We start from the raw sequence: 57671 nt of genomic DNA, 5'->3' as shown, positions 1-57671 counted from the left end.
TACACTTTTCGTTGAAGGATTTGATGGCGGTAAAGTCTATCGCCATTCCCGGCGCGATTGCCCAGATAGCGGTGGCAACGCTGCTGGGTATGGCGCTTTCGGCCGTATTAGGCTGGTCGCTGATGGTGGGGATCGTGTTTGGTCTGTGTCTTTCAACCGCCAGTACCGTGGTGCTATTGCGTGCACTTGAAGAACGACAGCTCATTGACAGCCAGCGCGGGCAAATTGCCATTGGCTGGCTGATTGTCGAAGATCTGATGATGGTGCTGACGCTGGTTCTCCTGCCAGCCGTCGCCGGGATGCTGGAAAAAGAAGACGTCGGTTTCGCCTCGCTGGCCGTCGATATGGGCATTACCATCGGCAAGGTGGTGGCGTTTATCGCGATTATGATGCTGGTGGGTCGTCGCCTGGTACCGTGGATTATGGCCCGCAGCGCCGCAACCGGTTCACGCGAACTGTTTACCCTCTCAGTCCTCGCCCTCGCCTTAGGCATTGCCTTTGGCGCAGTAGAGCTGTTCGATGTCTCCTTTGCGCTGGGCGCGTTCTTCGCCGGTATGGTGCTGAATGAATCTGAACTAAGCCACCGTGCGGCGCATGATACCCTGCCGCTGCGCGATGCGTTCGCCGTGCTGTTCTTCGTCTCCGTCGGGATGCTGTTCGATCCGTTAGTTCTGATCCAGCAGCCGTTGGCGGTACTGGGCACGCTGGCGATTATCATCTTTGGTAAATCCCTTGCCGCCTATTTCCTGGTGCGCCTGTTTGGTCACTCCCAACGCACGGCGCTCACTATTGCCACCAGCCTGGCGCAGATTGGTGAATTTGCCTTTATTCTGGCGGGTCTGGGAATGGCGTTAAACCTGCTGCCGCAGGCCGGACAGAATCTGGTACTGGCGGGGGCAATCCTGTCCATCATGCTCAACCCGGTGCTGTTCGCGGTGTTAGAAAAATATCTCGCCAAAACAGAAACGCTGGAAGAGCAGACGCTGGAAGAGGCTATCGAAGAAGAGAAGCAAATTCCGGTGGATATCTGCAATCACGCCCTGCTGGTTGGCTTTGGTCGCGTCGGTAGCCTGCTGGGTGAGAAATTGATGGCTGCGGGGATCCCGCTGGTAGTGATCGAAACCTCACGTACCCGGGTGGATGAACTGCGCGAGCGTGGGATCCGCGCGGTACTGGGAAATGCCGCCAACGAAGAGATTATGAATCTGGCGCATCTGGATTGCGCGCGCTGGCTGCTGCTGACCATTCCTAATGGTTATGAAGCAGGTGAAATTGTCGCTTCCGCACGTGAGAAATGCCCGTCGATTGAGATTATCGCCCGCGCGCATTATGACGATGAGGTGGAATATATTACCGAACGCGGCGCCAACCAGGTCGTCATGGGTGAGCGCGAAATCGCCCGTACCATGCTGGAGCTGATTGAAACGCCGCCTGCAGGTGAAGTTGCTACGGCCAGTTAGTGTCCGTGCCGGATAGCGTTATCGCTTATCCGGCCTATGCAAGATTTAACGGTCCCAGTACGACTCTTCCAGACTGTCTTCACGTTCCGGCAAACCGCGCGTCAGGCGCGGTGAATGCTGGTTCAGCACCTGATAACTCACGCGATTAGCATACTTACACACCTGGGCTAACGACGAATAGGTCAGCCAGGTGAACTTGTGCTTGCTGGAGTTAGGCACGTTGCTGCGGTGATAGCTGTTGGCGGTAATATCATGCAGCAATGCCGCCAGCGCACCATCACCTGCGCCGTTGGTGTTCATTATCTTTTCAGGTCCGCCCATATACGGTGCGATGTGCGAATACACGCGCAGCGGATTGGTACAGTCTTTATGGCGCATGGCGCGGCTGAATTCGTACTGGTTAAATTCGGCAATAGCACCGGGCAGCAGCGGATGCTGGGTTTTACGTTTGACTTCTTCTTCCGTAAAGCCCGCCATATACAGACCCGCCGGACCCGCCGTGCACAGCACCAGATCCACCCAATCCAGCGCCTTGTCAGATGCCAGCAGCGGATCGTTCTCGCCAGTCAGCGCTTCAGCCTCTTCTTCATTCATCGCCAGAATAGAGACATGCTCTTTCAGGAATGCCTGCCACCACTGCGGGTTATCGGCAATGACGAATTTGGTGCCCAGGGTCAGAACCACCGGCACATTGTGTTTTTTGGCATATTCAATCGCCTTCATGGTCGCTTCCGGCATCGGCTCACCCGGCTCGCAGCGCACCAGATAAGACGTCAGCACCAGCGCGGATGCTCCGGCAATCACCGATTCAGGGATGCTATCCGCCCGTAGCTTATTCATATGCCCAGGGCTGATTGCGAAGGTACGCTCACCTGACTCGCCAATCAGCGTAAAGCAGCGGCCAATCGGTCCGTTAACGCCTTGCAGGTAATTCAGGTCGGTACGGCTGGAGGTATTGCATAAATAGCGGTACGCATAGCTGCCAATCTCGATATTGCTGCACATCACGCCCAGCAGCACCGAGCGATCATCCGCCAGCACAGAGTAGTTGTGCATCGTGTTACCGATAGTACCGCCCGCAAACTGATGGGTGATCAAATTTTCACGCACCAGTTCCTGGTAGAGCGCTTCGGCGACATCATCGGCAATCACCAGAGAATGCCCGGCGCTTAATCCATAACGTTTTACAAAGTCATCATCCACTTTGGCTTCAATATCCACCAGCGTCTGGTCGATGCCCACCACCCAGGCTGCGCTGGTTTCATTTTCTGGCTGAATTTGTTGCAGCAACGGATCGCGCGCGCTGACGGGAAAATAGTGTTTGGATTTGCGTTTACCGGGAAATTTCATGGTCGATTTTACGGGTGGTTAACTGAGCGATGCATGGTAGCACATTCCCTGCCACGCATGCGATGCGGCGCTAAGTTTCAATATCAGACGGTGAGATCGCAGTTTAAACGGGATTAATTTCTACAATAACTCACCTTCACAAGGAGCGTTTTATGAAGCCGGAAAACAAGATCCCCGTACTCGACAGAATTTCGGATGAAATGAAAAGCGTGGTGAATTTTCATCGCGACGATCTGCCGCCGTGGCCCGCTGCAGATGACTTCGTGGCCCAGCGCCAGCACTACATTCATGAACGGCAGCTGTGGAATGCCGATGCCCCAGAGATGAATACCCGCGAATGCGTTATTTCTACCGCATGCGGCCCCGTGGCCACACGTATTTACTCACCGCAGCCCCATAGCCTGGCAACGTTGTATTATCTGCACGGCGGCGGTTTTATTCTCGGTAATCTGGATACCCACGACCGTATTATGCGCTTGCTGGCGCGCTATACGCAGTGCACGGTAATTGGTATCGACTATTCGCTTGCGCCAGAAGCCCGTTTCCCGCAAGCCATCGAAGAGATTGCCGCCGTCTGCCAGTATTTTCATCAGCACGCTGGCGACTATTCTCTTAATGTGAATCATATTGGTTTTGCGGGTGATTCCGCCGGGGCCATGCTGGCGCTTGCCAGCGCGCTGTGGCTGCGGGATAAACGCATTGTCTGCGGCAAGGTGGCTGGGGTGCTGTTGTGGTATGGGCTTTACGGCCTGCAGGATTCACTGAGCCGACGGCTGATGGGCGGAGCGTGGGATGGGTTAACCCGCGAGGAATTGCAGATGTACGAAAACGCGTACCTGCGTAGCGCTGACGATCGCGAGTCACCGTATTATTGCCTGTTTAATAACGATCTGACGCGTGACGTGCCGCCGTGTTTTATCGCCGGCGCTGAGTTTGATCCGCTGATTGACGATAGCCGCTTACTATTCCAAACGTTGCAGGCGCATCAGCAGCCCTGCCAGTACAAAATGTACCCCGGCACGCTACACGCCTTCCTGCACTATTCGCGAATGATGAAAACCGCCGACGATGCGTTGCGGGAAGGCGCTCGTTACTTCAGAGCCCAGCTTTAACGGTAAGCGTCGGTCAGTTTAACCATCATTTCGATATGTTCCGGTGCGGCATTAAGCGCCGGAATATACTCATATTGCTTACCGCCAGCCTCAAGGAAAATTTCCCGGTTTTGTACCGCTATCTCTTCCAGCGTTTCGAGGCAATCTGCCGAGAAGCCCGGACACATAACCTGGATATGTTGTGTCCCTTTCTCCGCCAGCATTTTTAACGTTTCGTCGGTATATGGCGTCAGCCATGGTTCGCGACCAAAGCGAGACTGGAAGGTCATCATTACTTTTTCTGGCGGCAGGCCAAGCGCTGAAACCAACTCTCGGGTGGTATCACGACAGCGCTGCGGGTAGTCATCTCCTTCATCGGCGTACCGCTGCGGAATGCCGTGGTAGGAGAGCAGCAGCAAATCAGGTTCACCGTGTTGAGCAAATGAATCCCGGGCACTCTTCGCCAGCGCATCGATGTAGCTGCTGTCATCGGCGTAATCACGAATAAATGAAACGCCAGGAATACCGCGTTTACGCGCTAAGATACGCGCCAGTTCGTCCCAGACGGCCGCCACCGTCGAACAGGAATATTGCGGGTACAGCGGTAACACCACCATGTGTTCAACCCCGCTTGCCAACAGTTCATCGACCGCGCTTTCAAGCGACGGCGAACCGTAGCTCATTCCCAGCGCGACAGGGGTATTTGGTAGGCGTTCTGCCAGGGCCCGCTGTTGTGCCTTGCTATAAACCATCAGCGGGGAACCGTCTTCCATCCAGATTGACTGGTACAGCTTGGCTACGCGTGGCGCACGCAACGGTAAAATCACCCCACGCAGCAACGGCCACCACAGTGCAGGTGACGTATCAACTACGCGTGGATCGCTTAAAAACTGGCGCAGGTAGCGCTTAACGGCTTCGGGGGTTGGGGCATCGGGAGTGCCGAGGTTTGCCAGCAGGATACCGGTTTTCGTCTGACGCATTACCGCCTCTTATCGATTCAAATTGTTGATAATTGTAGCGGAAAAGCGATAAAGAAGAACTAATTGCTGTGAGAGGTAAGACGAGAATTTGCCTGATGGCGCTACGCTTATCAGGCCTACGCGATAATGGCAGGCCTGATAAGAGGTTTATTACGCGAAAAATTAGCCGAGGATTTTTTCCAGCGCTGCGCGCACGTCAGCAACGGCCTGAGTGCCATCAACTTTCGCGTATTTGGTGTTACCCGCCTGCGCTTCTTTAGAGTAGTAGCCGATCAGCGGAGCGGTCATCTGATGGTATTCCACCAGGCGCTTACGTACAGTTTCTTCCTGATCGTCTTTACGGGTGGTCAGCTCTTCGCCGGTCACGTCGTCTTTACCTTCAACCTTAGGCGGGTTGAATTTGATGTGGTAAACGCGGCCAGAAGCAGCGTGTACGCGACGACCTACAATACGGTCAACGATCAGTTCGTCAGGAACATCGAACTCCAGAACGTAGTCCACGTTGATGCCCGCTTCTTTCATGGCGTCTGCCTGCGGAATAGTACGCGGGAAGCCATCCAGCAGGAAACCATTACGGCAGTCTTCCTGAGCAATACGCTCTTTTACCAGCGCGATCACCAGTTCATCAGTCACCAGCTTACCGGCGTCCATGATGTCTTTCGCTTGTTTGCCCAGCTCGGAGCCAGATTTCACGGCAGCACGCAGCATATCACCGGTGGAGATTTGCGGAATACCATACTTCTCCATGATGAACTGAGCCTGAGTTCCTTTACCCGCGCCCGGAGCGCCAAGCAGAATGATACGCATTACGAAAATCCCCTTAAAGGTTGTCGATATTTTTTAAAAAGCGCTAAACGATACCACCATCACGCAATTGGCTCAAGAAAGACGCCCGACGCTGAAACGGTTAACGGTGGGAAAATTAAAAATAAGGCGAGAAAATGCCGGATGGCGGTGGAAACACCGTATCCGGCATACTATTACGAGATGCTGTAGGCCGGATAAGCGTTAGCGCCATCCGGCATTACATTACGGGTATCAGGACACCAGCAACTGGTTCATACGACGGATGAACTGGTTAGGGTCTTCCAGCGTGCCGCGCTCAGCAAACAGCGCCTGATCCAGCAGCAGTTCGACCCACTCTTTAAACTGCGCTTCATCCTGGGTATCCGCCGTGCGTTTTACCAGCACGTGGTCCGGGTTGAGTTCAAAGATATATTTCACTTCCGGTACGGCCTGGCCCGCAGCGGCAAACAGTTTCGCCATCTGGGTGCTCATTTCATCCGCATCGGTGGTGACGATGGCTGGCGTGTCGGTCAGACGGTGAGTCAGACGCACTTCTTTCACGCGGTCGCCCAGCAGGGTTTTCACGCGCTCAACGAACGGCGTCAGCGCTTTTTCCGCTTCTTTTGCCGATTCATCAACTTCATCCGCCAGCTTGTCGATGGACTCGTCAGCTTTAGCAACAGACTGGAATGCCTTACCGTCGAACTCGGTCAGGTAGTTCATCATCCACTCATCGATGCGGTCAGAAAGCAGCAGGACTTCAATGCCTTTCTTACGCAGCAGTTCCAGGTGCGGGCTGCTCTTCGCTGCCGCATAGCTGTCTGCGGTGATGTAGTAGATTTTCTCCTGCCCTTCTTTCATACGCGACACGTAGTCTTCCAGCGACACGGTCTGTGCGGAGGAGTCAGTGTGCGTAGACGCGAAGCGCATCAGCTTAGCGATCGTTTCCTGGTTGGCGTGATCTTCCGCCGGGCCTTCTTTCAATACCAGGCCGAACTGTTTCCAGAAGGTTTGGTATTTTTCCGCGTCGTCTTTCGCCAGTTTTTCCAGCATCTGCAGTACGCGTTTGGTCAGCGCGCTGCGCAGGTTACGGGTGACTGTGCTGTCCTGCAGGATCTCACGGGAAACGTTCAGCGGCAGATCGTTGGAATCTATCAGACCGCGCACAAAGCGCAGGTAGTTCGGCATGAACTGCTCGGCGTCGTCCATAATAAACACACGCTGGACGTACAGTTTCAGGCCATGCTTGTGATCGCGGTTCCACATATCCCACGGAGCCTGGGACGGGATGTACAGCAGGCTGGTGTACTCCTGCTTACCTTCCACACGGTTGTGGCTCCAGGTCAGCGGGTCAGTGAAGTCGTGGGCGATGTGCTTGTAGAATTCGTTGTACTCGTCGTCTTTGATTTCCGACTTGTTACGGGTCCACAGCGCCTGCGCCTTGTTGATCTTTTCCCAGGAAACCACGGTCTCGCCGTCTTTCTCTTCGGATTTTTCGATCTCTACCGGCAACGCGATATGGTCGGAATATTTGCTGATGATGGAACGTACGCGCCAGTCATCAAGGAACTCCTCTTCGCCTTCACGCAGATGCAGGGTGATTTCGGTGCCGCGATCGTCTTTGGTGATGTCGGCAACGGTGTACTCACCTTCGCCCGCAGATTCCCAGAACACGCCGTTTTCCGGCTTATCGCCCGCAGCGCGGGTACGCACGGTGACTTTGTCCGCCACGATGAACGCAGAGTAGAAGCCCACCCCGAACTGGCCGATCAACTGGCTGTCTTTCGCCTGATCGGAACCCATGGATTCGAGGAAAGATTTAGTACCGGATTTCGCAATGGTCCCCAGATGATCGATAACGTCATCACGGTTCATCCCCACGCCGTTATCGGCAATGGTCAACGTACGCTTATCTTTATCGAAGGAAACACGTACACGCAGCTCACCGTCGCCTTCATACAGGTCCGGGTTAGACAGGGCGCGAAAACGCAGCTTGTCTGCCGCATCCGAGGCGTTAGAGATAAGCTCACGCAGGAAGATTTCTTTATTGGAATACAGAGAATGGATCATCAGGTGCAGAAGCTGTTTGACTTCTGACTGAAAACCACGAGTTTCTTGTCCTTTCATGTAGATCTACCTCAACAAAGCCATTTTCAATGGTAAAAACACGTTGAGGGTGAAATGGGGACAAGCGGGAAGGATTTCAAGCGGAAGCCGCCGTCGCGGCCTCCGTTTGTTCAGAATTTAATCTTGTGTCGTCCTGCCAGAGAGTGCGACAGCGTAGTGCCATCGACCATTTCCAGCTCGCCGCCTACCGGAACGCCATGGGCGATACGGCTGGCTTCAACGCCATATTGCATGCAAAGCTCAGCAATATAGTTGGCGGTCGCCTCTCCTTCGACCGTGGGATTGGTCGCCAGGATCAGTTCGTTGATTTGCTCAGACTCCAGTCGCTGTTCGAGACGATCCAGCCCGATATCATCAGGGCCAATACCGTCCAGCGGCGACAGGTGTCCCATCAGCACGAAGTAACGTCCGGAAAACTGCCCGGTTTGCTCAATGGCGTAGATGTCCGCCGGACTCTCCACCACACAAATCTGACCGTTTTCCTGGCGACGCGGGTTCGAGCAAATGTTGCAGACGTCTTGCTCTGTGAAGGTGCGGCAATCGGCACAGTGGCCGATTTCTGACATCGCCTTCGTTAACGCCTGTGCCAGACGCATCCCGCCGCTGCGATCGCGCTGAAGTAGCGTGAACGCCATGCGCTGCGCCGACTTCGGGCCAACGCCGGGCAGACAGCGCAGTGCTTCCATAAGCTGAGTTAACAGCGGGCTGGTTTGCATCAGAACGGCATCTTAAAGCCAGGCGGCAGCTGCATTCCGGAGGAAACAGAGGCCATCTTCTCTTTCTGCGTCTCTTCAATGCGACGCGCCGCGTCGTTGAATGCCGCAGCAACCAGATCTTCCAGCATCTCTTTGTCGTCTTCCAGCAGGCTTGGATCGATCTCCACGCGACGGCAGTTGTGCGCGCCGTTAATGGTCACTTTTACCAGACCCGCGCCAGATTCGCCGGTCACTTCCAGCTTGGCGACTTCTTCCTGCATCTGCTGCATTTTTTCTTGCATCTGCTGGGCCTGTTTCATCAGGTTACCCAGACCGCCTTTACCAAACATAGGCTTCTCTCTCAATCACGTTAAGGGATGACGACCGTCAAACCATTAGGCTGACGATCAAATGGGGCGAATACTCTCTTCGTCCAGCTCCGCATCGAAAAAACGACGCAGCGTCTGGATGTTATTATCCGCAATAATCGACTCACGCGCCTGCGCGAGCTTCTCTTCATAAATGGCCTGACGCCACTCCAGCGGCGTACGCACCGCTGGATTATCATCTTCAACGATGGTCAATTCAACCGTTGACCCCGTTAAGGAACTCAGAGCTTCGGCCAGTTTTTGCTGCGCACCGCTGGAATTTAGGTGTCGCTGCGTGGAACGCAGATGCAGGCAAACTACGTTGCCATTCTCTTCTTTCCAGGCATTAAGCGCCACCTGCTCCACCAGTTTAGGCAGCGAGAGCTGACTCACCTGGGCGGCCCACGGGTCGCGTTCAATGGCTTCAGCCGCAAGCTTTGCCGCCAGTTCCGGCGTTTTTTCATGCTCAAGCGCTTTTTTCAGCGCTTTCGGCGTGGCAACGACTTCTTTAACTTCTGCAACAGGATTGGTCGCTTTCCAGCGATACGCTTCTTTCTTCGCCGGTGCTTTTTCCAGCGCAGAGACCGCCGGACGCGCCTGAACACGTTCCGACACCGAAGCCAGTCTTTCCAGCGCAGCATTATTCACCGGCCGCGCGCGGGAAGCGGCTGCCGGTTCACTCTTTTTTGCTTTGGTTGCTCCCTGAGCGCGTTGCAACTGGCTACGCGCCGCCAACACCTGACTGGTGGCATCGGAGAGCGGCACATTCTGTTGCTGTTGTGCAGGTGCAGGCTGCTGCTGCACCTGCGTCGGGGTCATCACCGCAGTGGGTGCGACCGGGGCAAACGACTGTCGTGGAACTTCAGGTTCCGGGAGCGGCATGCGCGGATGAAAAGCCAGCGCACGCAGCAGCGTCATTTCGACGCCCATTCGCCTGTCCGGCGCATATGGCAGTTCCTTGCGCCCGATTAACAAAGTTTGGTAGTAAAGCTGCACATCGGTTGGCGGAACAATTCGCGCCAGTTCACGCATACGCTGTTCAATGGCGGCCATATCGCTGCCGAGCGCGGCAGGCGAAAGCTGAACCATGGCAATACGATGCAGCAAAGCCGACATCTCAACCAGCAGCGCTTCCCATTCGATACCGCGCGCGGCGGCGTCGTTTACCAGCGCCATCACGCGTTCGCCGTCCGCAGCAACAACCGCTTCAACGAGCGAGAGCGCCTGGTCGTCGTCCAGCGTGCCGAGCATAGTGCTGACCGCCTCGGTCGAGACCTGGCCATCGCCGCTGGCGATCGCCTGATCGGTCAGGCTCAGCGCATCACGCAGGCTGCCGTCCGCGGCGCGAGCCAGCAGTTGCAGTGCACGTGGTTCATGGGCGATATGCTCTTCTTTGAGGATATGCTCAAGCTGATGGCGAATCTGTTCGACATCCAACGCTTTAAGATGGAATTGCAGACAGCGCGACAGGATAGTCACCGGCAGCTTCTGCGGATCGGTAGTCGCCAGCAGGAACTTAACGTGCGCGGGCGGCTCTTCGAGCGTTTTCAGCAAGGCATTAAAACTGTGGCGAGACAGCATGTGCACTTCGTCGATCAAGTAGACCTTAAAACGACCACGCGCAGGCGCATACTGGACGTTATCCAGCAGGTCACGGGTGTCTTCGACTTTGGTGCGTGAGGCGGCGTCGATTTCAATCAGATCGACAAAACGCCCCTGCTCGATTTCCCGGCAATTATCGCACACGCCACACGGCGTGGCGGTGATGCCGGTTTCACAGTTTAATCCCTTCGCCAGCAAACGGGCGATAGAGGTTTTCCCGACGCCACGGGTGCCGGAAAACAAATAAGCATGATGAATACGCCCTAACGACAAGCCGTTCGCCAGTGCCGTCAGCACATGTTCCTGGCCGACGACGTCAGCAAAGGTTTGTGGGCGCCATTTTCGGGCTAAGACCTGATAACTCATTGGCAGGCTCTGAAAGGCTGGAGGGTGGATTCACAGGGGGATAATGCTAACACAACCTCGCAGCGACGGCGAGGTTGTGTGTCTCGGTATTCGTCTACCGAGATAAGATAGCCCGACTTAGTGGCCCGGGAATGGAACCAGGCTATAACAGGTCAGCCCCTGTTTTTCCAGACGCTGTTCGCCGCCCAGATCAAACAGGTTAATGATAAAAGCAGCATCGGTAACTTCACCACCCAGACGGCGGATCAGCTTCACAGTCGCTTCAATCGTGCCGCCAGTTGCCAGCAGGTCGTCCACAACCAGCACTTTATCGCCAGGTTTGATGGCATCAACGTGGATTTCCAGCTGATCGGTGCCGTATTCCAGCTCATAGGTCTCAGCAATAACTTCTCGCGGAAGCTTACGGGGTTTGCGTACCGGAACAAAGCCGACGCCCAGACCCAACGCTACCGGCGCGCCAAACAGGAAGCCACGCGCTTCGGTGCCAACCACTTTAGTGATACCCGCATTTTTGTAGCGTTCAACCAGCAATTCAATGCTGAGGGCGTAGGCTTTCGGGTCTTCCAGTAAACTGGTGACATCACGAAAGAGAATGCCCGGTTTTGGGTAGTCGTGGATGCTTTTGATGCTATTTTTGAGAAACTCAAGCTGCTGTGCTGTCGCGGTCATAAGTTTGTGCCTGATTAATACAGTATTACTTCACGGCGCACTAAACACTTCATCCTCGACGTATCTTGAATGATTTTGTGTCTATATAAGAGCCAAGGTTACACTTGCTTAACCTTTGACCACCTGCGCCTGTGCTCGAAAACGGTCGAATTTACTGGCTGTGAGAGACAATTGCAACAGCGATTATTGCGCTTTACTGCTTTTGTTGTTTTTCATCAATCACCGGGATCCGCCACATAAAAATCAGTAAACAGGCAAGAATAACCAGCAGCAGGCCGCGCACCCACATCATATTGACCAGCCACAGTGAAATACCAAACGTCACCAGGATCAACAAAACAGCGCGCGGTTTTGCTCCCGGCGGCATCGCACGGTGTTTTTGCCAGTGGCGCAAATACCCGCCGAACCACGAACGGTAAAGCAACCAGTCGTGAAAACGCGGCGATGAGCGGGCAAAACACCAGGCTGCCAGCAGTATAAACGGCGTCGTCGGCAACAGAGGCAATACAACGCCCAGCGTACCTAGCACTACCGCTATCCAGCCAATGATGATTAGAATAATGCGTTGCATAATATGAGTACTTAACACAGAGAATCGCTACTTTAGCATAACGGTTCTCATTTTCATCGGAGTGTTGTTGTGAAAACCGCCATGCTGTTACAGACGCTCGAAAACCAGCTTAACCGCTTGCGACAACATTGCGCCCCGCTGGCGCACCACACAACGCTTAGCGCCCGCTTTGACAGGCATCTGTTTCACACGCGCAGTACGTTGCTGCAGGCCTGTCTGGATGAGGCTGACGATAATCTTACTGCCCTGCGTCGCGCCGTTGAGCAGCAGCAACTCCCACAAATCACCTGGCTTGCGGAACACCTTGCCTCACAGTTAGAGGCGATTTCACGTGAAACCGCCAGTTGGTCCCTTCGAGAGTGGGACAGCGCTTCTCCAGGTCTGGCGCGCTGGCAGCGCAAGCGGGTCCAACATCAGGAATTTGAACGCCGTCTGGTTGAAATGACGCGTGAACGCAAAGAGCGTCTGGCTCAGGCTACCGGCTTTGAAGAACAGCAAAAACTGCATCGTGAAGTAGAAGCATTCGAGGCGCGACTGGCGCGCTGTCGCCATGCTCTGGCAAGAATAGAAAACGTGCTGTCGCGTTTAACCCGTTAATCCCCGGAGAATTTATGTCATTAGAGAACGCCCCGGACGAGGTCAAACTGGCCGTCGATTTGATTGTTTTACTTGAGGAAAATCAGGTTGCGCCTGAAACCGTACTGAAGGCGCTGGAGATTGTTAAACGGGATTACGAAAAGAAACAGCTCTCTTCTTCAAAAAACGCGCTATAGCTGAAATGCCTGAAAGCGTTGCACTTATCAGGCCTACGAATGAATCGAAGCTCGCAGGCCTGATGAGTTTTTCTATTAACCTACCGAAGGCGTCGGATCATCACCTTTAATGATGTCACGCTTAACCTCGGTCACGGTATCACCTTTCGCGTTATGCAGGTGCACTTCGAGCTGGTTAAAGGCGATATCAATGTCGTTTTCACGGCACAAACGATCGACCGCACGGTTCAGTTCATCAACCGTGTGGCTACGATCGCGCAGTTCACGCACGTATAAACGCAGTTCATGATCCAACGTGCTGGCGCCGAAGGCGGTAAAGAACACTGCAGGCTCTGGATCGTGCATCACTTTCGGGTGTTCCATCGCCGCCTGCAGTAGCACTTTCTTCACTTTATCCAGATCCGAACCGTAGGCCACGCCGATGCGGATCACCAGACGCGTGGTGGTATCGGAAAGCGACCAGTTGATCAAACGCTCCGTCACAAATGCTTTGTTCGGGATGATCACCTCTTTGCGATCGAAGTCGGTAATAGTGGTGGCACGGATACGGATCTTGCTGACCGTTCCTGAGAACGTACCGATAGTCACGGTATCGCCGATGCGGACCGGGCGTTCAAACAGAATAATCAGACCCGAAACAAAGTTACCGAAGATTTCCTGCAAGCCAAAACCAAGACCAACCGACAGGGCTGCTGCCAGCCACTGTAGCTTATCCCATGAAACACCGAGCGATCCGAAGACCGTCATCGCACCGATGGCGATGATCGCGTAGTTAAGGATCGTGGTGATCGCATACGAAGCACCCTGACGCATCTTCAGTCGCGACAGCACCAGCACTTCCAGCAGGCCGGGTAAGTTACGGATCAGCGCCCACGCGACCATTGAGGCAATAATCGCAAACAGCAGACTGCCCATGGTGACGTCTTTCACCACCGCAGCTCCCGCTTCGGTGCCGTTGTAATGCCAGAGCGTAATGCTATCGAGATAACTGAACACGGTGATTAGATCGGACCAAATTGCCCAGAACAGAATACCAAACAGGGCAACCATCACCAGCATTGTTATACGCAGCGTTTGCTGGTTAACCTGCTCAAGCGCAATGGTCGGTTCTTCCTGCGGCTCGGCTCCTTCCGCCCCTTCTTTCACCAGGTTCTGACGACGCGCTAAGGCACGGCGCCAGGCGATACGACGTGCCGCCACACTCAATCCACGCAGTACCGTCTGATACAGCAGGTTCCAAAGGATAACCAGATAGACCGTTTCAATCCAACGGCCGGCCAGGCGCAACGTGGTGTAGAAATACCCTGTCGCCGTCAGCACCATTAATGCAATCGGGATAATTGAGAGGACGGTAATAGTGACCAGACGCAGGCCATGTGACTCTTTGTCACGCCAGCTTTCGCGGCACATTGGCCATACCAGGAAGGCGATCAGCAGCAGGTTGAGGAAAATAACTACCTGACCCAGCACATCGTCCATCAAATTAAGCGGCGACAGTTCAGCAATGACCGACCAGAAGTTAAGCGGCAACAGCGCCAGGCTAATACGCACGATCTGGCGGCGCCAGTGGCTGGTCTGCTGCGCTGGCATGCCAAAATGACGTATCGCCACGCCATCTTTTTCCAGCACCTTCCAGCACAGACCAAACACCAGCCAGAAGACTGTCATCTTCTTACTGAACGCCCACAGCAGGTCGCTGATATTCAACTGCATGGTAAGCAGAATCAGGCCCACGGCGAGGATAATCAGGCACGCCGGCAACGCTCTGATCAGATCGATCAGTATCGCTTTTGGCGTATTGAGCTGACTGTCATTACGCAGATTCCCTACTGCGGCGGCTAATTTCGCCTGATACTCTTTCAGCCATTTCAAACGCCAGCGGATTAACCCGGCAATAAGCAGCAGCGGCAGGCCCGCCAGGAACGCAATAAAGACCGCTGGCCAGGCTTTTTCCCAGTTCACTGTGATTTTCATCGACTTAAACTGGTCTTTGAGCGTTTGCGGGAAGGCTTTGATCCAGTCCCAGTCCATCGGACGGTTACTATTAACCCAGAAGATTTGCTGCGTGAGGATCCCTTTCAGGTTCTTCGACACGCTCATTAGCTGCTGTTGATTGATTTGCAGGTTAATCGCCATCATCAACTGGTTGCCCAGCTGCTTGTTCAGCTGATCCAACAGTTCACGGCGCATATCCACAACCTGCAGCAGGGCATCATGGACTTCACCATTCACTTCGTTGCTGTGCCCTTCTTCCAGTTTGGCGACAAACGCATCGTTCTGGAATAGCGCATCGCGCTGCTGGTTAATCTCAAACTGTTCCAGACGCAAATCAGCGATCCGGTTAGTCATATCGGCAAGTTCATCCGCCGACGGCAGTGTTTGTTGTTGCTGATACAGAATACGCGACAGCAGCAGACTGCCTTTCAGGACAGCGATCTGTTCTTTAATATTGCGTTCGGATTGCAGCGCGCGGTCAAGCCAGTTTTTGACTTTGATATTCTGCTGCATTAGGTTGTTGCCGTTTTCGGTCGCGGCAATCAGGCGCTGACTTAGCTGATGGTTAACATCCAGTTCCTGCTTCACTAACGGATTTGACTGAATACGCTCGGCTTCATCCGGCGTTACCGCTTCCTGAGCCGTCTTTTCGGTTAACGTCAGTCGTTTGCTGTTCACCGCTTCTTGCAGAAGCTGGAGCTGATGTTCAAGCCTGTTACTGTTAGCTGTTACGTAGTCACGTTGTTTTTGCAAGGTATCCTGCAAAACAGTATTGCCTTCCAGGCTCTTACGCTGTTGGTCGATCTGCGCATTCAGCAGCGCCTGCTGCGCCTGCAGCAACACCTGCTGGCTCGGGCGTAACGCCGCCTCTCCCACATTGGTGCCATCGAGTCGATTGCGGATTTGCTGCATTTGCTGCGACGCGGTGTACATCGCATTCTGCACACGCTCTGGCTGCGTCTGGAGCGACACCAGTTGGCTGTTGTAAGCGGCAAGATCGTTTTGCGCACTTTGCAGGTCATCCAAAACCTGTGCCACGCGCGACTCAAGCTGTCGTAAGGAGAGTGTACTCAGCGTTTTTCGCGTTTCATCGTCGTTATCAACATCACTGAGCGAATTTAACGCATCCGTCGCCTGACGCATTTTCTCCGGTGCCTGGGCAACTTTCTGGCGAAGCTGTACGGTCTCATCTTTCACGCGATCGATTTTATCCAACGTGGCGATGGTATCGATGAGATCCTGTTGGACCAGCTTATCCTGCGCGGAGAGATCTTTTTGTTTACTCAGCGCGTCCAGTTGGCTCTGAATATCCGCTTTCGTCGGCAGTTCACCACTCTGTTGCGCCCGCGCAAAAGCAGACGACTGGCAAGATAGCAAGAGAATGAAGAAAAGAATGGTAATAGCAATAAGATACTGTGAACGTTTATAGAGCTGCAACATAGTCATGAGAATGAACGTTTCTGAACCGGAAAAGTGACCGAAAATAGTCAAGCGGCAAGAATATCACGGCTGTGACCGGCAGAATAGCAGCAGGCAAAACGACCAGGAGAATTCCTGGTACAGGCCCAAAACGTTTAGTGGATTTCCGCCACGCCAAGCCGCAGAGTTGGGCACATAAGGCACATCTCCAGCAGCACAGCCACGTATTCCCGAGCTTCTTTTTTCAGATCAAACGATTCGGGGGCAAATAACCAGTTTTCTATGATTCCGGTAATGTAGCTACGCAACAGGACCGCCACGCGACGGGTGTTCAGGTTTTCCGGCAGCATATTGGCATCCATACAGTGCCGCAATGTTTGTTCGATACGATCGTAATTTTCAATACAAAGATGGCGTTGAGCTAACTGAACAGAGGCCATTTCCCCGACAAATTCGCATTTGTGGAATATAATTTCCAGCAACAAACGTCGGCGTTCTTCTGTCACGGTAGCTTCAAGAACGTAAATTAAAATTTCTCTTAATACTGATAGTGGATCGTCGGGGAATTTTGCCTGATACTCAGTCTCTAACTCATCAATGTTAGGTTTTGCTAGCTCCCAGATTTCACTGAATAAATCCGACTTGTTTTTGAAATGCCAATAAATCGCGCCGCGCGTGACACCAGCGGCTTTTGCGATCTCCGCAAGCGAGGTGGATGATACCCCTTGTTGCGAAAACAAATGCAGAGCAACATCGAGAATATGCTGTCGTGTTTCCTGTGCTTGTTGTTTGGTTTTTCGTGCCATATGTCAGTGAATTTACAGGCGTTAGATTTACATACATTTGTGAATGTATGTACCATAGCACGACGATAATATAAACGCAGCAATGGGTTTATGGGCTTTAAGCCATTGATCAATTTGAAATCGGACACTCGAGGTTTACATATGAACAAAAACAGAGGGTTAACGCCTCTGGCAGTCGTTCTGATGCTCTCAGGCAGCTTAGCGCTAACAGGATGTGACGACAAACAGGCCCAACAAGGGGGCCAGCAGATGCCAGAGGTTGGAGTTGTTACACTCAAAACTGAACCTCTACAGATAACAACCGAGCTTCCGGGTCGCACCAGTGCGTTTCGCATCGCAGAAGTTCGCCCTCAGGTTAGCGGTATTATCCTGAAGCGTAATTTCACCGAAGGTGGTGACATCGAAGCGGGTGTATCTCTCTATCAGATTGATCCTGCGACTTACCAGGCCGCTTACGAAAGCGCAAAAGGCGATCTGGCCAAAGCACAAGCCGCAGCAAATATCGCTCAACTGACGGTTAAACGTTATCAGAAACTGCTGGGTACTAAGTACATCAGTCAACAGGATTACGATAGCGCGCTGGCAGACGCACAGCAGGCAAACGCCGCCGTTGTTGCCGCGAAAGCCGCGGTAGAAACAGCACGCATCAATCTGGCCTATACCAAAGTGACGTCGCCGATCAGCGGCCGCATTGGTAAATCATCCGTTACGGAAGGGGCTCTGGTGCAAAACGGTCAAGCGACCGCACTGGCGACCGTTCAGCAGCTGGACCCGATCTACGTGGACGTAACGCAGTCAAGCAACGACTTCCTGCGCCTGAAACAAGAGCTGGCCAACGGCACGCTGAAGCAAGAGAACGGCAAAGCGAAAGTCGAACTGGTAACCAATGACGGCATTAAATTCCCGCAGTCCGGCACGCTGGAGTTTTCTGATGTGACGGTTGATCAAACCACCGGATCGATTACGTTACGCGCCATCTTCCCTAACCCGGATCACACCTTACTGCCGGGTATGTTCGTCCGTGCACGTCTGGAAGAAGGGATTAACCCAACTGCATTACTGGTTCCGCAGCAAGGCGTTACCCGTACACCGCGTGGCGATGCCAGTGCATTGGTTATCGGTGCAGACAACAAAGTTGAAACTCGCCAAATTGTCGCCGCACAAGCGATTGGCGACAAATGGTTAGTCACTGATGGACTTAAGCCGGGCGACCGCGTGATTGTTACTGGGCTGCAGAAAGTACGTCCTGGCGCGCAGGTAAAAGCGCAGGAAATCACCGCTGATAACAACCAGCAAGGCCAAAGCGGTAGCCAGCCTGAACAGTCCAAGTCTTAACTTAAACAGGAGCCGTTAAGACATGCCTAATTTCTTTATCGATCGCCCAATATTTGCGTGGGTGATCGCCATTATCATCATGTTGGCAGGGGGGCTCGCGATCCTCAAATTGCCGGTAGCGCAATATCCGACTATTGCACCGCCAGCAGTGACGATCTCCGCGACCTACCCTGGCGCTGATGCCAAAACAGTACAGGATACTGTTACGCAGGTTATCGAACAGAACATGAACGGTATCGATAACCTGATGTACATGTCCTCTAACAGTGACTCCACGGGTACCGTGCAGATCACCCTAACCTTCCAGTCTGGTACTGATGCGGATATCGCGCAGGTTCAGGTGCAGAACAAACTGCAGCTGGCCATGCCGTTGCTGCCGCAGGAAGTACAGCAGCAAGGGGTTAGCGTTGAGAAGTCATCCAGTAGCTTCCTGATGGTTGTCGGTGTTATCAACACCAACGGCACCATGACGCAGGAGGATATTTCCGACTACGTTGGCGCCAACATGAAGGACGCTATTAGCCGTACTTCAGGCGTGGGTGATGTTCAGCTGTTTGGTTCTCAGTACGCGATGCGTATCTGGATGGATCCGAACAAACTGAACAACTTCCAGCTGACGCCGGTTGATGTAATCAGCGCCATCAAGGCGCAGAACGCCCAAGTTGCAGCCGGTCAGTTAGGTGGTACGCCACCGGTTAAAGGCCAGCAGCTTAACGCGTCAATCATCGCGCAAACCCGTCTGACCTCCGCTGATGAGTTCAGCAAAATTCTGCTGAAAGTGAATCAGGATGGTTCCCAGGTTCGTCTGCGTGACGTGGCGAAAGTGGAACTGGGCGGTGAGAACTACGACATCATTGCGAAGTTCAACGGTAAACCGGCATCCGGTCTGGGTATCAAGCTGGCGACAGGTGCTAACGCCCTGGATACAGCAAACGCTATCCGCGAAGAACTGAAGAAGATGGAGCCGTTCTTCCCGTCAGGTCTGAAGATCGTTTACCCATATGACACCACGCCGTTCGTGAAAATCTCTATTCACGAAGTAGTAAAAACGCTGGCGGAAGCAATCATCCTCGTGTTCCTGGTAATGTATCTGTTCCTGCAGAACTTCCGCGCGACGCTGATTCCGACTATCGCCGTGCCGGTGGTGCTCTTGGGTACGTTTGCCGTCCTTGCGATTTTCGGCTTCTCGATAAACACCCTGACGATGTTCGGGATGGTACTCGCCATCGGCCTGCTGGTGGATGACGCCATCGTTGTGGTCGAGAACGTTGAACGTGTAATGGCTGAGGAAGGACTACCGCCGAAGGAAGCAACGCGTAAATCGATGGGCCAGATTCAGGGCGCACTGGTCGGTATCGCGATGGTACTGTCAGCGGTATTTATCCCAATGGCGTTCTTCGGTGGTTCTACCGGTGCAATTTACCGTCAGTTCTCCATCACCATTGTTTCTGCGATGGCGTTGTCTGTACTGGTGGCATTGATTCTGACCCCTGCCCTGTGTGCGACCATGCTCAAACCGATTGCTAAAGGCGATCACGGAGAAGGCAAAAAAGGCTTCTTCGGCTGGTTTAACCGCATGTTCGATAAGAGCACGCATCATTACACCGATAGCGTGGGCGGTATTCTGCGCAGCACCGGTCGTTATCTGGCGCTGTATCTGATCATCGTCGTGGGCATGGCCTATCTGTTCGTTCGTCTGCCAAGTTCGTTCCTGCCAGATGAAGACCAGGGGGTATTCCTTTCTATGGCTCAGCTGCCAGCGGGTGCAACGCAAGAGCGTACCCAGAAGGTGCTGGACGAAATGACGGATTACTACCTGACCAAGGAAAAAGCGAACGTTGAATCGGTGTTTGCCGTTAACGGTTTCGGTTTTGCTGGTCGTGGTCAGAACACCGGTATCGCGTTCGTTTCTCTGAAAGACTGGAGTGAACGTCCAGGCGAAGAGAACAAGGTTGAGGCGATTACTCAACGTGCGATGGGCGCATTCTCGCAGATTAAAGACGCTATGGTCTTTGCCTTTAACCTGCCAGCGATTGTGGAGTTAGGGACCGCGACCGGTTTCGACTTCCAGTTGATTGACCAGGCAGGTCTGGGCCATGAGAAGCTGACTCAGGCGCGTAACCAACTGTTTGGTGAAGTTGCGAAGCATCCTGATCTGTTAGTCGGTGTTCGTCCTAACGGTCTGGAAGATACGCCGCAGTTCAAGATCGATATCGATCAGGAAAAAGCGCAGGCTCTGGGCGTTTCCATTAGTGATATTAATACAACGCTGGGTGCAGCATGGGGCGGAAGCTACGTGAATGACTTCATCGACCGTGGTCGTGTGAAGAAAGTTTACGTCATGTCTGAAGCGAAATACCGTATGTTGCCGGAAGATATTGGAAACTGGTACGTCCGTGGTAGCGATGGACAGATGGTACCGTTCTCCGCCTTCTCTACCTCACGTTGGGAATACGGCTCGCCGCGTCTGGAACGCTATAACGGTTTGCCTTCCATGGAAATCTTAGGCCAGGCCGCTCCGGGTAAAAGTACCGGTGAAGCCATGGCCATGATGGAGCAACTGGCCAGCAAACTGCCATCCGGTATCGGTTATGACTGGACCGGTATGTCCTACCAGGAACGACTGTCCGGCAACCAGGCCCCTGCCCTGTATGCCATTTCACTGATCGTCGTGTTCTTGTGTCTGGCAGCGCTGTACGAGAGCTGGTCAATTCCGTTCTCCGTAATGCTGGTTGTACCGCTGGGTGTTATCGGTGCATTGCTGGCAGCAACGTTCCGCGGCCTGACCAACGACGTTTACTTCCAGGTAGGCCTGCTCACAACCATTGGGTTGTCGGCGAAGAACGCGATACTTATCGTCGAATTCGCCAAAGACTTGATGGATAAAGAGGGTAAAGGTCTGATAGAGGCGACGCTGGACGCAGTACGCATGCGTTTACGTCCAATCCTGATGACGTCACTGGCCTTTATTCTGGGCGTAATGCCGCTCGTCATCAGCTCCGGCGCAGGTTCCGGTGCACAGAACGCCGTTGGTACTGGCGTAATGGGCGGGATGGTGACGGCTACCGTGTTGGCTATCTTCTTTGTTCCGGTGTTCTTTGTGGTGGTACGCCGCCGCTTTAGCCGCAAAAATGAAGATATTGAGCATAGCCACTCAGTAGAGCATCATTGATACATCTCTAAAGATAAGGCCGCGCAAGCGGCCTTTTTTCTGGAAAAATCATAAAAATCACTTATTGCCATTCCGTTTATTTTCTATCGGATAAATAAGCGATATAATCCTTGCAGCCTTAAAGGCTATTCTTAAAAAAACAGCGAGAGTTCTTATTTACTTTAATAAATATTAAGATTATTCCTATCCACTGGTTCACATTGTCGGTTGTTGCCTTTCGTTGCTAAACCTAAACAAGATAACCCGATGATTGCCCGAAGAATAAAGAAATTGTCCCATTTCGAATAGCGGCATTTATCTGTTAAAATGTAAAAGTGACGTAGCATCATAATTTTACATAATTGTAATTTTTCGTGATATGACGATGAAATCTTTTTTAGAGTAGATTATAGTTAAATCATCAGGAGTCGCGGGCAAGTTCCAGGTAGTTGTTGTATCCATCCCGAAAGGTGTTCGGTTAGTTTAAGCCACTAAGAAGGGGATGCGTTATGGATGAATACTCACCCAAAAGACATGATATCGCGCAGCTTAAATTTCTCTGCGAAACTCTGTATCATGACTGTCTTGCAAACCTTGAACAAAGTAACCATGGCTGGGTTAATGACCCTACCTCTGCAACCAGCTTGCAGCTCAATGAACTGATAGAGCATATTGCAACCTTCGCACTTAATTATAAAATTAAGTACAATGAGGACAATAAGCTGATCGCGCAGATAGATGAATACCTGGATGACACTTTTATGTTGTTCAGCAGTTATGGTATTAATACGCAGGATCTGCAGAAATGGCGGAAGTCAGGTAATCGACTGTTTCGCTGTTTTGTCAATGCCACCAGGGCTAATCCTGTTAGTTTGTCTTGTTAAAAATTATTACAATCATAGGTAAGAGTTATGTCCGATAAACCATTAACTAAAACAGATTATTTGATGCGCCTGCGACGTTGCCAGACAATTGATACGCTAGAGCGCGTTATTGAAAAAAATAAATATGAATTGTCCGACAACGAACTGGCTGTATTTTACTCAGCAGCAGATCATCGCCTTGCTGAATTGACCATGAATAAGCTTTACGACAAGATTCCAACTTCTGTTTGGAAATTCATTCGCTAATTGCACTCAAGGTTAAGTCAGGTATAGCGGTACCGTTGTCTGGCTGACCATTTTCGTATTTACAATGGTTATTTAATTCAAATCGCGTGACTATGATCACAGCAAAGAAGCGGGAACGTTCCCCTTGTCTGCATTACGTTTTACTGTGCTGAAATAACCTTCAGTACACAGGGAATTCGTAATGCGTAATGAAAAGCAAAAAATGATCGCCGGCGAATACTATCGCCCGGCAGATGAAACGCTGTGCAGTGACCGACTACGCGCTCGTCAGTTGATCCATCGCTACAATCTCACCGCTCCCGATGAAAAAAATGAGCGCCAGGCAATCCTGCATGATCTGTTAGGTCAGAGTGAGGGGGCCTATATTGAACCCTCTTTCCGTTGTGATTACGGTTATAACATCTATCTTGGTAAAGACTTTTACGCTAATTTCGACTGCGTTATGCTCGACGTCTGTCCAATTCATATTGGCGACAACTGCATGCTGGCACCTGGCGTTCATATCTATACCGCGACCCATCCGCTGGATGCTACCGAGCGTAACAGCGGCCTGGAGTTCGGAAAGCCCGTGACTATCGGCAATAATGTCTGGATAGGTGGCCGTGCAGTGATCAATCCCGGCGTCACGCTGGGCGATAACGTGGTTGTGGCATCAGGCGCAGTGGTCACTAAAAGCGTTCCGGCAAACACCGTGGTTGGGGGCAATCCCGCAAGGATCATCAAAACGCTGTGATCTTAAATGTAACTGTTATGCTAAATTGCGGTTAATCTGTTACTTTCTTCAAAGGGTATCCCCTTTTAAAATAGGGCGATCCCTCCTGAATTTTGCAGATATCACGAAGGCAAGAGATGACAGAAATACAGCGCCTGCTTACTGAAACAATCGACGACTTAAATATTCGCGAGAAGCGCGACAACAAACCGCGCTTTAGCATCAGCTTTATTCGCAAACACCCAGGGCTGTTTATCGGCATGTATGTTGCGTGGTTTGCCACGCTGGCGGTGATGCTACAGTCAGAAACGTTAGTCGATTCGGTATGGCTGCTGGTGGTACTGTTCGTTGTACTCAACGGCTTTTTCTTTTTCGACGTTGCGCCACGATACCGCTTTGAAGATATCGACGTTCTGGATTTTAGAGTTTGCTATAACGGAGAATGGTACAACACGCGCTTTGTCCCCTCCTCGCTCATCGATACTATCCTGCACTCACCGTCCGTGGATAGCGAACATAAAGCACAGCTGCAAAAGATGATATCGCGCAAAGGCGAACTCTCGTTTTACGATGTCTTTACGCTTACCCGTGCCCAGACCACCCAGTAACGACATCTCAGCACAGATAAAAAAGTGCGTTCCTGCGAAGGCAACGCACTTTAATCCCTGAAATGCTGGCAAAGAAACTAACGTCTTTTTTTACGCCCCTGTACTGCTTTAAAGCGCGGATTCGTTTTGCAGACAACGTACAAACGCCCTTTGCGTTTTACTATCTGGCAGTCAGGATGGCGCTGTTTTGCGCTGCGAAGTGAATTGAGTACCTGCATTTTAACCCCGCTTAACGCCAATAAAATGACCAAAACGTTTTTGGAAACGTGCTGCACTGCCTTCATTATCAAAGGTTTTTTGTTTCCCGGTATAGTACGGATGCGATTTGGAAGAGATATCAAGGGTCACGTACGGGTACATTTTCCCCTCAAACTCAATCTCACGCTCAGTCTTGATGGTCGAACCGACCTTAAAGAATTCATTGGCACTGGTATCGTGAAACACCACGGTACGGTAAAAAGGATGGATATCCGGTTTCATGGCAACCTCAATCTGTTACGTTATAACATAACCAACAAAATACACCACTCTTGTACAAATCACAACCTGATTTACGCGACAGGGAGTCAAACGGGATGATAAGTGGCCGTAAATATATGATGCCAATCGAATAGCTTTTTGGGGTTTCGGATATACTTTCCCTACGCTGTGTAAATAAGGATATCACTGTGACAACACGACATCTGATAAGCCTGGTGACTGGGGTACTGTTCCTTTCCATCCTCGCGCCTGTAGGTTTAAGCCTGTGGCTGGCACATCGTCAGGTCGAAACGAAATTTATCGATGAGCTCGACATGTTCTCAACGCGGGTCGCATTACGTACGGAACGCGTAGGCGAGCAGGCGAAAAAAGCATTGCGCCATATTGAAGCATTTCAGGGGGTGCCTTGTAGTGAAGAGCATCTGCTGGAAATGCGTCGTTTGTCATATAGCTATCGCTATATTCAGGAAGTGCTGTACCTCAAAGATAACGTTCCGCAATGCTCATCTCTGGAAAAAAGAAGCCAGGCTGACGCATTTCCACCCGCAATGAAAGTCACGCCTGATGGATATCGCGCATGGCTTACCACGCAAAATGATTTGGGCATCAAGCGTTTTATGGCAGCATTAGGGAGCGAACATTATGTTGTGATGGTCGATCCGGGTTCTTTCATTGACGTCATCCCGTTTGGCTCATGGCCGATTGAAGTGACTATCATTGGCACCGTGCGCAACGTCGTGGTTGCCAGTAGCGCCGATTTGCCATCGGACGTTTTACAGCATGTACAGCAAGAACGATCGATTACTCATTTTAAAAAAGATGGCAGCATTTATAACGCCCGCCCCTTTCCTGAGTTGGGTATCACGATCGTAACCTGGGCATCTACCCTGCCGTTACAAAAAACCTGGCACCGGCAGGCACTGATCTGGCTCCCGGCAGGCATTCTTATCGGCTTGCTCACCGCCGCCTTTGTTTTGCGTATTTTGCGCCGCTTACAGTCGCCCCATCACCAGTTGCAGGACGCTATCCAGCATCGGGACATCAAAGTCCACTACCAACCAATTATCTCGCTCAAAACGGGGAAAGTGGTTGGGGCTGAAGCACTGGCTCGCTGGCAACAGGCTGACGGAAGCTATCTGTCGCCAGAAATTTTCGTCGCGCTGGCGCAAGAAACCGGGCTGACAGAGCCTCTCACCCGGTTGATTATTGAAAGCGTATTTGAAGATTTAGGCAAATGGCTGCGTCAGCATCCGGAGCAGCATATATCCATCAACCTAGAGTCAGCCGATCTGGCCTCCGAAACGCTTCCTGCTCTGTTAAGTCAAAAAGTGAACCACTGGCAACTTAAGCCTACGCAAATCGCGCTGGAACTAACCGAACGCGAGTTTGCCGACCCGAAAAACAGCGCGCCGTTTATTGCTAAATACCGTCAGGCAGGCCACTCGATCTATATCGATGATTTTGGCACCGGCTATTCCAGCCTGAGCTATTTACAGGATCTGGATGTCGATATCCTGAAGATAGACAAATCGTTCGTTGATGCACTGGAGTACAACAACGTGACGCCACATATTATCGAGATAGCGAAAACGTTGAAGCTGGAGATGGTGGCGGAAGGTATCGAAACCGAGAATCAGGAAGCCTGGCTACGCCAGCACGGCGTCCAGTACGGTCAGGGCTGGCTTTACAGCAAAGCGCTGCCGAAGGCGGAATTTATTCTGTGGGCAGAAAAACGGCTTTAACATTGCTGTTGATGTTGAGATGGCTGGCGGCACGCCGCACAGCCAGTCACATCACTCTTCCATAATGGGCGCAAATCCACCGTAGATCATTCGCTTGCCATCAAATGGCATAGATTCACCGAATTCCTTCATACGGGGATCGGACATCATCTTCTGATTCGCCGCATCGCGGACCTCTTTGGATGGATATTCAATCCAGCTGAATACCACTTCTTCATGATCCTGCGCTTTCACAGCCATGCGAAAATCGGTCAATTTGCCGTCGGGGACATCATCTGCCCAGCACTCCACCACGCGCAATGCACCGAACTCCTTGAAAAGCGGAGCTGCTTTTGCCGCCATCGCAATGTACGCCTCCTTGTTTTCAGCGGGTACGGCAACCACAAAGCCATCAACATACTTCATGAGAAAAACCTCCGAAGTGTACTGCGCGGCAAGCCGATTCCGGCCGCGTCAGTCGAGGTTAAGTTTAGTCGCCACCAGGCGATCGCGCCCCAGGCGCATTCCTGATACGTGTACGCGACTGCGGCTGATGCCGAAACCACGGCAGGCAAAGCTGAATCAACGGTCCGATAGCCAAGGCATACAGCACCGTACCAACTCCCACGGTTCCACCCAGCAGCCACCCGATAAGCAGCACCGACACTTCGATTGTGGTTCGAATTCGTCGTACTGGCCAGCCGGTACGCGCGTGGATACCGGTCATCAGACCATCACGCGGACCGGCGCCAAAACCGGCGCCAATGTACAGGCTGGTTGCTAACGCATTCAATATTACCGCTGACACCAGCAGCCCGCTGCGCGCCAGCAAAGATTCAAATCCAGGAATCACCAGCAGCGCGGCATCTGCCGCCAGCCCGATCATAATCACGTTACTCAACGTGCCAAAGCCAGGACGCTGGCGCAGCGGTATCCACGCCAGCAGCACCAACACGCCCACGGCAATAATCACCACGCCGATATTCATTGACAATAAATTGGCTACACCCAGGTGAAACACGTTCCACGGATCGGCCCCTAAATCAGCACGGACAAACATCGCCGTCGATACACCGTACAGCACCAGCCCGATATATAACTGAAGTAAACGACGCAGCATGCATTTCCCTCCCACTCTCGGATAACTTTCATCTTCACCGCAATTGGCACTATGATTAATGTCCAGTTTTCAAAAAGTGGACTGCTATGTCATCTCGCCGTTATGGAAGTCAGTCTTTGCAACGCCTGCTCGGACACTGGCTGGAAAGCCCCTCGCGAACGCCCATCTGGCGACAGCTGGCAGAAGCGTTACGTCTGCTTATTCTCGATGGTCGACTGGCGCTGGATAGCCGTTTACCGGGTGAACGCGAGCTCGCCGTCGTTCTGCAAGTAAGTCGAACTACCGTCGCCAGCGCTATGGCGCAACTGCGTGAAGAGGGATATCTGGAAAGCCGTCATGGTAGCGGCTCACGGGTGATCCTGCCGGAACATATTCGCCATGTGCCAACCCGGACCAGTACCGGCACAGCACTTGATTTGTCCACGGCGGCGCTAAGTGCCGGACCCGAAATTCATCAGGCTTACCAACAGGCGCTGTTCGCCATGCCACAGCATCTGTTGAGTTCCGGGTATCTGCCACAGGGACTGTCGGTATTGCGTGAATCCATCGCTCAGCATTATTGCGATCGCGGGCTCCCGACGCAGCCCGATGAAATCATGGTCGTGAATGGTGCTGTCAGCGGCCTGGCGCTGATCCTACGTTTGCTCACCGGCCCCGGCGATCGCGTAGTGGTAGATCACCCTACTTATCCGCTGGCGATTGCCGCGATTCAAGGCGCATCCTGTCGCCCCGTCGGCGTGTCGCTACCCGAGCACGGTTGGGATACCGCGGGTCTGGTCGCCACCCTCGCGCAAACCGCACCGAGAATGGCCTACCTGATGCCGGACTTTCACAACCCGACCGGGCGTTGCATGGACGCTGCAACTCGCCAGGTCGTGGCGGATATTGCCGAACGAACCCGCACTACCCTGGTGGTCGATGAGACGATGGTGAACCTGTGGTATGACGCCCCGCCGCCGCCGCCACTTGCCGCATTCAATCGCGACGCGCCGATCATTCTATTGGGTTCGGCCGGGAAAAGCTTTTGGGGGGGATTACGTCTGGGCTGGATCCGGGCGTCGGCACGAACCATTGCGGCGCTGGTACAAACCCGCGACACCTTCGATTTAGGCTCCCCGGTGCTTGAACAACTCGCCACCAGTTGGCTGCTGGATAACGCCCCTAACTTTCTTCCTGACAGAAGACGCCTGCTCACATCGCGGCGAGATCTGTGCTCGGACCTGATGAACTCACATTTCCCGGAATGGCAGTTTACCCAGCCAAAGGGAGGACTCTCTTTCTGGGTTGAACTGCCCGATACGCTGGCGACGCTCTTTGCCACTCGCGCCGAAAGTGCAGGCATTCAGCTGGGTACCGGTACGCGGTTTGGCCTTGATGGCGCATTCGATCGCTTTTTGCGTATGCCCTTCACGTTACCGGATGACACAGCGCGTGCTGCTTTCAGAGTGTTGCAACCCATTTGGGATAACCTGCGATTGCAGGCCAGCAGCGGAAAAATGCGCAAAATAATCTAAGCGACGAGTCAAAAGACCCGCCGTTGAATACCGTGATGGACAAGGAAGTCCCAGCAATATTACTGTTGAGGAGGAACCGGGAATCCCTTCAGGGAAATTACGAAATTCTCACCGTCTTTCTTAATTTTTGCCCCGGCATCACACCAGTCGGAGGCAATACGGAAGAACTCATCGCTGCCGACATTCCAGCTCAGACGAACATGTTTCACATAACCGGAACGCAGCATTTCACAAGCTTCGCCGTAATTACAGGCGGTTGAGAGCGGTTGTTGTTTCATTTTTTCTTCTTCAGTAGTCTGCGCAACGCTTTGATTTCTTTAGGAGTCAGTGCTTCAACTACGGACTCTTCCGTATGCTGGCTATCGATATCCTCAGCGGAGACTCCCGCCTCTTTAACGGCGGTAAACGCAATCAGCAGCAGTTTTTCCGTCGCAACACTTAAATTTTCGTTATGCACTTCAGCGTAATGGCGAAGCTTTTCTTTTAGCGCCTCATCAATTTTAACATTCAATACAGCGGTCGACATCGTAGAAAATCCTTGTGGTCAGCCAAAAAACACCGAATGTAAGACCCTGTCGTTACAGCGCGATGGCGGCGGCAAAAGCATCAAATAACATCCCCGAAACACATTGACAGCATTTGATGACAATAAAATGACAATACGATGACAAAGAAAAGAAGATAAGCAGAAGGGAAATTGCCGGACGGCAGAATTGGGTGGGGGCCCTGCCAGCTACATCCCGGCACACACGTCATCTGCCTTGGCTGCTTCCTTCCGGACCTGACCTGGTAAACAGAGTAGTGTTGCGGGAGAACCAACAGAGCCCCCATTGAGAGCGTTGTTAACCAACGCGCAGGCGCATTATCACTGCTGCACCCTGTAATTGCAACCCATCCAGCATCGGATGCTGTTTTCTTGTGCAATGCAGCTTCACTCCTTCGCCATTCAGCATTATGCTGGAGGATTAGCGCAGGAATAAATAATGGATATACAAGACTCTTTCCCCCAACGCGTCTGGCAAATCGTCGCGTCAATCCCCGAAGGTTTCGTCACCACGTATGGCGATGTTGCCAGGCTTGCCGGTTCGCCGCGTGCTGCGCGCCAGGTAGGCGGCGTGCTTAAGCGTCTCCCCGAAGGCAGCACTCTGCCCTGGCATCGGGTGGTCAATCGCCATGGTACCATTTCGCTGACCGGCCCCGACCTGCAACGGCAGCGTCAGGCGTTACTGGCAGAGGGAATTGTGGTTTCTGGAAGCGGACAGATCGATTTACAGCGTTATCGCTGGGTGTACTAACCCTCTCCAGGCGGAGAGGGTTACGACTGCCTTAGTACTGCGTGGGAGCAGGAACGGCAGAAGACGGATTCACCTGGGTTGGTGACGTTGACGGCACCGTGGTGGCAGCCCCACCGCTCGCCTGAACCGGTACTGCCGTTTGCTGTACAGGGACCAGCGTCAGGTCAGCTTTTGTACCACCCTGATTAATGACCGTCTGAACGGTATCAGTAATAAAGACCAGTTTGTCATTAACCGTAATTGCCGCACTCAGCAGAATACGAGCGTTAGGCTGAATATCTGCTGGATTAAACGGTAATACGAAGCTGAATGGCGCCTGCTTGCCTTCAGTACGGACCGCTTTTTGCGACAGCACTTTTGACGGCGCATCGGCCAGCGACGCATCTGACAGCGTGACGGTCAGCACCGCATCGGGTGGCAAGGCCACTTTCTGGCGGATCCATACCGTACCAGACACATTTGGCTGTTGAATTTTAGACTGTGTGTCAGCAATTGACGTATTAGGGCTTGGCGCAGGTGTCTGAATATCTGCACTTTTATCAGCACAGGCCGCCAGAGCGACCGCAACCGCTAAACCACTTACCATGTGCACGAGTTTCATTAAATTCTCCTTATCATCTATGCACCAGCGAGAACTTTCCTCGCCAGAAGAGTGGTTAACAAAAACATAACGTGACTAAGTGTGGCACAAGACAGCTGTTTTTGCCTGTAATAGGCCTTTAATTCAGACAATTGCACCCATCGGACCACTTTCAAAATTGCGTTATACTCTGCCTACCTCGCTGCGAGAACGATATAACCTGGAGAGCACGTATGAGTCTGGCGCTGAAAAATTTGCTGACATTGTTAAATCTGGAAAAAATTGAAGAAGGACTCTTTCGGGGCCAAAGTGAAGACTTAGGGTTGCGTCAGGTTTTTGGGGGACAGGTTGTCGGTCAGGCGCTGTATGCCGCCAAAGAAACCGTACCGGAAGAGCGTCTGGTCCACTCTTTTCACAGCTATTTTTTACGCCCCGGCGATAGCCAAAAGCCCATCATCTATGATGTTGAAGTCTTGCGTGATGGTAACAGCTTCAGCGCGCGCCGCGTTGCCGCAATTCAGAATGGTAAACCCATTTTTTACATGACCGCCTCTTTCCAGGCACCGGAAGACGGATTTGAACATCAGAAAACCATGCCGGATGCGCCGGGTCCCGATGAGCTGAAATCAGAAACGGAAATTGCCCGTTCAGTGGCGCATTTACTGCCGCCGCTGTTGAAAGAAAAATTTATCAACGATCGTCCGTTGGAAGTGCGCCCGGTTGAATTTCATAACCCCTTAAAAGGTCACGTCGCACCTCCGGCGCGCCAGGTATGGATCCGCGCAAACGGTGAGCTGCAGGACGATCTGCGCGTCCATCAATATCTGCTGGGTTATGCCTCAGACCTGAACTTCCTGCCTGTTGCGCTGCAGCCGTACGGGATTGGTTTTCTGGAGAAAGGGATTCAGATCGCCACCATTGACCATTCAATGTGGTTCCACCGTCCGTTCAATATTAATGAGTGGCTGTTGTATAACGTCGAGAGCACTTCGGCCTCCGGTGCCCGGGGTTTTGTACGCGGGGAGTTTTATACCCAGGACGGCGTACTGGTCGCCTCTACCGTGCAGGAAGGGGTAATGCGTAATCGCAATTGAGAATTACCGGATGGTGGCGCAAAAGCGTTGCCATCCGGCAGATTGAAACATCAAGCGTTGTAGGCGTTTTCGCCGTGACTGTTCACATCCAGACCTTCGCGTTCCTGCTCTTCCGGTACGCGCAGACCCACCGTCATATCTGCCAGCTTATAGCCAATGAAGGCCACCACGCCGGACCAGACGATGGTGATCGCCACGCTTTCCAGTTGCACCAGCAGCTGATGCCCCATGGTCACGCCCTCGGCAAAGCCCACGCCGCCCAGAGAGCTCGCAGCGAAAACGCCGGTCAGGATGCAGCCAACAATACCGCACACGCCGTGCACGCCAAACACATCACACGGATCGTCCACGCGCAGAAAACGCTTCAGCATGGTCACACCCCACAGGCCAGCCAGCCCCGCAACGACACCGATAATCAGCGCTCCTCCGACACCAATGTAGCCACATGCAGGTGTTACGCCCACCAGACCTGCAATAGCACCAGAACAAGCGCCCAGCAGAGACGGTTTGCCACGCAGCGCCCATTCACCGAAGATCCATCCGAGGATGGCGGCAGCGGTGGCGACCACGGTATTGACGAAGGCCAGTGCGGCAATTTCATTCGCCGTTCCCGCCGAACCGGCGTTAAAGCCAAACCAACCAATGTAGAGAATAGCGGTACCGGTGAAGACCATCGGCAGGTTATGCGGTTTAAACGCTTCTTTGCCAAAACCGACGCGTTTGCCAATCAGATACGCACCAACCAGACCAGCAATCGCTGCGTTGATGTGCACGACCGTCCCGCCGGCAAAATCCAGTGCGCCGTGAGAAGCCAGTAAGCCGCCGCCCCAGACCATATGGGCAATGGGGATGTACGACAACGTTAACCACACCACCACAAAAATCAGCACTGCAGAGAAACGAATACGCTCAGCAAGAGCCCCGACAATCAGCCCAACGGTGATGCAGGCAAAAGATCCCTGAAAAGCAACGTGAATGTATTGGTAGAAGCTCCCCGTGACCGCCGTCAGCTCAATGTTCTTCAGCAATACCCAGTTGAAGTTGCCGAAGAAATTATTCCCTTCGCCAAAGGCCAGTGAGTAGCCATAAACCACCCATAGAATACAAACCAGAGCGAATGTCACCGTCACCTGAGTCAGCATCGACAGCACGTTCTTACCGCGAATCAAACCGCCGTAGAACAACGCAATGCCAGGGATAGTCATAAACAGCACCAGCGCGGTACAGATCATCATAAAAGCGTTATCTGCTTTATCCGCAACCGCCGGTGCCGCCATCGCCAGTCCCGGCAGTAGCGCCAGTGAAGCAATACCTGTTTTCATCGTTGCTATCTTCATTTTTTGGTTTCCTATCACTGTGTGCCAGAAGTTACAGTGCGGCTTCGTCGGCTTCGCCGGTACGAATACGAATCACACGTTGCAGCTCGGCGACGAAGATTTTGCCGTCGCCAATTTTTCCGGTGTATGCCGCCTTACTGATGACATCAATCACGCCATCCAGTTGGTCGTCGGCAATCGCCACATCAATCTTCACCTTTGGCAGAAAATTGACGCTATATTCAGCCCCACGGTACAGCTCAGCATGACCTTTCTGTCGGCCAAACCCCTTCACTTCGGTGACGGTCAGCCCCTGAATACCAATAGACGACAGTGCTTCACGGACGTCTTCCAGTTTGAACGGTTTGATTACCACGGTAACCAGCTTCATAGATCCCCTCCAGTCAGAATTCAGTAGTGGCTGCAGATACACGAGAGGAATATTGCAAGGGATGTGCCAGGAATGAAAAACGCGGAATGATTCAGGTTCGCAGGGTACAGCCAGGAGAGAAAAAGAAAAAACGCACTATAACGGTGCATAGTGCGTTACATTTTTGCACCAGATTGTTGATTGCCGGATGGCGGCGTAAACGCCTTACCCGACCTACGATACCGCGTGGCCGGATAAGCACTGCGCCGTCAGGCGATAACAGAATCCTCTTGCGTGCTGGCGGCTAACTCTTCGCCCGCCAGCTGCAGCTGATACATCTGCCAGTAACGGCCTTGCGCCGCCAGTAATTGCTGGTGCGTACCACGCTCAACCGCCTGACCGCGATGTAACACCAGAATGGTATCCGCATCGACAATCGTCGATAACCGATGCGCAATCACCACCAGCGTAGTGTGTTCACGGACCGCCGCCAGCGCGTGCTGAATGGCCTGCTCAGTACCGGAATCAATACTGGCAGTGGCTTCATCGAGGATCAGCACCTGCGGCGTTTCAACCAATACCCGCGCCAGCGCCAGCAGCTGTTTCTGCCCAACGGAGAGATTATTGCCCTGCTCGCCCAGCCGGGTATGAATCTCCTCGCTCAAACCCCGAGCCAGTTCTGCCAGTTGCACAGTCTCCAGCGCCTGCCAGACCCGCTCTTCTGAGATATCGCGACCCAGCGTGACGTTTGCCAGGAAGGTATCCGCCATCACCACCGGATCCTGCTGCACCATCGCGATGCCCTGACGTAACGCACCGTGGCTCAGAGAAGACAACGGACGTCCGTCAAGGCGGATTTCCCCCTGCGTCAGCGGGTAATATCCCATCAGCAGGCTGGCCAGCGTGCTTTTGCCGCTGCCTGTGTGTCCGACCAAAGCCACAAAGCTGCGCGAAGGCACGGACAGACTGATGTTTTGCAGCACCAGATTGTCGTCGCGATAGGCAAATGAAACGTTATCCACCTCAATGTCTCCGCTTTTGAGCGGGCGATCGTCTTCACCATAGCGCTGACGAGGCCCGTCCATCAGTTCGAACACTCGCTCACCAGCGACAACCGCCTGCTGCAGCATTGATTGCTGGGTGGTCAGCTCGATCAGCGGTTCGTTCAAACGGCCGAGGTAGCTGATGAACGCGTACAGCACGCCAACCTCAATGGAGGTGCCAGAGGTAAAACTGAACAGCATCAGCAAGCCGCAGAGGATCAGCGCCGAGAAAAGGCTCAGCAGCGGACGCAGCAAAAAACCATCCAGTCGCAGGGTTTGCATGCGCGCCATATAGTGCGAGCGGCTGGCCTCGCCCATTCTCTCGCCAAACCTTGCCTGCTGGCGGAACTGCTGGATAACGCTCATGCCGTTGATGACTTCGTTAAAGCCATCGTTAATATCCGCCAGATAAGCGCGCACCCGACGCACAATCGGGGTGCTGTAGCGTTGGTAAATAACCATCACCACCAGCACGGCCGGGAAAATGGCCATCGCCACCAGCGCCATACGCCACTCGAGGCTGAACATCGCGACCAGCATGGCGCCAATTAAGGCCGCGCTGCGCAGAACCGTTGCGACCACCGTCACGTACAGGTCACGAATCACTTCGGTGTCATTGGTCACGCGGGAGATAAGCTGCCCGACGGGCTGAGTATCAAAGGCGCTGAGCGGCTGGCGCAGCGCAGCGTCCATTACGTCGGTACGTAACTGTTGTACTACGCCAACCGCCGCCTGGTTAAACAGTAACGACTGAGCGTAATGCAGCCCTGCCGCCAGCAGTTGCAGACCGACATAGGCGGCAACCAGCCCGGCAACCATCGCCAGCGGCAGATTGTTCTTCGCCACCATGTTATCGATAAAATAGCTAATCAGCAGCGGGCCGCTGACTTCCGCCGCAGCCGCCACCCACAACATGACGACCGCAATCGCCAGCTGTTTTCGCCATGGTGAACCGTATGCCAGTAACCTTTTCAGAGTTGGCCATAATTGCCCAAAACTACGCATTAGCCACCTCCTCGTTTATCTCTGGCGCATCAGACAGTGCCGCTTCCAGTTGCTGATAGCGGTACATATCACGATACCAGCCAGGCTGCTGCACTAAAGAATCATGCTCACCGCGCTGGGCAATATGCCCATGCTGCATCACGATAATCTCGCTGGCTTCCGTCAGGGCCGATAAACGGTGAGCGCTAATAATTACGGTTCGGCCTTCGCCCCACTGGCGCAGGTTATGCAGGATCTGATGTTCGGTACGACCATCTACCGCCGACAACGCATCATCCAGAATCAGGATTTCAGCGTTCAGCAGTAACGCTCGAGCGATAGAAATACGCTGTTTTTGCCCGCCAGACAGCATCACCCCGCGTTCGCCCACTTCGGTGTCGTAGCCCTGCGGAAGACGTAAAATATCCTCATGAACGCTGGCAAGGCGCGCCACATGCTCGATCTCTTCCTGCGTGGCCTGCGGACGTCCTAAGGCGATGTTATTACCGACGGTATCGGAAAACAGGAATGGCGTCTGGCTGACAACCGCCAGTCGGCTGCGCCAGCTATCCAGCTGTAAGCGCGTTAATGGGATATCATGAAAGCGCACATCGCCCTGGGTGATATCAAAATGACGCTGGATCAGCGACAGCACCGTACTTTTTCCCGAGCCGGTCGGACCACAGATGCCCAGCATCTGTCCAGGTTTGAGCTGGAAATTCACATTTTCCAGCGCCGGGTGGGTGGTTTGCGGGTAACAAAATTCGCGAATCGCCACCGCCAGCTCGCCGCGTCCTTCCGGCACCGGTTCAGTACCGTCATCCACTACCGGCGCTTCTGCCAGCATGGCGCGAATTCGGCTATACGCGGCGCTGCCGCGTTCGACGATGTTAAACATCCAGGCCAGCGCCAGCATCGGCCAAATCATCAGACCGAGATACATCATAAAGCTGGTGAGCTGCCCGAGCGTCAGCGAGCCGTGTACCACCATCCAGCTTCCCCCGGCAATCGCCAGCAGGTTAGCCATACCAATGGCGATATAAATCGTGGGATCAAAGCGGGCGTCAATGCGCGCCACGCGCAGGTTTTTCTTACCGGTATCTTCAGCATCAGCGGCAAATAATGCCGACTGTCGATCCTCCAGACCAAAGGCCTTGATCATACGAATACTGGTCAGGCTTTCCTGAGTACGATCGTTGAGACTGGAAAACGCCGCCTGCGCCAGCTTAAAACGGTTATGGAGTCGATCGCCGTAACGTTTGATCATCAACGCCATCACCGGCATCGGCAGCAGCGCAATCAACGTCAGTTGCCAGCTTATCTGCGTTGACATCACGATCAGCACCGCACACCCCATGACCAGCGAATCCACCAGCGTCAGCACCCCTTCTCCGGCGGCAAATACGACGCGATCGACATCGTTGGTTGCCCGCGCCATCAGATCGCCCGTACGGTGCCGCAGATAAAATTCTGGATGCTGGCGACTCAACTGACGGTAATAATCTTCCCGCAGCTCAACCGCCAGTTGGTAGGATGCGCCAAACAGCAGCACGCGCCAGACATAGCGCAGCAAATAAACCACCACGGCAATCAGGGCAATTGTCCCCACCCACATCAGCAGCCGCTCGGTGGTGAAACGTTGAGTCGTCACGCCATCCACAATGATCCCGACCACTTTCGGCGGAATAAGCTGAAGGATAGCGATGATGATAAGCAAGGCCACTGCCCCGAGGTAGCGACGCCACTCCCGGCGGAAGAACCAGCTTAATTGAGCAAATAATCGCACGCGTTATGTCCTGACAAGATTTCCGGCAATAAGCGCCGGGAGAATTATTCAATAGGTAGAGCAGTTGTGTATTTAATCTGTTCCATGGCAAAGCTGGAGGTGACGTCAGACAGGCCCGGTACGCTATTCACCAGGCGCTTATAGAATTCATCATAGCTTTTCATATCAGCAACCTGCACTCGCATCAGGTAGTCATACTCCCCTGCCATACGCCAGAACCCCAGAACCTCGGGCATTCCGGTCACTTCAGTGACAAAGCGGCAATACCATTCGCTGCTGTGATGCTGAGTTTTGATCAGCACAAACGCGGTGAGTCCCAGCCCCAGTTTTTCTGGATCCAACAGGGCGACTCTGCCCAGCAGGATACCGTCATCCTCAAGTCGTTTGAGACGTTTCCAGCAGGGGGTGGTAGTCAGATTAACGGCATCTGCTAATGCCTGCAAAGAAAGGGTGCAGTCCTGTTGCAGCAAGCCGAGTAGCTTGCGGTCAATTTTGTCTAACATATCCACTCCACAGAGAAGAATTTTCTCCTTACATTCTATTTTAAAGGCTAAATGGCAACAATTTTTTCCGTGCTTTTCGCTATTCTGGGCACAAAATGACAAATGGATATCTATTAATGATGAATAGCTCCTGGGTTAAAAACGCCATCAATGAAATCAACGCGGATTATCAGCGTTCTGCGGATACGCATCTCATTCGCCTGTCGCTACCGGCGTTCCCGGGCATTCAGCTCTATTTAAAAGATGAGAGCACGCATCCGACCGGGAGTCTGAAGCATCGTCTGGCGCGCTCACTGTTTCTGTACGGATTGTGCAATGGCTGGATCAAAGAAGGCACCACCATCATTGAATCATCGTCCGGTTCAACGGCGGTCTCTGAGGCTTATTTCGCTCGACTGTTAGGGTTGCCATTTATTGCCGTCATGCCTTCCTGTACGGCAAAACGTAAGGTTGAACAGATTGAATTTTACGGCGGTCGCTGTCATTTCGTGGAAAGCGCCTGCGAAATCTATGCGGCCTCTGAGCAACTGGCGCGTGAGCTGAACGGTCATTACATGGACCAGTTCACTTACGCTGAGCGCGCCACCGACTGGCGCGGGAATAATAATATCGCCGACAGCATCTTTCGTCAGATGCAGTGCGAGCCCAACCCCGTTCCCCGCCATATTGTGATGAGCGCCGGAACCGGTGGCACCTCAGCAACCATTGGCCGCTATATCCGCTGTCAGGGCTACGACACTCAACTGATGGTAGTGGACCCGGAAAACTCGGTCTTTCTGCCCTTCTGGCAGGATCGCGATGCCACGTTACGCAGTCCGGTAGGAAGTAAAATTGAAGGCATTGGCCGCCCGCGTGTCGAACCGTCTTTCATTCCTGACGTGGTCGATGAAATGCTGCGCGTGCCGGATGCCGCAAGCGTGGCCACCGCACACTGGCTGGAAACGCAGTTGGGCCGTAAAGTCGGCGCCTCTACGGGTACCAATATGTGGGGAACGCTGCAACTTGCCGCCCGTATGCGCGATGCCGGAGAAAGCGGCTCACTGGTGACGCTGTTGTGTGACAGCGGCGAACGCTATCTGGAAACCTACTACAACCCACAGTGGGTCGACGCGCACATCGGTGATTTAACGCCGTGGAAAGCGGAGCTCGCCCGACTACTGAACACCCATTAATGGGATAAAAAAAAGCCAGACGCGAAGTCTGGCTTGCTGGAAGGGATCTCTCATTCGGGGGAATAAGGTAGATGTGGATTGTCCAGCCAATGCGTCAAAAAGTGTGACACTGCCTGATTACGGCAATGCCCAATCACCGATAAATGAGGCAGTTCAGCAATCAGTTGCGGCATCGCGTTACCCATAATCAGGCCGCGCCCAACGCTGCCTAACATTTCGCGATCGTTCATGGCATCGCCAAACGCCATACACTCGGCCATTGAATAACCTAAATGGTCGCTCAACACCGCCAATGCCGATCCTTTATTACAGCCCAGCGGCAGCACCTCAAGGCAATCAAACGCGGAAAAACAGAGATTCGCCTGTTCACCCAGCGCTTCATTCAGTTGAATTCGCAATTGGATCAAAGAGTCATGATCGCCGCAGAAACAGACTTTCGTGACCTGATGCGCCGGAATACGTTTCACATCGACGATCTGGTAGCGAAATCCGCTATACACATGCGCCTGCAGCAGCGAGGGGATCTCTTGTCCGGTGAACCAACCGTTGTCATTAAAGACATGCATGCTGGCGGTAGTGTCCCACTTCTGATGCAACACAATATCCGCGACATTCGGATCCAGATCCTGACGGTGTAACACATCGCCCTCAAGAGAGTGAATACGCGTGCCATTACCCGTGATCAAAAAGGCGTCCAGTGAGATCGAGCCTAAAATATGGCGCATCTCAAGCACATGTCGGCCGGTAGCAAATGTCAGAGTAATATCGCGTTCACGCAGGCGCGACAGCGTTGAAAGCGTTTCGTCACCTAAATGGTGATTCGGCATCAAAAGGGTGCCATCCATATCAAATGCAGCCAGACGAGCCATTTCTTTCTCCACACTGTGACGCGGTTAACTTGTGATCCAGTATCACCTGAGATATACGGAAGTAATAGTGAATAGATAAAATGAATTGTTCCGGGTTTCTCTACGCATAAACCGTTAACGGACATCCTGAAGGAAAAAGTATCAATGCGTCTGCTTAATCGCCTGAACCAGTACCAACGCCTGTGGCTGCCCTCGAACGGCGAACCGCAGTCGGTGACCGTCGGGGAACTGGCCGAACGCTGTTTTTGTAGCGAACGCCATGTGCGTACCCTGCTAAAGCAAGCGCAGGATGCGGGCTGGCTGGAGTGGCATGCCCAGTCGGGGCGCGGGAAACGCGGGCAACTGCGGTTTTTAGTGACGCCAGATTCACTGCGCAACACCATGATGGAACAGGCGCTGCAAAAGGGAGAGCAGCTTAGCGTACTGGAACTGGCTCAGTTGGCTCCGGGCGAATTAAGAACACTGCTACAACCGTTTATGGGCGGTCAGTGGCAAAACGACACGCCAACCCTACGTATCCCCTATTACCGCCCGCTCGACCCCTTGCACCCCGGTTTTCTCCCTGGTCGCGCGGAGCAACACCTCGCCGGACAAGTTTTCTCTGGCCTGACCCGGTTTGACAGCACTACGCAACGTCCTTGTGGAGACTTAGCCCACCACTGGAATATTTCCGCTGACGGCCTGCGCTGGGATTTCTATATTCGTTCCACCCTGCATTGGCATAACGGTGATACGGTAAGCAGCTCACAGCTACATCAGCAGTTGCTGAAGCTGTTAGAACTCCCCGCGCTGAATAAGCTGTTTATCAGCGTAAAGCGCATTGAGGTGACGCATCCCCAGTGTCTGACCTTTATTCTGCATCGTCCCGACTTCTGGCTGGCGCACCGTCTGGCAAGCTACAGCAGTCACCTGGCGCATCCTGAGCACCCGTTTGTGGGTACCGGCCCGTTCCGGTTGACGCTGTTTACTCCTGAGCTGGTGCGTATCGAGAGCCATGATCACTACCATCTGAGTCATCCGCTGCTAAAAGCCATTGAATACTGGATAACCCCACAGCTCTTCTCCCAGGATCTGGGCACCAGCTGTCGCCATCCGGTGCAAATTGCGATTGGTAAACCCGAAGAGTTGCCTATGCTAAGCCAGGTAAGCAGCGGGATCAGTCTTGGTTTTTGCTATCTCACGCTCAGAAAAAGCGCGCACCTGAATACGCAGCAGGCCCGTAGACTGATCAATATCATCCACCGTTCTTCCCTGCTACAAACGCTTGAAGTGGATGAAAATCTGATCACGCCAAGCAATGCACTGCTCCCCGGATGGACTATCCCACAATGGGATGAACTCGATGAGGTGGCATTACCGGAAAAGCTGACGCTGGCTTATCACCTGCCGGTAGAACTTCACGCTATGGCTGAACAGCTTCGCCAGGCGCTGGCGCTGCTCGGCTGTGAATTAACGCTTATTTTTCATAATGCTAAAAACTGGGATGGCGATCATCCCTTAGCCCAGGCCGACCTGATGATGGGCGACAGGCTGATTGGTGAGGCACCTGAATATACTCTCGAACAGTGGTTGCGCTGCGATCAGCTCTGGTCACATGTATTGAATGCGCCAGCATACACACATTTGCAAACGACCCTGGATGCCCTTCAAATCCAGGCCGATGAGGACGATCGCCACGCTGCTTTACAACAAGTTTTCGCCACGCTAATGCATGACGCTACTCTGACCCCACTGTTCAATTATCACTATCGCATCAGCGCGCCACCGGGCGTGAACGGCGTACGCCTGAATCCTCGTGGCTGGTTCGAGTTTACCGAAGCCTGGCTGCCACCTCCTTCAGCGTGAAGAAGCTGGTCGACGGCACGTCCAGGCGCTACCATAAGGGCTTCGTTATTTTGTCAGGAAAAGCCATGAAACGTGCCGTTGTTGTATTCAGTGGAGGTCAGGACTCCACGACTTGTCTGGCGCAAGCGCTGCATCAGTATGATGAAGTGCACTGCGTGACCTTTGATTATGGTCAGCGCCATCGCGCTGAGATTGATGTCGCACGTGACCTGGCCTTAAAACTTGGCGCGCGGGCGCACAAAGTACTTGATGTCACATTGCTCAGTGAACTGGCTGTCAGCAGCCTGACCCGCGATAACATTCCGGTACCCGATTACGAACCGGATGCGAACGGCATTCCCAATACCTTTGTGCCAGGACGCAATATTCTGTTCTTAACGCTGGCAGCAATTTACGCGTACCAGGTGCAGGCAGAAGCGGTCATTACCGGCGTTTGTGAGACCGATTTCTCCGGCTATCCGGACTGTCGCGATGAGTTCGTTAAAGCCCTGAACCATGCTGTAAGCCTGGGGATGGCGAAAGATATTCGCTTTGAAACCCCACTGATGTGGATCGATAAAGCCGAAACCTGGGCACTGGCCGATTATTGGGGCAAGCTGGATCTGGTACGCGAAGAAACGCTGACCTGCTATAACGGAATCAAAGGTGACGGTTGCGGTCACTGTGCGGCGTGTAATCTGCGTGCCAACGGCCTGAACCATTATCTGGCGGATAAACCGGCAGTGATGGCGGCAATGAAACAGAAAACCGGGTTAAAGTGATTGTATTGCCGGATTGCGCTTTGCTTATCCGGCCTACAGGCAGTTGCAGCAACTCATGTAGGCCGGATAAGACGCTTAAGCGTCACCTTCCGGCAGTCGTAGCCACTACTGCACCATCTGCTCCAGTTTTTCGCGCAACTCCCCTTCCAGCGGCAACGCTTTTTGCGTTTTCAAATCAATACAGACGAACGTAATCAGCGCGTCTGCCACCACCTGCCCTTCCGGCTCCAGGGTAATGGTCTGGTTTAACACGCCACTTTTGCCATTTAACTGTTGAACCTGACTGGTGATGGTCAGCAGGTCGCTCAGCACCGCAGGTCGCCGGTAGTTGATATTAATATTCACGACCACAAAAGCGATGTTGTGTGCGGTCATCCACTGAAAGCTGTCGCTGTTTTCCAGACCATCCCAGCGGGCCTCTTCCAGAAACTCCAGATAGCGGGCATTGTTAACGTGCTGATAGACATCAAGATGAAAACCACGGACTTTGATTTGTGTTTGCATAGCGCAGGAGCCTTACGTTGTTTTTATATGAACAGACTTTTGAGTAAAGAGGTCATAACTGGTATGACCTCTACAGTCTGGCAAACTTTCAGCGCTCTGCAAGTTATTAAAGTGTTAAAACTGCCAAGTTACGCTCAACCAGTGAACTGCCCATGCCCGGCACCTGTTTTAAATCATCCACCGTTTTAAACGGCCCGTACTCCTCACGATAGCTCACAATCGCCTGCGCTTTCTTTAGACCCACGCCATTCATAACTCGCGCTAAATCCTCCGCAGAAGCGCTGTTGATGCTTACCCTGGTGCCCTCATCGTCGCTTGCTTTAGCGGGCAGTGTGGCTTTGCTTTGTGCCGCCCCTGGGTTTTCCGCTTTGGTTTGAGTCGCCTGGCTTTTGGCGACAGGCTCAGCCGCCAATGCGGTTTGGGCCATACCAGCGCAGGTCAATGAAAGAGTGATAAGCAGAGCTTTGATTCCATGTTTCATACTGTTTTCTCCTTGTTTGTTAACAGTGGAATCACGATAGCGAGGTGCAGAACGGCAGACAAACGGCAAATATCAGAAATGGAAAAGGCCGCGAAAGCGGCCTTTGGTAGATACAACTTTTTGCAATTTTTTGCGAACTGCCTCGGTTATTGCTGCTGTTCCAGCGCATCACCGATTTTAATTTTTGCGGCTTTACGCAGGTTGCTCATCAGCGCTTCGAAGACAATCTGCGCGTTGTTCTGAGTGATCCCCTGAACCATCGCTTTCTTCTGCGCTTCAGGCATAGAACCAGCTTTCACCTCGTCCAACGCCAACAGAACAACGTTACCCTGCATGTCGTTCGCGACGCCGTAGCTCGGTTTGTCTTTCGCCGGCAGGCTCAGACCAAAGGCAGCCTGGCTCAGCGGATCCTGACCCGTACGGCTCAGCGTTTTCGCCTCACCAAAGCTCAGACCCGCCGCTTTCATCGCTTCATCGCCTTTACCGGCTTTCAGATCCGCCAGCAGTTTATCGGCATCAAGCTTCGCCTGCTGCTCTGCTTTATTGTGCTTAACGAGCGCAGTTACCTGCTCTTTCACTTCAGCCAGTGGCTTCACGGCTTCGGCTTTGTGCTCTGCAATACGCAACACGAACGCACGATCGCCGTCCACGGTGATGATATCGGAGTTACTGCCAGGCGTACCGTTCTCACCAACCAGACCACCATTGAAAATGATGTCAGCGACTGGTTTGAAATTCAGTTCTTCCGGCAGGCTGTCACGGCTAAACCAGCCCGTTTCAACCGCTTTCATACCCGCAGCCTGCTCTGCACCCGCCAGAGATTCGTTATCGTTGCTGGCCGCGTCGCTGACTTTCTGCTGCAGCGCATAGTAGGCATCCAGCGCTTTTTCCTGCTTCACTTTTGCCGCAATCTCGTCACGGGCTTCGCTCAGCGGTTTAACTTGCGCAGGCTGTACGTCGTCAAGACGCGCAACGAGGAAACCAACGGAAGACTTAATTACGCCAGACAGTTGGCCTTTTTCTTTCAGACCAGCATTTTTCAGCTCATCCGGGGTAGTGGAATCTTCCAGCCATCCCATATCACCGCCTTTACGAGCAGAGATGATATCGGCAGATTTTTCTTTCGCCAGCGCAGCGAAGTCACCGCCTTTGTTCAGCTCATCCAGTACCGCTTTGGCTTCATCTTCCGTTTTGGTCTGAATGATGCTGTAGCGGTTACGCTGCGGCTGAGTGAACTGATCCTGATGCTGGTCATAGTAAGACTGAATATCAGCATCGCTGGCCGTCTCCTGCATAGCAGCAGCGTCCAGCTTGATGTAGCTCACGCGGAACTGTTCCGGCGTCATAAAGTTGTTTTTATTCTGCTCGTAGTAGCTGGCAACTTCCTGCTCGGTAACAGACTGCTTCGCGGCCAGTGCGTTAACGTCAATCGTCGCCTCGCGCACGATACGCTGCTGTGCGACCAGCGCCGCCAGTTCATCCGTTTCGCCTTTCAGCATGAAGTCCGTACCGGCAACACCGTTAATCAGCTGCTGTGTCGTGAGCTGATTACGTAATGCCTGTGCGTACTGGTCTGCAGTCATTCCCATTTGATTGACAATCGCGTTGTAGCGGTTGTTATCAAACTTGCCGTCCACCTGGAACGCAGGCGTGGCGAAAATGGCCTGTTTAACCTGATCGTCGCTGATGTTGAGCTTAAGCTCGCGGGAATACTGATCCAGCAGCGCTTCGTCAACAAGACGATTCAGCACCTGCTGACGCAGCGTTTTCATATAACCTTCGTTCGCGGCCAGCTCGGAGTATTGATCGCCCAGCTGTTGCTGCATGCGGTTACGTTCGCTGTTGAACGCATTCTCGAACTGCCCGCGGCTGATCTCCTGGCCATTCACTTTGGCGGCGAAGTTATTGCCCCCGCCAATCAGGTAACCACTCACGCCGGTCAAAATGAACGACACGATAATGATACCGAAAATAATCTTGAGCACGAGACTGTTAGCAGCCGTGCGTAAGCTGTCCATCATGGTGTAACCACACTCCGCTGTAGATGACTATACGCGTTATCCTCTCTGCTGCCCCCGCGTTGATGACAACAACGGCAACAAGGATTTTGAGTATATATGCTTCACGCAGCATAGCGTTTCCTGAACGCTGCGCACAAAGGTCTATTGTGACAAGAAACAGGGGCAATTGTCAGCCCACAACGCGTAGAAAGTACCGGAATTACAAATAAAAAAGGCACATCAGTCGATGCGCCCTTGTACTTCGTCACATCCCCAAAGGGGAAATCACTTAATTTACCGCGTCTTTCAGTGCTTTACCTGCACGGAAGCCCGGTACTTTAGCCGCGGCGATGGTGATCTCTTTACCTGTTTGCGGGTTGCGACCAGTACGGGCAGCACGCTCTTTAACGGCAAAAGTACCAAAACCTACCAGCGCTACGTCATCACCTTCTTTCAGAGATTCGGTAACAGAAGCAATAATTGCATCTAACGCACGTCCAGCCGCAGCTTTAGAGATATCAGCCCCTGCAGCAATTTTGTCGATCAGTTGAGATTTATTCACTCTTCTCTTCCTCTTTATAATTTATATCGCACCTGAATCCTTCAAAGTGCGACCGCGCAGCAGTTATATCAGGCCTGCCATGCCCTTACAACACCCGTTAATGATGGCAAGCCTAATCCGTTATCTAAATTAGCTATACAAAAAAAGGCTGGCAAGCCCGAAATGGCCTGCCAGCCCTGTTTTTATTAATGCTCTTTGCGCGAGGTCACTATTTTGCCGTCACAACCTGCATTCCAGAGGGTTCATTTTGCAACGCAAGAGTCAGAACTTCCTCAATACGTTTCACCGGGTGAATATTAAGATCGGCAATTACGTTGTCCGGAATCTCTTCCAGGTCACGTTTGTTCTCATCGGGAATTAAGACCGTCTTAATGCCGCCACGGTGTGCCGCCAGCAGTTTTTCTTTCAAACCACCGATAGGCAGAACCTGACCACGCAGGGTGATCTCACCCGTCATCGCTACGTCGGCGCGAACTGGGTTACCGGTAAGACAAGACACCAGCGCAGTACACATAGCAATACCCGCACTTGGACCGTCTTTCGGCGTCGCCCCTTCAGGTACGTGAACGTGGATGTCGCGTTTTTCGTAAAAGTCCGGGTTAATACCCAGTTTTTCCGCACGCGCGCGCACCACAGTCAGCGCAGCCTGAATCGACTCCTGCATGACTTCACCCAGAGAACCGGTGTAGGTCAACTTACCTTTACCCGGTACGCAGGCGGTTTCGATAGTCAGCAGATCGCCGCCAACTTCCGTCCACGCCAGACCCGTCACCTGACCAACGCGGTTTTCGTTGTCCGCGCGGCCATAGTCAAAGCGCTGTACACCCAGATAGTCGTGCAGGTTGTCGCCATTGATCTCAATATGTTTCAGCGATTTATCCAGCAGCAGCTGTTTCACCGCTTTACGGCACAGTTTAGAGATTTCACGTTCCAGACTACGCACGCCTGCTTCACGAGTGTAGTAACGAATAATGCCCACAATGGCGCTATCGTCGACCGTCAGCTCACCTTTTTTCAGCGCATTACGCTCAATCTGTTTCGGCAACAGGTGACGTTTGGCAATGTTCAGCTTTTCGTCTTCGGTATAACCGGACAGACGGATCACTTCCATACGATCCAGCAACGGTGCCGGAATATTCATGGAGTTAGAGGTCGCAACAAACATCACATCGCTGAGATCGTAGTCCACTTCCAGGTAGTGATCGCTGAACGCCACGTTCTGCTCTGGATCCAGCACTTCGAGCAGTGCGGAAGCCGGATCGCCACGCATGTCGGAAGACATTTTGTCGATCTCATCAAGCAGGAACAGCGGGTTTTTAACGCCCACTTTGGCCATTTTCTGGATCAGTTTACCCGGCATAGAACCGATATAGGTCCGGCGGTGACCGCGAATTTCGGCTTCATCACGCACGCCGCCCAGCGCCATACGGATGTATTTACGCCCAGTTGCCTTAGCGATGGACTGCCCCAGAGAGGTTTTACCTACCCCCGGCGGTCCAACCAGACACAGGATCGGCCCCTTGATTTTATTTACACGGCTTTGAACCGCGAGATACTCAAGAATACGGTCTTTGACGCGCTCCAGACCATAATGGTCGGTATCGAGGATTTCCTGCGCCTGACGTAGGTCTTTTTTGACCTTGCTACGCGCATTCCACGGCACCTGTACCATCCAGTCGATGTAGCCACGCACCACGGTCGCTTCCGCCGACATAGGAGACATCATTTTCAGCTTCTGCAGTTCTGCTTCCGCTTTCTCTTTTGCCTCTTTCGGCATTTTCGCCGCGTCGATTTTACGCTTCAACGCTTCGTTTTCGTCCGGTGCATCGTCCATCTCACCGAGTTCTTTCTGAATAGCTTTCATCTGCTCGTTCAGATAGTACTCGCGCTGAGATTTTTCCATCTGCTTTTTCACGCGGTTGCGAATGCGTTTCTCAACCTGCAGCAGATCGATTTCAGACTCCATCATCGCCATCAGATATTCCAGACGTTCGTTAACGTCGGACATCTCCAGCACGGACTGCTTGTCAGCCAGCTTCAGCGGCATGTGTGCAGCGATGGTATCCGCCAGACGTGCAGGATCGTCAATGCTGTTCAGCGACGTCAGCACTTCTGGTGGAATTTTCTTGTTCAGCTTGATATAGCCTTCGAACTGGCTAATAGCGGTACGCACCAGCACTTCCTGTTCGCGCTCATCAATAGCAGGCGAGTCAAGGTACTCTGCTTTCGCAGAGAAATGCTCGCCGTTGTCAGACAGCGCAGAAATACGCGCACGCTGTAACCCCTCGACCAGCACTTTTACGGTGCCGTCAGGCAGTTTCAGCATCTGCAAAATAGAGGCCACGGTCCCGACGGTGAAAAGATCGTTTACACCCGGCTCATCCGTTGACGCTTCTTTCTGTGCGACCAGCATGATTTTTTTATCATGGTCCATAGCCGCTTCCAGACAACGGATAGATTTTTCCCGCCCTACAAATAAGGGTATGACCATGTGCGGATAAACCACCACATCGCGCAACGGCAATACGGGGATTTCAATGCGTTCAGAACGCTCAGGATTCATAGAGCTCTCTCTTAGTTTAGTTTCCGCCAGGTAATCAGGTGGTACGACTGTGCTTCACACCACCTTTAACATGTATGTCAGTATATGGGGATGTTTCCCACACATTCAACGCCATGTTTACGGAAAAATAAAAGGGGAGATAAAATCCCCCCTTTTTAATTAAATGTCTGTATGAATTGATGAATTATTCGCCAGATGCCTGCTGCGCTTCCGGCTTACCGTAAATCAGCAATGGCTTGCTCTGACCGCCAATCACCGACTCATCGATCACCACTTTTTCGACGTCTTCCATAGAAGGCAGATCGTACATGGTGTCGAGCAGCGCGGCTTCGACGATAGAACGCAGACCACGAGCACCGGTTTTACGCGCCATCGCTTTCTTAGCGATCGCATCCAGCGCTTCCTCACGGAATTCCAGATCGACACCTTCAAGATTGAACAGCGCCTGGTACTGCTTGGTCAGGGCGTTTTTCGGCTCTTTGAGGATCTGGATCAACGCTTCTTCGCTCAGCTCGCTCAGCGTTGCCACAACCGGCAGACGACCGATGAACTCAGGGATCAGACCAAACTTGATCAGATCTTCCGGTTCAACCTGCGACAGCAGTTCACCTTCGCTGGCTTTATCAGACTGTGCTTTTACCGTTGCGCCAAAACCAATGCCGGAGCCGGTTTCAACACGGTTAGCAATCACTTTATCCAGACCGGCAAAGGCACCGCCACAGATAAACAGGATCTTGGAGGTATCAACCTGCAGGAATTCCTGCTGAGGATGTTTACGACCACCCTGCGGCGGAACGGCAGCAACCGTCCCTTCGATCAGTTTCAACAGCGCCTGCTGTACGCCTTCGCCGGAAACGTCACGGGTAATAGATGGGTTATCAGACTTACGTGAAATCTTGTCGATCTCATCGATATAGACGATCCCACGCTGTGCTTTCTGCACGTCGTAATCGCACTTCTGCAACAGCTTCTGAATAATATTTTCAACATCTTCACCCACATAACCGGCTTCGGTCAGCGTGGTGGCATCAGCCATGGTGAACGGAACGTCCAGCAGGCGCGCCAGCGTTTCAGCCAGCAGCGTTTTACCGGAACCCGTCGGGCCAATCAGCAGGATGTTACTTTTGCCCAACTCGACGCCATTGCTGGTGTCGCCGTTGCGCAGACGTTTGTAATGGTTGTATACCGCGACCGCCAGCACTTTCTTCGCCTGCTCCTGACCGATAACGTAATCGTCCAGGTGGTTGCGAATTTCATGTGGCGTCGGCAGCGCACTGCGTTCACGGTGCGGTGCTACTTCCTTAATCTCTTCGCGAATGATGTCGTTACATAAATCAACACATTCGTCGCAGATATACACGGATGGACCGGCAATCAGCTTACGCACTTCATGCTGGCTTTTGCCGCAAAAAGAGCAGTACAACAATTTGCCCGAGCCATCTTTGCGTTTATCTGTCATGGGTCAAAACCTCTTCTTTGTTCTTTGTGCCGCACACGACGACGCAAATGCCATTCTCAGGCGCAAGACGCTAGTCAGCGTTGTGCCGCTCCAGGTAATTATAGCGGCACACCTGCGCACTGGGCATTAATTACGATGGGTCAAAATCGAGTCGACCAGACCGTACTCTACCGCTTCAGAAGCGGAGAGGAAGCGATCGCGCTCGGTATCACGTTCAATCTGCTCAAGAGATTGACCCGTATGATGCGCCATAAGTTCGTTCATGCGCCCTTTTACCTTCAGGATTTCACGGGCATGAATTTCAATATCCGTTGCCTGGCCCTGGTAACCGCCCAGAGGCTGGTGGATCATGACGCGAGAGTTAGGCAGGCAAAAACGTTTGCCTTTCGCCCCGGCGGTCAGCAGGAACGCACCCATTGAGGCCGCCTGGCCCATACAAATGGTGCTGACGTCCGGCTTAATAAACTGCATGGTGTCATAGATAGACATCCCGGCAGTGATCACTCCACCAGGGGAGTTGATGTACAGGTAGATATCTTTTTCTGGGTTTTCTGCTTCCAGGAACAGCATCTGCGCCACGATCAGGTTAGCCATATGGTCTTCGACCTGGCCGGTCAGAAAAATGACGCGTTCCTTAAGTAGACGAGAATAGATATCAAAAGAGCGCTCACCACGTGAGGTCTGTTCAATGACCATCGGCACCAGCGCCATATGGGGTGCAAAGTTATCTCGTTCGCCGCTGTATGACATTTCCGTCTCCTGGATAAAATTTGAAAAAACCTGCTGTGCTGATTGTAACCTTATGGACGGATTATCAGCTAGTCCCTCAGTAATGGGTACGACATCGCCATAATTCAAGCATAACAATCTTTTGTTGTAACGCTAACACTGAAACGCTGTTTTCGCACTCTTCCCATGCAAAATGCGTGACAAAAAAAAACCCGCCACCAAAAGGTGACGGGCTTGCGTACGAAATTCGAGCTAAAAAAGCGACGAATTACGCCTGCTGGTTCATCAGTTCGTTGAAGGAAGTGGCTTTTTCAGTCACTTTCGCTTTCGCCAGAACGGCTTCAACAGCCTGCTCTTCCAGAGCGACGTTACGCATGTTGTCCATCAGCTCTTTGTTTTTGCTGTAGAACTCAACAACTTCTTTCGGATCTTCGTAAGCAGAAGCCATCTCTTCGATCAGGCCTTTAACGCGATCTTCGTCAGCTTTCAGTTCGTTGGTACGAATCACTTCGCCCAGCAGCAGACCAACAACTACGCGACGCTTAGCCTGTTCTTCGAACAGTTCACGCGGCAGTTCCAGAGCTTGTTTCTCGTTGCCACCGAAACGCTGTGCAGCCTGACGACGCAGAACGTCGATTTCGCTGTCGATCAGTGCAGCCGGAACGTCGATGTCGTTAGCTTTTACCAGACCTTCGATCGCCTGAGACTTAACGCGGTTACGCACAGCGCCTTTCAGCTCGCGTTCCATGTTTTTACGGACTTCAGCGCGCAGACCTGCTACGGAACCATCTTCAACGCCGAAACGTTTGATGAATTCTTCAGTCAGTTCCGGCAGTTCGCGTTCTTCAACTTTCTTCAGGTTGATAACGAACTTCGCAGCTTTACCTTTCAGGTTTTCAGCGTGGTACTCTTCCGGGAAGGTCACGTCGATAGTGAACTCTTCGCCAGCTTTGTGGCCTTTAACGCCTTCTTCAAAGCCCGGGATCATACGACCCTGGCCCATCGCCAGTACGAAGTCAGACGCTTTGCCGCCTTCGAACTCTTCGCCGTCTACAGAACCGGTGAAGTCGATGGTTACACGGTCTTCTGCATCAGCAGCGCCGTCTTTGTCTTTCCAGGTAGCCTGCTGCTTGCGCAGGGTGTCCAGCATTACGTCAACGTCAGCGTCGGTAACTTCAACAACCGGTTTTTCAACTTCGATTGCTTCCAGGCCAGTCAGCTCAACTTCCGGGTAAACTTCGAACTCTACCGCGTAAGTAAAATCTTCACCCAGTTTGTATTCGCCCGGAACGTAGTTCGGTGCGCCAGCCGGATTGATTTTTTCTTTGATGATCGCGTCAACGAAGTTGCGGCTCATCAGGTCACCCAGAACGTCCTGGCGAACAGACGCGCCATAACGCTGAGCAACAACATTCATCGGTACTTTTCCTTTGCGGAAACCGTCAATACGCACTTTCTTCGCTACGTTGACCAGCTCGCTTTTCACAGCGGTCTCGATGCTGTCAGCAGCGATAGTAATCGTTACACGGCGGCCAAGGCCTTGAGTGGTTTCAACTGAAACTTGCATCTTGTTACCTCAAAAAATCACAGTGCTCGGTCAACTCTTCTCCGCAAGCACAGGTTGTTGGCTTCGCGGAACTGGGATGTTCTCATAAGCAATCACATTCCCTGTCGTCAGAATCATCCCGAAGACATTCCGAAAAATAAGACGCGCATTATAGCGGCATCACTTTTATGAGTCGAGAACGGTTATCGCGCGTTGCTGCGGCTTTTTTCACAATTCCCGGCTAATTTTTGTCTGAATACTGTACGACTGCCCCAGAATTCAGACAAAACAAAACGGCCCGCAGGCCGTTTTCACATAATCTGTAGCAACATACTGGAAAAGCGTCGGTTGTTGCAAATCCGTTTTTACGCGATGCTTCCCGCACCACGACACGGAGGCGATGCAAAAATCGTATCCTGCAACGCTTCCCACTCCTTAATAGTGTAGGTATGCAGGGCAAGCGCATGAACGGTTGTGGAAAGTTCCGCCGTTAATGTGCTGTAAATCATCCGATGACGATTAAGAAAACGTTCACCTGTAAAGCGATCGCTAACCAGTACAACCTTAAAGTGGCTTTCAGAACCAGCCGGGACATTGTGACGATAGCTTTCATCCACAACTTCGAGGAACACGGGTTCGAACGCTGCCCTTAATTTTTCTTCTATTTGCTCACGAATCATCATGAAATTTTTCCTCCGACAACGCTGAGATGTCACCCATCCCTTTAAATACTAGCCGCTTTTACCGTTTTCATTACACCTTAGCAACAAAAAATTAGCGCTTGTCTGATTTTCTCATTCAAACGGATGAAGTTCACTGATTCCTCACTCCAATTTATTGCAAAAAGTCCGTTTATAGTCTCTACAAAGTCATAAAACGGACAACACAATGAATTTACATGCGTTACCCACTTCCCCTCATCGTTGGCGATGTTATGATGGCGGGAATTTTCTCTAACCATACAATTTAGATTCGCTGAGAGCCCTGGCATGTTTAAAAAAATCCTCGTCCCGTTTGTCGCACTGTTTATGTTAGCTGGATGCGCAACGCCGCCGACCACTATTGAAGTCTCCCCGAAAATTACCCTGCCGCAGCAGGACCCGAGCCTGATGGGTGTGACCGTTAGCATCAATGGTGCCGACCAGCGCCAGGATCAAGCGCTGGCAAAAGTCACCCGTGACAACCAACTGGTTACCCTGACCGCATCCCGCGATCTGCGTTTCCTGCTGCAAGAAGTGCTGGAAAAACAGATGACCGCACGTGGTTATATGATTGGACCAAACGGTGCAGTCAACCTGCAAATCATTGTTAACCAGCTGTATGCTGACGTGTCTCAGGGTAGCGTGCGCTATAACATCGCTACCAAAGCAGACATCGCCATCATCGCGACCGCCGCCAACGGCAACAAGATGACCAAAAACTACCGTGCAAGCTATTCTGTTGAAGGTGCTCTGCAGGCCTCTAACAAAAATATCGCTAATGCCGTTAACAGCGTACTGACCGATACCATCGCTGATATGTCTCAGGACACCAGCGTTCACGATTTCATCAAGCAGAACGCTCGTTAATTTCTGCCCATATGGCCCGGCGTTCGTCGGGCCTATAGAAGCCCATGTCCAGTCATTACTTACGTATTTTTCAGCAGCCACGCTCAGCTATCCTGCTCATTCTGGGGTTCGCCTCCGGTTTACCGCTCGCACTCACCTCCGGTACGCTTCAGGCATGGATGACGGTCGAGAATATCGATCTTAAAACCATCGGTTTCTTTTCCCTGGTCGGTCAGGCCTACGTATTTAAGTTTCTCTGGTCCCCGTTGATGGACCGTTACACGCCACCGTTTTTAGGTCGACGTCGCGGCTGGCTGCTGGCGACCCAGGTGCTGTTGTTAATTTCTATCGCCGCGATGGGCTTTCTGGAGCCTGGCACACAGTTACGCTGGATGGCCGCACTCGCAGTAGTGATCGCTTTTTGCTCGGCATCGCAGGATATCGTCTTTGATGCCTGGAAAACCGACGTATTGCCCGCAGAAGACCGCGGCACCGGCGCGGCGATCAGCGTGCTGGGCTATCGATTAGGGATGCTGGTTTCAGGCGGACTGGCCCTGTGGATGGCCGATCGCTGGCTGGGCTGGCAAGGGATGTACTGGCTGATGGCTGCGCTGTTGATTCCTTGTATCATCGCCACCCTGTTAGCACCCGAACCGACTGACACCATTCCGGTGCCTAAAACGCTGGAACAGGCGGTTGCGGCTCCGCTGCGCGACTTCTTTAGTCGTAACAACGCCTGGCTGATCTTACTGCTTATTGTGCTGTATAAGCTCGGGGATGCCTTTGCCATGAGCCTGACCACCACCTTGTTAATCCGCGGCGTTGGGTTTGATGCCGGTGAAGTTGGCGTGGTGAATAAAACACTGGGGCTACTGGCCACCATTGTTGGCGCGCTGTACGGCGGGATCCTGATGCAGCGCCTTTCGCTGTTCCGCGCATTGCTTATTTTCGGCATCCTGCAAGGGGCGTCGAATGCGGGCTACTGGCTACTGTCCATCACGGACAAACACATGTTTAGCATGGCGGCCGCCGTCTTCTTTGAAAACCTGTGCGGTGGAATGGGCACGGCAGCATTTGTCGCCTTATTAATGACGCTGTGCAATAAGTCCTTCTCAGCGACCCAGTTCGCCCTCCTCTCCGCGCTTTCTGCCGTTGGCCGCGTTTACGTTGGCCCGGTAGCGGGTTGGTTTGTCGAAGCACACGGCTGGCCGACGTTTTATCTGTTCTCGGTGTTTGCCGCGATTCCTGGTCTGATACTGCTGCTGGTATGCCGCCAGACTCTGGAACATAGCTGGCAAAATGAAAGCTTTATTCCACGCACGGAATTTCGTGGGGCGTACAGTCTGGCATTAATGACGCTGGTTGCGGGCTGCTGCCTGCTGCTGGTTTGGCTGCTGCTGTTAACCATGAACGCGCTGGATTACACCAACTTCTCCTTCCTGCCAGAACTGCTTGAAGTCTCGGTGGCGGTCGCAGTCTGCGGGGTCGTTTTTGGTGGATTGCTGGATTATCTGGCACTGCGAAAAACACGTCTGGCGTAAAAAAACCGCATTAATATCGCCGTTGTAATCACCCTACGTAATTATAACGGCGAAATAAGCAACAACTGCTAAAAATAATATTTGTTATTTTGTGCGCCAAAGAATTTGGAAATTATTGACGCCTTTTATATATACTATTTTCCTTACTCGATTCAGCCACGAAAGATTTATTTTTTGTTCCTCAATTGTCCCTTTATTGATAATCAATTGTTAAACAATTGTTTTATTTTCGTATTGGTTATACCAATTGCCCTCAGTACGCCACCCACCTGCCCGCTTTCGTTATAACGTGATGTTGCAACAGGTTCTTAAAGCCAAAGCGACATATATTGCAACATATGTGACATGCACGGCAGAACCCAGTAACACAGATCTAGAGATGTTTACAGTAATGTAACCTTCCCGTAAAATGCCCTCACACTTTAAACGCCACCCGGTCCCGTGGAATTGAGGTCGTTAAATGAGACTCAGGAAATACAATAAAAGTTTGGGATGGTTGTCATTAATTGCAGGCACTGCATTACTCAGTGGCTGTAATTCTGCGCTGCTTGACCCTAAAGGACAGATTGGACTGGAACAACGGTCATTGATACTGACGGCATTTGGCCTGATGTTGATTGTCGTTATTCCCGCCATCTTGATGGCTGTTGGTTTTGCCTGGAAGTATCGTGCAAGCAATAAAGATGCGAAGTACAGCCCGAACTGGTCACACTCCAATAAAGTGGAAGCTGTGGTCTGGACGGTGCCGATCTTAATCATCATTTTCCTTGCCGTCCTGACCTGGAAAACCACTCACGCTCTTGAGCCAAGCAAACCGCTGGCGCATGACGAGAAGCCCATTACCATCGAAGTGGTTTCCATGGACTGGAAATGGTTCTTCATCTATCCGGAACAGGGTATCGCTACCGTGAATGAAATCGCCTTCCCGGCGAATACTCCGGTTGAATTCAAAGTGACTTCCAACTCCGTGATGAACTCCTTCTTTATCCCGCGTCTGGGTAGCCAGATTTATGCCATGGCCGGTATGCAGACTCGACTGCATCTGATCGCCAACGAAGTCGGTACTTATGATGGTATCTCCGCAAGTTATAGCGGACCAGGCTTCTCCGGTATGAAGTTCAAGGCTATCGCAACAAAGGACCGCGCCGAATTCGACCAATGGGTTGCTAAAGCTAAACAGTCCACGAACACCATGAGCGACATGGCAGCGTTCGAGAAAGTGGCTGCGCCAAGCGAATACAACCAGGTGGAATACTTCTCCAACGTGAAACCGGATTTGTTTAAAGACGTTATTAACAAATTTATGGCTCACGGTAAGAGCATGGACATGTCCCAACCCGAAGGTGAGCACAGCGCACACGAAGGAATGGAAGGCATGGACATGAGCCACGCGGAATCCGCTCACTAAGGGGCCGAGGAAGAATACGATGTTCGGAAAATTGACGCTGGATGCAGTTCCGTTCCATGAACCTATTGTCATGGTTACGATTGCTGCCATTATCATCGGTGGTGCGGCCTTACTGGGCCTTATCACTTACTTCGGTAAGTGGACCTACCTGTGGAAAGAGTGGCTAACCTCGGTTGACCACAAACGCCTTGGCATCATGTATGTCATCGTCGCAATCGTCATGTTGATTCGTGGCTTTGCCGACGCCATCATGATGCGTAGTCAGCAAGCGCTGGCTTCTGCAGGTGAAGCGGGCTTCCTGCCTCCTCACCACTACGACCAGATCTTCACGGCTCACGGCGTGATTATGATCTTCTTCGTGGCAATGCCATTTGTTATCGGTCTGATGAACCTGGTGGTTCCGCTGCAGATCGGCGCACGTGACGTTGCATTCCCGTTCCTAAACAACCTGAGCTTCTGGTTCACCGTTGTCGGCGTAATCCTGGTTAACCTTTCTCTGGGCGTGGGTGAATTCGCGCAGACCGGTTGGCTGGCGTATCCGCCACTTTCGGGAATAGAGTACAGTCCAAGCGTCGGGGTCGACTATTGGATATGGGCAGTCCAGTTGTCCGGTATTGGTACAACCCTGACCGGTATCAACTTCTTTGTGACCATCATTAAGATGCGTGCACCAGGAATGACCATGTTCAAGATGCCGGTGTTTAGCTGGGCATCTCTGTGTGCAAACATCCTGATTATCGCTTCTTTCCCAATCCTGACGGTTACCGTCGCGTTGCTAACCCTGGATCGCTATCTGGGCACCCATTTCTTTACCAACGATATGGGCGGCAACATGATGATGTACATCAACCTGATTTGGGCCTGGGGCCATCCGGAAGTGTACA

54 protein-coding genes, 1 other RNA gene and 1 other annotated feature (2 of these 56 only partly in view) are annotated in these 57671 nt (G+C 52.5%); of the genes, 21 read left to right on the top strand and 34 right to left on the bottom strand.

Features of this window, described 5'->3' with window-relative positions; genetic code table 11:
* A protein-coding gene (gene ybaL / locus OGX92_RS03000) for a YbaL family putative K(+) efflux transporter (RefSeq protein WP_003021783.1) crosses the window boundary here: on the top strand, positions 1 to 1460 show its 3' portion. 220 nt of this gene lie to the left of the window's left edge; the window shows 1460 of its 1680 coding nt (coding positions 221-1680); its start codon lies off the left edge, out of view; the stop codon is at positions 1458 to 1460.
* Between the two features lie 45 nt (positions 1461 to 1505).
* Here the strand turns inward: ybaL and gsk are convergent, their stop codons facing one another.
* Positions 1506 to 2810: an inosine/guanosine kinase gene (gene gsk, locus OGX92_RS02995; RefSeq protein ID WP_003021781.1), complete on the bottom strand. Its 1305-nt coding sequence runs from the start codon at positions 2808 to 2810 to the stop codon at positions 1506 to 1508.
* A 152-nt stretch (positions 2811 to 2962) separates the two neighbouring features.
* Here gsk and aes point away from each other — a divergent pair, with 152 nt between their 5' ends.
* Complete coding sequence (gene aes / locus OGX92_RS02990; protein ID WP_168978543.1) at positions 2963 to 3922, top strand: acetyl esterase; 960 nt, start codon at positions 2963 to 2965, stop codon at positions 3920 to 3922.
* On the opposite strand, the gene hemH is transcribed toward aes, so the two are convergent.
* The 8 genes from hemH to OGX92_RS02950 form a co-directional block, all read right to left on the bottom strand.
* On the bottom strand, positions 3919 to 4881 hold the full coding sequence (hemH, locus tag OGX92_RS02985) for a ferrochelatase (protein ID WP_003831052.1): 963 nt from the start codon (positions 4879 to 4881) through the stop codon (positions 3919 to 3921). The two genes, aes and hemH, sit on opposite strands and share 4 nt — an antisense overlap.
* Positions 4882 to 5043: 162 nt before the next feature.
* A complete protein-coding gene (gene adk, locus OGX92_RS02980; RefSeq protein WP_003021773.1) occupies positions 5044 to 5688 on the bottom strand; it encodes an adenylate kinase in 645 nt (214 codons plus the stop codon).
* A gap of 231 nt (positions 5689 to 5919) precedes the next feature.
* The gene (htpG, locus tag OGX92_RS02975; protein ID WP_286586225.1) at positions 5920 to 7794 is read right to left on the bottom strand and encodes a molecular chaperone HtpG; all 1875 of its coding nucleotides are present in this window, start codon (positions 7792 to 7794) and stop codon (positions 5920 to 5922) included.
* Positions 7795 to 7904: 110 nt separating this feature from the next.
* Positions 7905 to 8510: a recombination mediator RecR gene (gene recR, locus OGX92_RS02970; protein ID WP_003831050.1), complete on the bottom strand. Its 606-nt coding sequence runs from the start codon at positions 8508 to 8510 to the stop codon at positions 7905 to 7907.
* Entirely contained in the window at positions 8510 to 8839 is a 330-nt protein-coding gene (locus OGX92_RS02965) for a YbaB/EbfC family nucleoid-associated protein (RefSeq protein WP_003021764.1), read from the bottom strand. Before OGX92_RS02965 ends, recR begins: the two co-directional genes overlap by 1 nt.
* Positions 8840 to 8896: 57 nt before the next feature.
* Positions 8897 to 10825 (bottom strand): DNA polymerase III subunit gamma/tau, encoded by a 1929-nt coding sequence (dnaX, locus tag OGX92_RS02960; RefSeq protein WP_003831049.1) that lies wholly within the window; start codon positions 10823 to 10825, stop codon positions 8897 to 8899.
* Positions 9500 to 9564: a sequence feature (DnaX frameshifting element), on the bottom strand. It overlaps the preceding gene by 65 nt.
* A 117-nt stretch (positions 10826 to 10942) precedes the next feature.
* Positions 10943 to 11494 (bottom strand): adenine phosphoribosyltransferase, encoded by a 552-nt coding sequence (gene apt, locus OGX92_RS02955; RefSeq protein WP_003021759.1) that lies wholly within the window; start codon positions 11492 to 11494, stop codon positions 10943 to 10945.
* A 193-nt stretch (positions 11495 to 11687) separates the two neighbouring features.
* Positions 11688 to 12065 carry a DUF454 family protein gene (locus OGX92_RS02950; RefSeq protein ID WP_032934350.1) on the bottom strand — a complete coding sequence of 126 codons (378 nt, stop codon included), beginning with the start codon at positions 12063 to 12065 and terminating at the stop codon, positions 11688 to 11690.
* A gap of 69 nt (positions 12066 to 12134) precedes the next feature.
* Between OGX92_RS02950 and priC the strand changes: the two genes are divergently transcribed.
* Together priC and rsmS are read left to right on the top strand one after the other, a co-directional pair.
* Positions 12135 to 12662 carry a primosomal replication protein N'' gene (gene priC / locus OGX92_RS02945; protein ID WP_286586224.1) on the top strand — a complete coding sequence of 176 codons (528 nt, stop codon included), beginning with the start codon at positions 12135 to 12137 and terminating at the stop codon, positions 12660 to 12662.
* A gap of 14 nt (positions 12663 to 12676) precedes the next feature.
* Entirely contained in the window at positions 12677 to 12838 is a 162-nt protein-coding gene (rsmS, locus tag OGX92_RS02940; RefSeq protein ID WP_003021750.1) for a pleiotropic regulatory protein RsmS, read from the top strand.
* 75 nt (positions 12839 to 12913) lie between these two features.
* Here rsmS and mscK read toward each other — a convergent pair whose 3' ends face one another.
* Positions 12914 to 16279 (bottom strand): mechanosensitive channel MscK, encoded by a 3366-nt coding sequence (gene mscK, locus OGX92_RS02935; protein ID WP_286586223.1) that lies wholly within the window; start codon positions 16277 to 16279, stop codon positions 12914 to 12916.
* A 128-nt stretch (positions 16280 to 16407) separates the two neighbouring features.
* Complete coding sequence (gene acrR, locus OGX92_RS02930) at positions 16408 to 17058, bottom strand: multidrug efflux transporter transcriptional repressor AcrR (RefSeq protein ID WP_003831045.1); 651 nt, start codon at positions 17056 to 17058, stop codon at positions 16408 to 16410.
* Between the two features lie 141 nt (positions 17059 to 17199).
* Between acrR and acrA the strand changes: the two genes are divergently transcribed.
* From acrA to OGX92_RS02900, 6 genes are all read left to right on the top strand, one after another.
* Positions 17200 to 18393 carry a multidrug efflux RND transporter periplasmic adaptor subunit AcrA gene (gene acrA, locus OGX92_RS02925; RefSeq protein WP_003831044.1) on the top strand — a complete coding sequence of 398 codons (1194 nt, stop codon included), beginning with the start codon at positions 17200 to 17202 and terminating at the stop codon, positions 18391 to 18393.
* Between the two features lie 22 nt (positions 18394 to 18415).
* Positions 18416 to 21565, top strand: a complete 3150-nt coding sequence (gene acrB / locus OGX92_RS02920; RefSeq protein WP_063941319.1) for an efflux RND transporter permease AcrB — start codon at positions 18416 to 18418, stop codon at positions 21563 to 21565.
* A 488-nt stretch (positions 21566 to 22053) separates the two neighbouring features.
* The gene (gene tomB, locus OGX92_RS02915; protein WP_003021733.1) at positions 22054 to 22428 is read left to right on the top strand and encodes an Hha toxicity modulator TomB; all 375 of its coding nucleotides are present in this window, start codon (positions 22054 to 22056) and stop codon (positions 22426 to 22428) included.
* A 27-nt stretch (positions 22429 to 22455) separates the two neighbouring features.
* Positions 22456 to 22674 (top strand): hemolysin expression-modulating protein Hha, encoded by a 219-nt coding sequence (gene hha, locus OGX92_RS02910; protein ID WP_002892050.1) that lies wholly within the window; start codon positions 22456 to 22458, stop codon positions 22672 to 22674.
* A 181-nt stretch (positions 22675 to 22855) separates the two neighbouring features.
* The gene (gene maa, locus OGX92_RS02905; RefSeq protein WP_286586222.1) at positions 22856 to 23407 is read left to right on the top strand and encodes a maltose O-acetyltransferase; all 552 of its coding nucleotides are present in this window, start codon (positions 22856 to 22858) and stop codon (positions 23405 to 23407) included.
* Positions 23408 to 23523: 116 nt separating this feature from the next.
* Entirely contained in the window at positions 23524 to 23994 is a 471-nt protein-coding gene (locus OGX92_RS02900) for a YlaC family protein (RefSeq protein ID WP_003021724.1), read from the top strand.
* 77 nt (positions 23995 to 24071) lie between these two features.
* Here OGX92_RS02900 and ykgO read toward each other — a convergent pair whose 3' ends face one another.
* Both ykgO and OGX92_RS02890 read right to left on the bottom strand, forming a co-directional pair.
* A complete protein-coding gene (ykgO, locus tag OGX92_RS02895; RefSeq protein ID WP_286586221.1) occupies positions 24072 to 24212 on the bottom strand; it encodes a type B 50S ribosomal protein L36 in 141 nt (46 codons plus the stop codon).
* A 1-nt stretch (position 24213) separates the two neighbouring features.
* Complete coding sequence (locus OGX92_RS02890) at positions 24214 to 24474, bottom strand: type B 50S ribosomal protein L31 (RefSeq protein WP_008783961.1); 261 nt, start codon at positions 24472 to 24474, stop codon at positions 24214 to 24216.
* A 188-nt stretch (positions 24475 to 24662) separates the two neighbouring features.
* On the opposite strand from OGX92_RS02890, the gene pdeB reads away from it, so the two are divergent.
* A complete protein-coding gene (gene pdeB, locus OGX92_RS02885; RefSeq protein ID WP_193135114.1) occupies positions 24663 to 26216 on the top strand; it encodes a cyclic di-3',5'-guanosine monophosphate phosphodiesterase PdeB in 1554 nt (517 codons plus the stop codon).
* A gap of 51 nt (positions 26217 to 26267) precedes the next feature.
* Here the strand turns inward: pdeB and OGX92_RS02880 are convergent, their stop codons facing one another.
* Both OGX92_RS02880 and yczE read right to left on the bottom strand, forming a co-directional pair.
* On the bottom strand, positions 26268 to 26621 hold the full coding sequence (locus OGX92_RS02880; protein WP_003831033.1) for a DUF1428 domain-containing protein: 354 nt from the start codon (positions 26619 to 26621) through the stop codon (positions 26268 to 26270).
* A 64-nt stretch (positions 26622 to 26685) separates the two neighbouring features.
* On the bottom strand, positions 26686 to 27315 hold the full coding sequence (gene yczE / locus OGX92_RS02875) for a membrane protein YczE (RefSeq protein WP_286586220.1): 630 nt from the start codon (positions 27313 to 27315) through the stop codon (positions 26686 to 26688).
* An 86-nt stretch (positions 27316 to 27401) separates the two neighbouring features.
* On the opposite strand from yczE, the gene yczR reads away from it, so the two are divergent.
* A complete protein-coding gene (gene yczR / locus OGX92_RS02870) occupies positions 27402 to 28829 on the top strand; it encodes a MocR-like transcription factor YczR (protein WP_240389166.1) in 1428 nt (475 codons plus the stop codon).
* A 59-nt stretch (positions 28830 to 28888) separates the two neighbouring features.
* On the opposite strand, the gene OGX92_RS02865 is transcribed toward yczR, so the two are convergent.
* The 3 genes from OGX92_RS02865 to ffs form a co-directional block, all read right to left on the bottom strand.
* Positions 28889 to 29107, bottom strand: a complete 219-nt coding sequence (locus OGX92_RS02865) for a hypothetical protein (RefSeq protein ID WP_003831030.1) — start codon at positions 29105 to 29107, stop codon at positions 28889 to 28891.
* Positions 29104 to 29355: a hypothetical protein gene (locus tag OGX92_RS02860; RefSeq protein ID WP_240389167.1), complete on the bottom strand. Its 252-nt coding sequence runs from the start codon at positions 29353 to 29355 to the stop codon at positions 29104 to 29106. Before OGX92_RS02860 ends, OGX92_RS02865 begins: the two co-directional genes overlap by 4 nt.
* A gap of 198 nt (positions 29356 to 29553) precedes the next feature.
* Positions 29554 to 29650: signal recognition particle sRNA small type (gene ffs / locus OGX92_RS02855), an RNA gene on the bottom strand.
* 162 nt (positions 29651 to 29812) lie between these two features.
* Between ffs and OGX92_RS02850 the strand changes: the two genes are divergently transcribed.
* Positions 29813 to 30124 (top strand): MGMT family protein, encoded by a 312-nt coding sequence (locus OGX92_RS02850; protein WP_003831028.1) that lies wholly within the window; start codon positions 29813 to 29815, stop codon positions 30122 to 30124.
* 31 nt (positions 30125 to 30155) lie between these two features.
* Here OGX92_RS02850 and OGX92_RS02845 read toward each other — a convergent pair whose 3' ends face one another.
* Positions 30156 to 30725: a YbaY family lipoprotein gene (locus tag OGX92_RS02845; RefSeq protein ID WP_003021666.1), complete on the bottom strand. Its 570-nt coding sequence runs from the start codon at positions 30723 to 30725 to the stop codon at positions 30156 to 30158.
* Positions 30726 to 30937: 212 nt separating this feature from the next.
* On the opposite strand from OGX92_RS02845, the gene tesB reads away from it, so the two are divergent.
* Positions 30938 to 31798 (top strand): acyl-CoA thioesterase II, encoded by an 861-nt coding sequence (gene tesB / locus OGX92_RS02840; RefSeq protein WP_003831027.1) that lies wholly within the window; start codon positions 30938 to 30940, stop codon positions 31796 to 31798.
* A 50-nt stretch (positions 31799 to 31848) separates the two neighbouring features.
* Here the strand turns inward: tesB and amtB are convergent, their stop codons facing one another.
* The 5 genes from amtB to decR all read right to left on the bottom strand — a co-directional run bounded on the left by amtB (position 31849) and on the right by decR (position 37800).
* Positions 31849 to 33135, bottom strand: coding sequence for an ammonium transporter AmtB (gene amtB / locus OGX92_RS02835; RefSeq protein ID WP_126319016.1), 1287 nt, complete (start codon positions 33133 to 33135; stop codon positions 31849 to 31851).
* A gap of 31 nt (positions 33136 to 33166) precedes the next feature.
* Entirely contained in the window at positions 33167 to 33505 is a 339-nt protein-coding gene (glnK, locus tag OGX92_RS02830; protein ID WP_003021657.1) for a P-II family nitrogen regulator, read from the bottom strand.
* 248 nt (positions 33506 to 33753) lie between these two features.
* Positions 33754 to 35532, bottom strand: a complete 1779-nt coding sequence (locus OGX92_RS02825; protein ID WP_286586219.1) for a SmdB family multidrug efflux ABC transporter permease/ATP-binding protein — start codon at positions 35530 to 35532, stop codon at positions 33754 to 33756.
* Positions 35525 to 37297 carry a SmdA family multidrug ABC transporter permease/ATP-binding protein gene (locus OGX92_RS02820; protein ID WP_286586218.1) on the bottom strand — a complete coding sequence of 591 codons (1773 nt, stop codon included), beginning with the start codon at positions 37295 to 37297 and terminating at the stop codon, positions 35525 to 35527. The genes OGX92_RS02825 and OGX92_RS02820 overlap by 8 nt, the downstream gene beginning before the upstream one ends.
* Positions 37298 to 37341: 44 nt before the next feature.
* Positions 37342 to 37800, bottom strand: coding sequence for a DNA-binding transcriptional regulator DecR (decR, locus tag OGX92_RS02815; protein WP_003831023.1), 459 nt, complete (start codon positions 37798 to 37800; stop codon positions 37342 to 37344).
* A gap of 116 nt (positions 37801 to 37916) precedes the next feature.
* Between decR and OGX92_RS02810 the strand changes: the two genes are divergently transcribed.
* Positions 37917 to 38972, top strand: coding sequence for a PLP-dependent cysteine synthase family protein (locus OGX92_RS02810; protein ID WP_122984023.1), 1056 nt, complete (start codon positions 37917 to 37919; stop codon positions 38970 to 38972).
* A 50-nt stretch (positions 38973 to 39022) separates the two neighbouring features.
* Here the strand turns inward: OGX92_RS02810 and cof are convergent, their stop codons facing one another.
* Positions 39023 to 39841, bottom strand: coding sequence for an HMP-PP phosphatase (cof, locus tag OGX92_RS02805; protein ID WP_048235970.1), 819 nt, complete (start codon positions 39839 to 39841; stop codon positions 39023 to 39025).
* A gap of 144 nt (positions 39842 to 39985) precedes the next feature.
* On the opposite strand from cof, the gene OGX92_RS02800 reads away from it, so the two are divergent.
* Both OGX92_RS02800 and queC read left to right on the top strand, forming a co-directional pair.
* Entirely contained in the window at positions 39986 to 41686 is a 1701-nt protein-coding gene (locus tag OGX92_RS02800; protein ID WP_257681124.1) for an SgrR family transcriptional regulator, read from the top strand.
* A 65-nt stretch (positions 41687 to 41751) separates the two neighbouring features.
* Positions 41752 to 42447, top strand: coding sequence for a 7-cyano-7-deazaguanine synthase QueC (queC, locus tag OGX92_RS02795; RefSeq protein WP_003021638.1), 696 nt, complete (start codon positions 41752 to 41754; stop codon positions 42445 to 42447).
* Positions 42448 to 42552: 105 nt separating this feature from the next.
* Here the strand turns inward: queC and fadM are convergent, their stop codons facing one another.
* From fadM to bolA, 9 genes are all read right to left on the bottom strand, one after another.
* Positions 42553 to 42951: a long-chain acyl-CoA thioesterase FadM gene (fadM, locus tag OGX92_RS02790; RefSeq protein WP_003021636.1), complete on the bottom strand. Its 399-nt coding sequence runs from the start codon at positions 42949 to 42951 to the stop codon at positions 42553 to 42555.
* Between the two features lie 106 nt (positions 42952 to 43057).
* Positions 43058 to 43432, bottom strand: coding sequence for a helix-hairpin-helix domain-containing protein (locus tag OGX92_RS02785; protein WP_003831017.1), 375 nt, complete (start codon positions 43430 to 43432; stop codon positions 43058 to 43060).
* 146 nt (positions 43433 to 43578) lie between these two features.
* The gene (ppiD, locus tag OGX92_RS02780; protein WP_003831016.1) at positions 43579 to 45453 is read right to left on the bottom strand and encodes a peptidylprolyl isomerase; all 1875 of its coding nucleotides are present in this window, start codon (positions 45451 to 45453) and stop codon (positions 43579 to 43581) included.
* Positions 45454 to 45721: 268 nt separating this feature from the next.
* A complete protein-coding gene (hupB, locus tag OGX92_RS02775; RefSeq protein ID WP_219352570.1) occupies positions 45722 to 46012 on the bottom strand; it encodes a nucleoid-associated protein HU-beta in 291 nt (96 codons plus the stop codon).
* A 190-nt stretch (positions 46013 to 46202) separates the two neighbouring features.
* Positions 46203 to 48557: an endopeptidase La gene (gene lon, locus OGX92_RS02770; RefSeq protein ID WP_003831014.1), complete on the bottom strand. Its 2355-nt coding sequence runs from the start codon at positions 48555 to 48557 to the stop codon at positions 46203 to 46205.
* A 184-nt stretch (positions 48558 to 48741) separates the two neighbouring features.
* Positions 48742 to 50016: an ATP-dependent protease ATP-binding subunit ClpX gene (gene clpX / locus OGX92_RS02765; protein WP_003831013.1), complete on the bottom strand. Its 1275-nt coding sequence runs from the start codon at positions 50014 to 50016 to the stop codon at positions 48742 to 48744.
* A 126-nt stretch (positions 50017 to 50142) separates the two neighbouring features.
* Positions 50143 to 50766 carry an ATP-dependent Clp endopeptidase proteolytic subunit ClpP gene (gene clpP, locus OGX92_RS02760; protein ID WP_003021624.1) on the bottom strand — a complete coding sequence of 208 codons (624 nt, stop codon included), beginning with the start codon at positions 50764 to 50766 and terminating at the stop codon, positions 50143 to 50145.
* Between the two features lie 247 nt (positions 50767 to 51013).
* Positions 51014 to 52312: a trigger factor gene (gene tig / locus OGX92_RS02755; protein WP_003021622.1), complete on the bottom strand. Its 1299-nt coding sequence runs from the start codon at positions 52310 to 52312 to the stop codon at positions 51014 to 51016.
* Between the two features lie 344 nt (positions 52313 to 52656).
* The gene (gene bolA, locus OGX92_RS02750) at positions 52657 to 52974 is read right to left on the bottom strand and encodes a transcriptional regulator BolA (protein WP_003021619.1); all 318 of its coding nucleotides are present in this window, start codon (positions 52972 to 52974) and stop codon (positions 52657 to 52659) included.
* A gap of 306 nt (positions 52975 to 53280) precedes the next feature.
* Between bolA and OGX92_RS02745 the strand changes: the two genes are divergently transcribed.
* From OGX92_RS02745 to cyoB, 4 genes are all read left to right on the top strand, one after another.
* Positions 53281 to 53859 carry a lipoprotein gene (locus tag OGX92_RS02745; RefSeq protein ID WP_032941838.1) on the top strand — a complete coding sequence of 193 codons (579 nt, stop codon included), beginning with the start codon at positions 53281 to 53283 and terminating at the stop codon, positions 53857 to 53859.
* A 44-nt stretch (positions 53860 to 53903) separates the two neighbouring features.
* A complete protein-coding gene (gene ampG / locus OGX92_RS02740; RefSeq protein ID WP_286586217.1) occupies positions 53904 to 55379 on the top strand; it encodes a muropeptide MFS transporter AmpG in 1476 nt (491 codons plus the stop codon).
* Positions 55380 to 55839: 460 nt separating this feature from the next.
* On the top strand, positions 55840 to 56787 hold the full coding sequence (gene cyoA, locus OGX92_RS02735) for a cytochrome o ubiquinol oxidase subunit II (protein ID WP_003831009.1): 948 nt from the start codon (positions 55840 to 55842) through the stop codon (positions 56785 to 56787).
* Positions 56788 to 56806: 19 nt separating this feature from the next.
* Positions 56807 to 57671: the beginning of a cytochrome o ubiquinol oxidase subunit I gene (gene cyoB / locus OGX92_RS02730; protein WP_003831008.1), read on the top strand. It continues 1127 nt past the right edge of the window; the window shows 865 of its 1992 coding nt (coding positions 1-865); it begins with the start codon at positions 56807 to 56809; its stop codon lies beyond the right edge, outside the window.

The organism is Citrobacter sp. Cpo089, assembly GCF_030332695.1.
GTDB lineage: Bacteria > Pseudomonadota > Gammaproteobacteria > Enterobacterales > Enterobacteriaceae > Citrobacter > Citrobacter portucalensis.
This window is presented reverse-complemented; position numbering and strand designations above follow the sequence as displayed.

What these genes read in the sequence shown, in the direction of transcription:
- gsk (WP_003021781.1), bottom strand. Translation starts at nt 2,810, where the DNA reads ATGAAATTTCCCGGTAAACGCAAATCCAAACACTATTTTCCCGTCAGC.
- aes (WP_168978543.1), top strand. Translation starts at nt 2,963, where the DNA reads ATGAAGCCGGAAAACAAGATCCCCGTACTCGACAGAATTTCGGATGAA.
- hemH (WP_003831052.1), bottom strand. Translation starts at nt 4,881, where the DNA reads ATGCGTCAGACGAAAACCGGTATCCTGCTGGCAAACCTCGGCACTCCC.
- adk (WP_003021773.1), bottom strand. Translation starts at nt 5,688, where the DNA reads ATGCGTATCATTCTGCTTGGCGCTCCGGGCGCGGGTAAAGGAACTCAG.
- htpG (WP_286586225.1), bottom strand. Translation starts at nt 7,794, where the DNA reads ATGAAAGGACAAGAAACTCGTGGTTTTCAGTCAGAAGTCAAACAGCTT.
- recR (WP_003831050.1), bottom strand. Translation starts at nt 8,510, where the DNA reads ATGCAAACCAGCCCGCTGTTAACTCAGCTTATGGAAGCACTGCGCTGT.
- OGX92_RS02965 (WP_003021764.1), bottom strand. Translation starts at nt 8,839, where the DNA reads ATGTTTGGTAAAGGCGGTCTGGGTAACCTGATGAAACAGGCCCAGCAG.
- dnaX (WP_003831049.1), bottom strand. Translation starts at nt 10,825, where the DNA reads ATGAGTTATCAGGTCTTAGCCCGAAAATGGCGCCCACAAACCTTTGCT.
- apt (WP_003021759.1), bottom strand. Translation starts at nt 11,494, where the DNA reads ATGACCGCGACAGCACAGCAGCTTGAGTTTCTCAAAAATAGCATCAAA.
- OGX92_RS02950 (WP_032934350.1), bottom strand. Translation starts at nt 12,065, where the DNA reads ATGCAACGCATTATTCTAATCATCATTGGCTGGATAGCGGTAGTGCTA.
- rsmS (WP_003021750.1), top strand. Translation starts at nt 12,677, where the DNA reads ATGTCATTAGAGAACGCCCCGGACGAGGTCAAACTGGCCGTCGATTTG.
- mscK (WP_286586223.1), bottom strand. Translation starts at nt 16,279, where the DNA reads ATGACTATGTTGCAGCTCTATAAACGTTCACAGTATCTTATTGCTATT.
- acrR (WP_003831045.1), bottom strand. Translation starts at nt 17,058, where the DNA reads ATGGCACGAAAAACCAAACAACAAGCACAGGAAACACGACAGCATATT.
- acrA (WP_003831044.1), top strand. Translation starts at nt 17,200, where the DNA reads ATGAACAAAAACAGAGGGTTAACGCCTCTGGCAGTCGTTCTGATGCTC.
- acrB (WP_063941319.1), top strand. Translation starts at nt 18,416, where the DNA reads ATGCCTAATTTCTTTATCGATCGCCCAATATTTGCGTGGGTGATCGCC.
- tomB (WP_003021733.1), top strand. Translation starts at nt 22,054, where the DNA reads ATGGATGAATACTCACCCAAAAGACATGATATCGCGCAGCTTAAATTT.
- hha (WP_002892050.1), top strand. Translation starts at nt 22,456, where the DNA reads ATGTCCGATAAACCATTAACTAAAACAGATTATTTGATGCGCCTGCGA.
- maa (WP_286586222.1), top strand. Translation starts at nt 22,856, where the DNA reads ATGCGTAATGAAAAGCAAAAAATGATCGCCGGCGAATACTATCGCCCG.
- OGX92_RS02900 (WP_003021724.1), top strand. Translation starts at nt 23,524, where the DNA reads ATGACAGAAATACAGCGCCTGCTTACTGAAACAATCGACGACTTAAAT.
- ykgO (WP_286586221.1), bottom strand. Translation starts at nt 24,212, where the DNA reads ATGCAGGTACTCAATTCACTTCGCAGCGCAAAACAGCGCCATCCTGAC.
- OGX92_RS02890 (WP_008783961.1), bottom strand. Translation starts at nt 24,474, where the DNA reads ATGAAACCGGATATCCATCCTTTTTACCGTACCGTGGTGTTTCACGAT.
- OGX92_RS02880 (WP_003831033.1), bottom strand. Translation starts at nt 26,621, where the DNA reads ATGAAGTATGTTGATGGCTTTGTGGTTGCCGTACCCGCTGAAAACAAG.
- yczE (WP_286586220.1), bottom strand. Translation starts at nt 27,315, where the DNA reads ATGCTGCGTCGTTTACTTCAGTTATATATCGGGCTGGTGCTGTACGGT.
- yczR (WP_240389166.1), top strand. Translation starts at nt 27,402, where the DNA reads ATGTCATCTCGCCGTTATGGAAGTCAGTCTTTGCAACGCCTGCTCGGA.
- OGX92_RS02865 (WP_003831030.1), bottom strand. Translation starts at nt 29,107, where the DNA reads ATGAAACAACAACCGCTCTCAACCGCCTGTAATTACGGCGAAGCTTGT.
- OGX92_RS02860 (WP_240389167.1), bottom strand. Translation starts at nt 29,355, where the DNA reads ATGTCGACCGCTGTATTGAATGTTAAAATTGATGAGGCGCTAAAAGAA.
- OGX92_RS02850 (WP_003831028.1), top strand. Translation starts at nt 29,813, where the DNA reads ATGGATATACAAGACTCTTTCCCCCAACGCGTCTGGCAAATCGTCGCG.
- OGX92_RS02845 (WP_003021666.1), bottom strand. Translation starts at nt 30,725, where the DNA reads ATGAAACTCGTGCACATGGTAAGTGGTTTAGCGGTTGCGGTCGCTCTG.
- tesB (WP_003831027.1), top strand. Translation starts at nt 30,938, where the DNA reads ATGAGTCTGGCGCTGAAAAATTTGCTGACATTGTTAAATCTGGAAAAA.
- amtB (WP_126319016.1), bottom strand. Translation starts at nt 33,135, where the DNA reads ATGAAGATAGCAACGATGAAAACAGGTATTGCTTCACTGGCGCTACTG.
- glnK (WP_003021657.1), bottom strand. Translation starts at nt 33,505, where the DNA reads ATGAAGCTGGTTACCGTGGTAATCAAACCGTTCAAACTGGAAGACGTC.
- OGX92_RS02825 (WP_286586219.1), bottom strand. Translation starts at nt 35,532, where the DNA reads ATGCGTAGTTTTGGGCAATTATGGCCAACTCTGAAAAGGTTACTGGCA.
- decR (WP_003831023.1), bottom strand. Translation starts at nt 37,800, where the DNA reads ATGTTAGACAAAATTGACCGCAAGCTACTCGGCTTGCTGCAACAGGAC.
- OGX92_RS02810 (WP_122984023.1), top strand. Translation starts at nt 37,917, where the DNA reads ATGATGAATAGCTCCTGGGTTAAAAACGCCATCAATGAAATCAACGCG.
- cof (WP_048235970.1), bottom strand. Translation starts at nt 39,841, where the DNA reads ATGGCTCGTCTGGCTGCATTTGATATGGATGGCACCCTTTTGATGCCG.
- OGX92_RS02800 (WP_257681124.1), top strand. Translation starts at nt 39,986, where the DNA reads ATGCGTCTGCTTAATCGCCTGAACCAGTACCAACGCCTGTGGCTGCCC.
- queC (WP_003021638.1), top strand. Translation starts at nt 41,752, where the DNA reads ATGAAACGTGCCGTTGTTGTATTCAGTGGAGGTCAGGACTCCACGACT.
- fadM (WP_003021636.1), bottom strand. Translation starts at nt 42,951, where the DNA reads ATGCAAACACAAATCAAAGTCCGTGGTTTTCATCTTGATGTCTATCAG.
- OGX92_RS02785 (WP_003831017.1), bottom strand. Translation starts at nt 43,432, where the DNA reads ATGAAACATGGAATCAAAGCTCTGCTTATCACTCTTTCATTGACCTGC.
- ppiD (WP_003831016.1), bottom strand. Translation starts at nt 45,453, where the DNA reads ATGATGGACAGCTTACGCACGGCTGCTAACAGTCTCGTGCTCAAGATT.
- lon (WP_003831014.1), bottom strand. Translation starts at nt 48,557, where the DNA reads ATGAATCCTGAGCGTTCTGAACGCATTGAAATCCCCGTATTGCCGTTG.
- clpX (WP_003831013.1), bottom strand. Translation starts at nt 50,016, where the DNA reads ATGACAGATAAACGCAAAGATGGCTCGGGCAAATTGTTGTACTGCTCT.
- clpP (WP_003021624.1), bottom strand. Translation starts at nt 50,766, where the DNA reads ATGTCATACAGCGGCGAACGAGATAACTTTGCACCCCATATGGCGCTG.
- tig (WP_003021622.1), bottom strand. Translation starts at nt 52,312, where the DNA reads ATGCAAGTTTCAGTTGAAACCACTCAAGGCCTTGGCCGCCGTGTAACG.
- bolA (WP_003021619.1), bottom strand. Translation starts at nt 52,974, where the DNA reads ATGATGATTCGTGAGCAAATAGAAGAAAAATTAAGGGCAGCGTTCGAA.
- OGX92_RS02745 (WP_032941838.1), top strand. Translation starts at nt 53,281, where the DNA reads ATGTTTAAAAAAATCCTCGTCCCGTTTGTCGCACTGTTTATGTTAGCT.
- ampG (WP_286586217.1), top strand. Translation starts at nt 53,904, where the DNA reads ATGTCCAGTCATTACTTACGTATTTTTCAGCAGCCACGCTCAGCTATC.
- cyoA (WP_003831009.1), top strand. Translation starts at nt 55,840, where the DNA reads ATGAGACTCAGGAAATACAATAAAAGTTTGGGATGGTTGTCATTAATT.